The sequence below is a fragment of the Candidatus Polarisedimenticolia bacterium genome (assembly GCA_036001465.1).
Lineage (GTDB): Bacteria > Acidobacteriota > Polarisedimenticolia > Gp22-AA2 > Gp22-AA2 > Gp22-AA3.
Genome location: DASYUH010000060.1, coordinates 1 through 57,671 on the forward strand (window position 1 = coordinate 1; position 57,671 = coordinate 57,671).

Annotated in this window: 45 protein-coding genes (1 of these 45 running past the window's edge); 18 read left to right on the forward strand and 27 right to left on the reverse strand. The window is 70.7% G+C overall.

Annotated features, from left to right (window positions below):
• The 8 genes from VGV60_12175 to VGV60_12210 all read right to left on the reverse strand — a co-directional run.
• A partial coding sequence (locus VGV60_12175) for an alcohol dehydrogenase catalytic domain-containing protein (GenBank protein HEV8702020.1) occupies positions 1-378 on the reverse strand: 378 nt, incomplete at its 3' end.
• 43 nt (positions 379-421) lie between these two features.
• Entirely contained in the window at positions 422-2,050 is a 1,629-nt protein-coding gene (locus VGV60_12180) for a CoA-transferase (GenBank protein ID HEV8702021.1), read from the reverse strand.
• Positions 2,047-2,883 (reverse strand): CoA-transferase, encoded by an 837-nt coding sequence (locus VGV60_12185; protein HEV8702022.1) that lies wholly within the window; start codon positions 2,881-2,883, stop codon positions 2,047-2,049. Before VGV60_12185 ends, VGV60_12180 begins: the two co-directional genes overlap by 4 nt.
• Positions 2,880-3,785, reverse strand: a complete 906-nt coding sequence (locus tag VGV60_12190; protein ID HEV8702023.1) for a CoA-transferase — start codon at positions 3,783-3,785, stop codon at positions 2,880-2,882. The genes VGV60_12185 and VGV60_12190 overlap by 4 nt, the downstream gene beginning before the upstream one ends.
• The gene (locus VGV60_12195; protein HEV8702024.1) at positions 3,782-4,198 is read right to left on the reverse strand and encodes a Zn-ribbon domain-containing OB-fold protein; all 417 of its coding nucleotides are present in this window, start codon (positions 4,196-4,198) and stop codon (positions 3,782-3,784) included. Before VGV60_12195 ends, VGV60_12190 begins: the two co-directional genes overlap by 4 nt.
• A complete protein-coding gene (locus VGV60_12200; protein ID HEV8702025.1) occupies positions 4,198-5,349 on the reverse strand; it encodes a thiolase domain-containing protein in 1,152 nt (383 codons plus the stop codon). The genes VGV60_12195 and VGV60_12200 overlap by 1 nt, the downstream gene beginning before the upstream one ends.
• A 7-nt stretch (positions 5,350-5,356) precedes the next feature.
• Complete coding sequence (locus VGV60_12205; protein HEV8702026.1) at positions 5,357-6,409, reverse strand: hydroxymethylglutaryl-CoA synthase; 1,053 nt, start codon at positions 6,407-6,409, stop codon at positions 5,357-5,359.
• Positions 6,406-7,017: a TetR/AcrR family transcriptional regulator gene (locus VGV60_12210; GenBank protein HEV8702027.1), complete on the reverse strand. Its 612-nt coding sequence runs from the start codon at positions 7,015-7,017 to the stop codon at positions 6,406-6,408. Before VGV60_12210 ends, VGV60_12205 begins: the two co-directional genes overlap by 4 nt.
• 208 nt (positions 7,018-7,225) lie before the next feature.
• Here VGV60_12210 and VGV60_12215 point away from each other — a divergent pair, with 208 nt between their 5' ends.
• The gene (locus VGV60_12215) at positions 7,226-8,641 is read left to right on the forward strand and encodes an APC family permease (GenBank protein HEV8702028.1); all 1,416 of its coding nucleotides are present in this window, start codon (positions 7,226-7,228) and stop codon (positions 8,639-8,641) included.
• A gap of 23 nt (positions 8,642-8,664) precedes the next feature.
• Here the strand turns inward: VGV60_12215 and VGV60_12220 are convergent, their stop codons facing one another.
• From VGV60_12220 to VGV60_12260, 9 genes are all read right to left on the reverse strand, one after another.
• Positions 8,665-10,215, reverse strand: coding sequence for a trimethylamine methyltransferase family protein (locus VGV60_12220; protein HEV8702029.1), 1,551 nt, complete (start codon positions 10,213-10,215; stop codon positions 8,665-8,667).
• Between the two features lie 21 nt (positions 10,216-10,236).
• Positions 10,237-11,766: an SLC13 family permease gene (locus tag VGV60_12225; GenBank protein HEV8702030.1), complete on the reverse strand. Its 1,530-nt coding sequence runs from the start codon at positions 11,764-11,766 to the stop codon at positions 10,237-10,239.
• Positions 11,763-13,499, reverse strand: coding sequence for a glucose-6-phosphate isomerase (locus tag VGV60_12230; protein HEV8702031.1), 1,737 nt, complete (start codon positions 13,497-13,499; stop codon positions 11,763-11,765). Before VGV60_12230 ends, VGV60_12225 begins: the two co-directional genes overlap by 4 nt.
• Before the next feature lie 14 nt (positions 13,500-13,513).
• Positions 13,514-15,571 carry a transketolase gene (gene tkt, locus VGV60_12235; GenBank protein HEV8702032.1) on the reverse strand — a complete coding sequence of 686 codons (2,058 nt, stop codon included), beginning with the start codon at positions 15,569-15,571 and terminating at the stop codon, positions 13,514-13,516.
• 25 nt (positions 15,572-15,596) lie between these two features.
• Positions 15,597-16,562, reverse strand: a complete 966-nt coding sequence (locus VGV60_12240; GenBank protein HEV8702033.1) for an acyl-ACP desaturase — start codon at positions 16,560-16,562, stop codon at positions 15,597-15,599.
• A 31-nt stretch (positions 16,563-16,593) separates the two neighbouring features.
• Positions 16,594-18,024 carry an amidophosphoribosyltransferase gene (gene purF / locus VGV60_12245; protein ID HEV8702034.1) on the reverse strand — a complete coding sequence of 477 codons (1,431 nt, stop codon included), beginning with the start codon at positions 18,022-18,024 and terminating at the stop codon, positions 16,594-16,596.
• Between the two features lie 94 nt (positions 18,025-18,118).
• Entirely contained in the window at positions 18,119-19,018 is a 900-nt protein-coding gene (locus VGV60_12250) for a hypothetical protein (GenBank protein ID HEV8702035.1), read from the reverse strand.
• Between the two features lie 115 nt (positions 19,019-19,133).
• On the reverse strand, positions 19,134-20,492 hold the full coding sequence (locus VGV60_12255; protein HEV8702036.1) for an HD domain-containing protein: 1,359 nt from the start codon (positions 20,490-20,492) through the stop codon (positions 19,134-19,136).
• Positions 20,493-20,592: 100 nt separating this feature from the next.
• Positions 20,593-21,966, reverse strand: coding sequence for a hypothetical protein (locus VGV60_12260; GenBank protein ID HEV8702037.1), 1,374 nt, complete (start codon positions 21,964-21,966; stop codon positions 20,593-20,595).
• A 163-nt stretch (positions 21,967-22,129) separates the two neighbouring features.
• Between VGV60_12260 and VGV60_12265 the strand changes: the two genes are divergently transcribed.
• Genes VGV60_12265 through VGV60_12275 form a run of 3 tightly spaced genes read left to right on the forward strand, consistent with a single transcriptional unit; the run spans position 22,130 to position 23,345 of the window.
• Complete coding sequence (locus tag VGV60_12265) at positions 22,130-22,252, forward strand: hypothetical protein (GenBank protein ID HEV8702038.1); 123 nt, start codon at positions 22,130-22,132, stop codon at positions 22,250-22,252.
• A gap of 27 nt (positions 22,253-22,279) precedes the next feature.
• Positions 22,280-22,822, forward strand: a complete 543-nt coding sequence (locus VGV60_12270) for a sigma-70 family RNA polymerase sigma factor (protein ID HEV8702039.1) — start codon at positions 22,280-22,282, stop codon at positions 22,820-22,822.
• Positions 22,809-23,345: a hypothetical protein gene (locus VGV60_12275; GenBank protein ID HEV8702040.1), complete on the forward strand. Its 537-nt coding sequence runs from the start codon at positions 22,809-22,811 to the stop codon at positions 23,343-23,345. The genes VGV60_12270 and VGV60_12275 overlap by 14 nt, the downstream gene beginning before the upstream one ends.
• A gap of 38 nt (positions 23,346-23,383) precedes the next feature.
• On the opposite strand, the gene VGV60_12280 is transcribed toward VGV60_12275, so the two are convergent.
• Positions 23,384-25,333, reverse strand: a complete 1,950-nt coding sequence (locus tag VGV60_12280) for a CocE/NonD family hydrolase (protein HEV8702041.1) — start codon at positions 25,331-25,333, stop codon at positions 23,384-23,386.
• 381 nt (positions 25,334-25,714) lie between these two features.
• Between VGV60_12280 and VGV60_12285 the strand changes: the two genes are divergently transcribed.
• Positions 25,715-26,485, forward strand: a complete 771-nt coding sequence (locus VGV60_12285) for a LysM peptidoglycan-binding domain-containing M23 family metallopeptidase (GenBank protein ID HEV8702042.1) — start codon at positions 25,715-25,717, stop codon at positions 26,483-26,485.
• A gap of 30 nt (positions 26,486-26,515) precedes the next feature.
• On the opposite strand, the gene VGV60_12290 is transcribed toward VGV60_12285, so the two are convergent.
• The 4 genes from VGV60_12290 to VGV60_12305 are packed head-to-tail and all read right to left on the reverse strand — an operon-like array spanning position 26,516 to position 29,902.
• Positions 26,516-27,490 carry a serine hydrolase gene (locus VGV60_12290; protein ID HEV8702043.1) on the reverse strand — a complete coding sequence of 325 codons (975 nt, stop codon included), beginning with the start codon at positions 27,488-27,490 and terminating at the stop codon, positions 26,516-26,518.
• The gene (locus tag VGV60_12295) at positions 27,484-28,509 is read right to left on the reverse strand and encodes a dipeptide epimerase (GenBank protein HEV8702044.1); all 1,026 of its coding nucleotides are present in this window, start codon (positions 28,507-28,509) and stop codon (positions 27,484-27,486) included. The genes VGV60_12290 and VGV60_12295 overlap by 7 nt, the downstream gene beginning before the upstream one ends.
• Complete coding sequence (locus VGV60_12300; protein ID HEV8702045.1) at positions 28,506-29,222, reverse strand: HAD family hydrolase; 717 nt, start codon at positions 29,220-29,222, stop codon at positions 28,506-28,508. The genes VGV60_12295 and VGV60_12300 overlap by 4 nt, the downstream gene beginning before the upstream one ends.
• Positions 29,223-29,233: 11 nt before the next feature.
• On the reverse strand, positions 29,234-29,902 hold the full coding sequence (locus tag VGV60_12305) for a hypothetical protein (protein HEV8702046.1): 669 nt from the start codon (positions 29,900-29,902) through the stop codon (positions 29,234-29,236).
• A 37-nt stretch (positions 29,903-29,939) separates the two neighbouring features.
• Here VGV60_12305 and rocF point away from each other — a divergent pair, with 37 nt between their 5' ends.
• The 3 genes from rocF (at position 29,940) to VGV60_12320 (ending at position 33,986) form a co-directional block, all read left to right on the forward strand.
• Positions 29,940-30,863, forward strand: a complete 924-nt coding sequence (gene rocF / locus VGV60_12310; protein HEV8702047.1) for an arginase — start codon at positions 29,940-29,942, stop codon at positions 30,861-30,863.
• A gap of 102 nt (positions 30,864-30,965) precedes the next feature.
• Positions 30,966-33,674: a DUF349 domain-containing protein gene (locus tag VGV60_12315; protein ID HEV8702048.1), complete on the forward strand. Its 2,709-nt coding sequence runs from the start codon at positions 30,966-30,968 to the stop codon at positions 33,672-33,674.
• A 33-nt stretch (positions 33,675-33,707) separates the two neighbouring features.
• On the forward strand, positions 33,708-33,986 hold the full coding sequence (locus tag VGV60_12320) for a hypothetical protein (protein HEV8702049.1): 279 nt from the start codon (positions 33,708-33,710) through the stop codon (positions 33,984-33,986).
• 19 nt (positions 33,987-34,005) lie between these two features.
• Here VGV60_12320 and VGV60_12325 read toward each other — a convergent pair whose 3' ends face one another.
• The 4 genes from VGV60_12325 to VGV60_12340 form a co-directional block, all read right to left on the reverse strand.
• Positions 34,006-36,210: a MopE-related protein gene (locus VGV60_12325; GenBank protein ID HEV8702050.1), complete on the reverse strand. Its 2,205-nt coding sequence runs from the start codon at positions 36,208-36,210 to the stop codon at positions 34,006-34,008.
• Positions 36,211-36,356: 146 nt separating this feature from the next.
• Positions 36,357-38,234, reverse strand: coding sequence for a TRAP transporter large permease subunit (locus VGV60_12330; protein ID HEV8702051.1), 1,878 nt, complete (start codon positions 38,232-38,234; stop codon positions 36,357-36,359).
• Complete coding sequence (gene dctP / locus VGV60_12335; GenBank protein ID HEV8702052.1) at positions 38,231-39,274, reverse strand: TRAP transporter substrate-binding protein DctP; 1,044 nt, start codon at positions 39,272-39,274, stop codon at positions 38,231-38,233. The genes VGV60_12330 and dctP overlap by 4 nt, the downstream gene beginning before the upstream one ends.
• 8 nt (positions 39,275-39,282) lie before the next feature.
• Positions 39,283-40,215 carry a TRAP transporter TatT component family protein gene (locus VGV60_12340; GenBank protein ID HEV8702053.1) on the reverse strand — a complete coding sequence of 311 codons (933 nt, stop codon included), beginning with the start codon at positions 40,213-40,215 and terminating at the stop codon, positions 39,283-39,285.
• Between the two features lie 144 nt (positions 40,216-40,359).
• On the opposite strand from VGV60_12340, the gene VGV60_12345 reads away from it, so the two are divergent.
• Together VGV60_12345 and VGV60_12350 are read left to right on the forward strand one after the other, a co-directional pair.
• A complete protein-coding gene (locus tag VGV60_12345; GenBank protein HEV8702054.1) occupies positions 40,360-41,472 on the forward strand; it encodes a DUF1028 domain-containing protein in 1,113 nt (370 codons plus the stop codon).
• Between the two features lie 403 nt (positions 41,473-41,875).
• Entirely contained in the window at positions 41,876-43,057 is a 1,182-nt protein-coding gene (locus VGV60_12350; GenBank protein ID HEV8702055.1) for a transposase, read from the forward strand.
• Between the two features lie 65 nt (positions 43,058-43,122).
• Here the strand turns inward: VGV60_12350 and VGV60_12355 are convergent, their stop codons facing one another.
• Positions 43,123-43,686 (reverse strand): hypothetical protein, encoded by a 564-nt coding sequence (locus tag VGV60_12355; GenBank protein HEV8702056.1) that lies wholly within the window; start codon positions 43,684-43,686, stop codon positions 43,123-43,125.
• A gap of 464 nt (positions 43,687-44,150) precedes the next feature.
• Between VGV60_12355 and VGV60_12360 the strand changes: the two genes are divergently transcribed.
• The 8 genes in view from VGV60_12360 to VGV60_12395 are tightly spaced (at most 31 nt apart) and all read left to right on the forward strand, a layout consistent with a single transcriptional unit that may run on beyond the window.
• Positions 44,151-45,404 carry an HlyD family efflux transporter periplasmic adaptor subunit gene (locus VGV60_12360; protein HEV8702057.1) on the forward strand — a complete coding sequence of 418 codons (1,254 nt, stop codon included), beginning with the start codon at positions 44,151-44,153 and terminating at the stop codon, positions 45,402-45,404.
• Positions 45,405-45,424: 20 nt separating this feature from the next.
• Positions 45,425-46,132 carry an ABC transporter ATP-binding protein gene (locus tag VGV60_12365; GenBank protein ID HEV8702058.1) on the forward strand — a complete coding sequence of 236 codons (708 nt, stop codon included), beginning with the start codon at positions 45,425-45,427 and terminating at the stop codon, positions 46,130-46,132.
• Positions 46,133-46,163: 31 nt separating this feature from the next.
• Positions 46,164-48,617 (forward strand): ABC transporter permease, encoded by a 2,454-nt coding sequence (locus VGV60_12370; protein HEV8702059.1) that lies wholly within the window; start codon positions 46,164-46,166, stop codon positions 48,615-48,617.
• Positions 48,617-51,028 (forward strand): ABC transporter permease, encoded by a 2,412-nt coding sequence (locus tag VGV60_12375; GenBank protein HEV8702060.1) that lies wholly within the window; start codon positions 48,617-48,619, stop codon positions 51,026-51,028. The genes VGV60_12370 and VGV60_12375 overlap by 1 nt, the downstream gene beginning before the upstream one ends.
• Before the next feature lie 7 nt (positions 51,029-51,035).
• On the forward strand, positions 51,036-53,432 hold the full coding sequence (locus VGV60_12380; GenBank protein HEV8702061.1) for an ABC transporter permease: 2,397 nt from the start codon (positions 51,036-51,038) through the stop codon (positions 53,430-53,432).
• A gap of 8 nt (positions 53,433-53,440) precedes the next feature.
• Positions 53,441-55,858: an ABC transporter permease gene (locus tag VGV60_12385; GenBank protein ID HEV8702062.1), complete on the forward strand. Its 2,418-nt coding sequence runs from the start codon at positions 53,441-53,443 to the stop codon at positions 55,856-55,858.
• On the forward strand, positions 55,858-56,529 hold the full coding sequence (locus VGV60_12390; GenBank protein ID HEV8702063.1) for an ABC transporter ATP-binding protein: 672 nt from the start codon (positions 55,858-55,860) through the stop codon (positions 56,527-56,529). Before VGV60_12385 ends, VGV60_12390 begins: the two co-directional genes overlap by 1 nt.
• Positions 56,530-56,538: 9 nt before the next feature.
• Positions 56,539-57,671: the 5' portion of an ABC transporter permease gene (locus VGV60_12395; GenBank protein ID HEV8702064.1), read on the forward strand. Its footprint extends 1,378 nt past the window's final position; only the first 1,133 of its 2,511 coding nucleotides appear in the window; the start codon lies at positions 56,539-56,541; its stop codon lies off the right edge, out of view.

Below are 57,671 nucleotides of genomic sequence, written 5' to 3' on the forward strand. Positions count from 1 at the left end.
GCCGGGAATCTCCTCTCCGAAGAAGACCCCTTCCTTGCACAGGGTCGAGCGGCCGCGCTTGCACAGGTCGCAGCGTCCGCAGTGGACCCGCTGGATGGTGGCGACCCGGTGGCCCGGGCGGAGCGCCGGCACGCCGGTCCCAACCGCGACGATCTCCCCGGCGATTTCGTGCCCCAGGATCGACGGGAGCTTGGTGCGCGGCAGGTTGCCGAGACGGTTGATGATGTCGTGGTAGCACACCCCGACCGCCTTCACCCGGATCAGGACCTCGCGCTCGCGAAGCGAGCCCGGTTCCGGGGCGGGGACTTCTTCGAGGCGCAGCGCATCCGGCCCGCCGAACTCCCGCATCACGACCGCCCGCATCATCCGCTCTCCCATCGCACTCCTCCCCTGTCCGTCGAGCCGCGCCTTTCGGCGCCCGTCACACCATGGCGTGCCGGATCCCGGCGGGATCCAGCAGGGCCAGGGCGTTCAACTCGTTCTCGGTCGGCCCCGGCGCCGCGTCCCCGTCACCCGCGAACGCGAATCCGGTCTGCGCGCGCACCTCGTCCGGCCGCACGCCATCGCGCCTTGAGACCAGGGCGAGCCGGCCCGATTGCAGCCTGAAAAGCCCGAGGTCGGTGACGACGCTCGTGTCGCGGTTCGCCGGGGCCGCCGCGGTCGTGGCGAAATCGACGGACTCGACGAGCGCGCGCTGCGAGTGCCGCGGCACCGTGATCACGATCTTCGGGACGTGCGAGCGCATCGACGACGATCCCGCCGGCCCGGGCAGCTTCACCCGGGGCCGGTCGTATTCGCCGATGCAGGTCAGGTTCGTGCGGCCCAGGGCATCCACCTGGGCCACCCCGAAGAACATCAGGTCGATGCCCCCCCGGTGGGCCAGGTCGAAGAGTCCCGGCAGGGACACCCGACCTTCGCAGCGCTCGAGGAGCCGCGGGTCGACGGACGTCGGCGAGGCGGACCGGATGTCGGGATCAACCGCCCCCACGCAATTGAAGTAGGTCAGGCCGCGGGCGTGGGTGGCGCGCGCCAGGGCGACGGCCAGCATCGGCAGAGCGGACGCCACGCCGGTGGCCACGACGTCCCCGTCCTTGATGAGGCGCGCCATCTCGACGACCAGACGATCGGCCGGCCGTGCGGCGTCCCACGCGGTCCCGGTCGGCGGGCGAGCGGATGGTGATGTGGACACCCCGCCCGGCGCCTGGAGCGCGGGCCCGTCCCATCCTCCCGGACTCTCGACGGCCGACAGGAAGGCGGCGTGATCGCGCGTTCCGGCGACGTAGGTGCGCAGGTAGTCCCCCGGCCGGCCTGCCGACGCTGCGGCCACGTACTCGCGCAGATGCGCGAGGCCGTAGCGATAGGCGCGGTGACAGCTGGTCGGAAACGCCCCCCCGGGTGCTTCCACCACGAGATCGACGAACGCGCCGGGGATCGTCGGCTCGTCGATCCGCTCGACGATCTTCTCCGCGGAAGCGATCACCCGGAGGCTCGCGCGCGCCAGGAGCTCGTCGGCGTACGGATCGTCGATCCGCAGGTTCCCCTTCCGATCCGCCAGCTGGACGTGAAGAAGCGCCACGTCCGGGCGGATCGCCATGGAAACCGGGATCCGGCCGCCGGTTGCGGGATCGGTGATCTCCGGCGTGCGGTTGACCCGGGCGTAGTCGGAGCCCTCGCCCCCCGGCGCCGCCAGGAACGGCAGCCCCAGGGCGGCCGCCCGCAGCCCCTGGACGATCTCGTACACGTCCCGCTCCCTGTAGAGGAGGGCCCCCTTCTCGATGGCGGTCTTGACCGTCGGCGCGACCACGAAGCCGTCTTCGCACTGGAAGCCGATGAAGCCGAACTCCGCCTCGGCGACCGCCCCCGCCGCCACCAGAAGATCCAGCGGCAGCGGATTCGGCACGGACACGACGCGCAGGTCGCGCCGGCCCTGCCGGATGAGCTCGAACACCAGGGCCATCGGGGCGCGGTTGAGCTGGAACCCCCCGAAGGTCAGGAGCGCGCCGTCCCCCACCGTCCCGACCGCCTCGCTGAGGGTGGCGACCAGCGTCACGGCTCCCCTCCGTCGGGCCGGAGATCGACCGCCGCCAGGCGGTCGAACGGATCGACGATGTCCAGCGCCGCTTGTTCCGCCGCGCTGGGAGCCGGTGTCTTCGGCGCCGCGCCCGCCGGGAGGGGGAAGCCGGTACGCCGGCGCACGTCCTGTTCGGAGGCGTGCGGATGAACGGATCGCAGACGCATCGAGCCGTCCTCGAACGCGAACACCGCGAGCGGCGTCACGCACAGAGAGGGTCCCCCCTCGAGACCGGCGGCCGCCCGGCGGCGCCAGCCCGGCACCGAAACGTAGTCCACCCGCTCGACGAAGCGGCGCGCCGTGTGCTCTCCGGAGAACAGGATCACGTGCCGCGCCAGAGTCCCGATCGACGTCGTGCCGATCGAGCCGGGCCCGCGCACCTTCATCCGGCCGTCCTCCCCCTTGATCCCGATCAGGTTCGTGCTCCCCTCCCGGTCGATCTGCATGCCGCCGACCAGGAAGACGTCGCAGAAGCGCAGGGGGGACGCCGGGTTCGCGACGTCGAGGATGGCGTCGTGGGACTCGAGATACTCGATGACCTCGTGGGATCGGGAGGTGCTGTCGGCGGTCCAGGCGGCCGGCTGCAGGTCGGCGCCGCGCTCGACCCGCAGTCCATGCCTGATCACGAGGTTCGGGGCGTGCAGCCTCTGCGCCAGGAGGGCCGCCGCCAGGAGCAGCTCGGCATGGAGACCGAAGGCGACGATCTCCCCGTCGCGAAGCTCGCGCGCCAGCACGCAGGCCAGGAGGCGCGCCACTCCCAGCCGGTCCGCCGCAGTCCGGAGGCCACCCCCCGCTTCGCGCTCCGCGTTCACGAAGGCCCCGACGCGAGCCGCTCGAGACGTTCGGGCCCGATGGCGCGCAGGTAATCCTCGGGCCCCTCGGCGCCGTACACGTAGCGCTCGAGGTAGCGCTGGAAGGGGACCGGATCCCCCTTTCGGCGGGCCTCTCCCGCCTCCGCGTACTCGCGGCAGTGCTCGAGGTCCGGCACGTACCGTCCGCTCACACCACCAGGGTGCGCGCCGCCCGGCGCCTCGACCACCAGCGCGCCGCGCACGAGCGTGCGCTCCGGCGAGCCGGTCACCTCGTCGGGGTCGACGAGCCGCTCGACGGTGGCCACCACCGGGCCGTGACAGGCGAGCGCCAGGGCCCTCTCCGCGAAGGTCCGTCCCAGGTAGGCCTCCCGCGCAGTGCGCACGTTGCCGAAGGCATCCGCCTCGGCGGCGTGCAGAAAGACGATGTCCGGCCGCACGGGGGGCACCTTGAGGTAGCGGCGGCCCCCCTCCTGGATTTCCCGAAGCTCCGGGTTCAGCTCAGGCAGCGAGCTGCCGACGCCCCCCCGCCAGAGGATGTACGGCATCCCCCAGGCGGCCGCCTTCAGCGCCAGGTGCCAGATGCACTCGTCGCATTCCCAGACCTCGATGTCCCCCCGCTCGGCGGCGCGCCGGAAGGCAGGGGCGATCGGCAGGACGCGCTCGAAGGCCACGCCGGCGGTCACGACACGCCGCACGCAACCGGCGCCGATCAGGAGATCGGTCTCGAGTCCGGAGGTCGGCCCGGAGACCAGGGTCAGATCCTTCAGGCGACGGCGGATGAGGGCGCGCACCATCGCCATCGGCGGGTTCTGGTAGGAGAAACCGGACAGTCCGACGATCATGCCGTCCTGCGCCAGGGCGGCGGCTTCCTGCAGGGGGACGACGCGCTCGGCGCGGCTCACGGACCGCCGGCCCCGCCGGGCCGGAGGAGGGGCCGGAACTTGTAGCCATAGACGATGTAGCCGTGCTCCTCGGCGTCCCGGATCTTGCGCGTCACCATCTCGACCGGCATGCCGATCGCGAGCTCCACGCCTTCCGTATCGGCGAGCTGCGCCGTGACGAGAGGACCCTCCTCGAGCCGCACCATGCCGACGTCGTAGGGGGCGAGCGAGGCGAAGCCGCGGGGCGGCTGCACGACCCGGCTCCAGGAGTACAACGTGCCGCGCCCCGAGAAGGCGACCGTACCGAGTCCCGCCGTCTTGCAGGACGGGCAGACGGCGCGCGGCGGGAAGAAGCGGCGCTCGCACCCGGGGCAGGCGCTCCCTTCGAGCCGGTAGTACGCTCCGCGCAGGCGGTGGTAGCGGGGCAGCTCCATCATGTCGCCAGGATGTGCGTGACGGCGACCGAGCCGGAGCCGCCGACGCTCTGGGCCATGCCGATCGAGGCCCCCTTGACCTGCGCGGGGCCGGCCTCGCCACGCAGCTGCAGGACGCACTCGACGAGCTGGTAGACGCCGCTGGCCCCCACCGGGTGGCCGCGTCCCTTGAGGCCGCCCATCGTGCCGATCGGGATGTCCCCCTCGAGGGCGATCCGCCCCTCGGCCGCCAGCTTCAGGGCGCTCCCGCGGTCGGCGAAGCCGCACGCCTCGAGGGTCAGGGCCGAGACGATCGTGAAGGCGTCGTGGATCTCGAAGAGGTCGATGTCCTTCGGCTTCACCTTCGCCTGGTCGTACGCCAGGCGGGCGGAGTCGGCGACCGCCTGCCAGACCAGCGGGTCCCGGCGCTCGGCCAGTCCCAGGGTGTCGGTCGCGCAGACCGAGGCCGCGACGCGCACCGGCGGGCGGCGCGCCCGGCGCGCCTCGGACGAGGGGGCGACGAGGAGCGCCGCGGCGCCGTCGCAGATCCCGGCCGAGTCGAGGATGTTGATCGGATCGGCCACCACGGGCGATTGGATGAACTCGTCCACGGTGATCGGCGTCCGGTACATGGCGTGGGGGTTGAGCGCCGCGTTCCGGTGGGCGTTGACCGAGAACGGGGCGAACTCCTCGTGGCGCGCCCGGTGCTCGTGCATGTACCGCCGCATCAGGAGCGCGTTCAACGCGGCGAACGAGATGCCGTGCGCCGCCTCGTAGTCGGCGTCGGCCGCCAGGGCCAGGGCCGACGTCACCCCGTCCGTCAGGTGGTCGGTCATCTTCTCCACCCCCAGGACCAGGACGTAGTCGTGCGCCCCGGAGCCCACCGCCAGGCAGGCGGCGCGCAGCGCCGCCCCTCCCGAGGCGCAGGCCGCCTCGATCTTCAGCGCCTCGATCGGCAGGAGGCCGCAGGCGTCGGCGACCAGGGTCGCGAGGTTCTCCTGCCCCGCCAGCTCCCCCGACAGCATGTTGCCGACGAAGAGCGCGTCCACCCGCTCGACGCCGGCGTCACGGCGCGCCGCCGCGATCGCCTCGACCGACAGATCGCGGATCGAGCGATCCCAGTGCTCCGCCACCGCCGTCTGCCCCACTCCGACGATGCTGACGTCCCTCATCCCCTCCTCACAGCAGGCGAATCGTGCGCGTCGTTCTCAGGTAGGTCCCGTAGTCCTCGATGGGATGGCGGCGCCCGACATAGTCGGCCACCGACGGCGCCGCCGCGCGGACCTCCTCGAGCCTCGGCGTGGCGCACAGCGAGAAGGCGTCGCTTCCGGCCCCGCTGCCGTAGGAGCAGAAGAAGATCCGGTCCCCCGGGCGGGCGACGTCCAGAATCGCCGCCAGCCCGAGGAGCGACGCGCCGGAGTACGTGTTGCCGATCCGATCGACCACGGCGCCCGCGGCGATCTGCGCCTCCTCGAATCCGAGCTCGGCCGCGACCCGGCGCACGAACTTCGGGTTCGGCTGGTGAAAGACGGCCCAGCGGTAGTCGGCCGGCCTCCGCCCCAGCTCCGAGAGCAGGCCCCGCGACGCCTCGAGGGAATGCCGGAAGTACGCCGGCTCGCCGGTGAACCGGTGCCCGTGCTCCGGGTAGTGCATGTGCTGGCGGCGGAAGAAGTCGGGGGTGTCGGTCACGTACGACCGCGACGCCTCGACGACGGCGAGAGCGGAGGCCGCCGGACCGAACAGGAAGGCCGCGCCCCCCGCGGCGGCGGTGAACTCCAGGTGATCTCCCGGCTTGCTCTGCGCCGCGTCCATGCCGATCGCCAGGGCGTGATCGGCCATGCCGGAGCCGACGTAGGCGCAGGCGGCCTGCATCGCCTCGGAGCCGGCCTTGCAGGCGAACTCCAGGTCGGCGGCGCTGACCCACGGGGTCGCTCCGATCGCCTCCGCCACGATGGTGCTCGACGGCTTGACCGCATACGGCTTCGATTCCGTGCCGACCCACACGGCCCGGATCGAGTCGGGCGGGACGCGCGCGCGCCGGAGCGCCCCGCGGGCCGCCTCGATCGCCATGGTGACCGTGTCCTCGTCGGCCGACGGGACCGACTTCTCGCGCACCGGCAGGCGCGCGTCCGGCGGCCGGCCCCAGGCGGCGGCGATGATCCGGGCGGCGATGCGCGGGCGCGGGATGCAGGCGCCGTACCCGGCTATGCCGACGTCGCGCGTGGTCTTCACGCCACATGCCCCGGCCGGGCCAGGATGCCGCCCAGGAAGACGTCGCTCAGGGCGTCGGCGACGGCCTCCTCGTTCAGCCGGCCCCCCGGCCGGTACCACTGGTAGATCCAGTTGATCATCCCGAGCATGGCGAAGGCGGCGGCGGACGGGTCCACCCGGCGCGCCGTACCGCTCTTGATCATCTCGCGGAACGTCTTCTCGAGGAACTTGATGTAGCGCTTCTTGCGGGCGTTGATCCGGTCCCGGTAGCGCCCCCTGAGGGCATTGGTCTCGTGCAGGATGACGGTGACTTCTTTGGGCCTGTCGCGGATGACCAGGAGCACGTGCCCGCGCAGCGCCACCTTGAGCCTCTCGAGCGGATCGGGAATGGCCATGACGCGGTTCAGGACTTTCTCCTCGAACAGGTCCATGCCGTACGACATGATCGCGAACAACAGCTCGTCCTTGCTGCCGATGTGATGATAGAGCCCCGCCTTGGTGAGCCCCACGGCGTCCGCGACATCCTCCATGGACGCCTTGTCGAACCCCTTCTCGCAGAAGATGCGCGCGGCCGTCTCGAGGATCTGGGCCTGGCGCGTCGGCCGGTCCTGCCGCGCTCGCTTCTTCACCGGTTCCTCTGAACCCGCCGGTCCCGGGGGGGCATCCATCGACCTACCGACCAGTAGGTAGGTTAGCGCCGGCCCGGCCGGCTGTCAAGAGGCGGAGTGTACACCCGTTGCCAGGCGCCGCGAGGTTGCATAGACTCCCGCGGCCTCCTCGGCTGCGAGCCTGTCCGAGTTCCCGGATCGGCTCCCCAAGGGGGCCCGAGGCGCCCGCATGCCGCCGACCGACGCGAAGGACGCGACTCCCGAGCTTCGCCGCGCCATGGGGTTCGGCGATGTCGTCCTCTACCTGATCACCACGGGGATCAACCTGCAATGGGTGGCCACGGCCGCGGCCGCCGGTCCGAGCTCGATCGCGATCTGGGTCCTGGCGTTCCTCGTGATGGCCGTTCCGCTGTCCCTCTCGGTGGTGGAGCTGTCGTCCCGCTACCCGCAGGAAGGAGGCATGTACGTCTGGAGCAAGCACGCCTTCGGCGACTTCGCTGCGTTCATGACCGGCTGGACCTACTGGATGAGCAACCTCCCCTACTTTCCGGGGGTCCTCTATTTCGCCGCCGGGAACGCCCTGTACATCGCGGGGGATCGCCTCCGCGCCCTGTCGGGAAGCTCCGCCTACTTCATCATCGCCGCCCTCCTGGGGCTCGGCCTGGGACTCGTGCCGAATTTCTACGGGCTGCAGTTCGGGAAGTGGCTGAGCAACATCGGGGCGGTCGCGCGATGGCTCGCGATGGCGGCGCTCCTGATCATCGGCGGTCTCGCCTGGTTCCGCTTCGGCCCGGCGACAGGATTCACTCTCTCCACGATGACGCCGGGACTCGACATCCGGAGCCTCATCTTCTGGTCGACCATCGCCTTCGCCCTCACGGGGGCCGAGTCGGCCTCGTTGATGGGAGGCGAGATCAAAGACGCCCGGCGCAGCATCCCTCGGGCGATCTTCACCGCCGTCCCGATCGTCACGCTCACCTACATCCTGGGGACGGCCTCGGTCCTCGTCGCCCTGCCGACCGACCAGGTGCGCGGGCTCCAGGGCCCGATCGAGGCGGTCGACGCGGCGGCCCGCCGCCTCGGGCTGCCCGGGTTCACCTCGATCGCGGCGCTTCTGTTCACCGTCAGCGCCCTCGGCAGCGTCGGCGCCTGGCTGGCCGGCGTGACCCGCCTGCCGTTCGTCGCCGGCATCGACCGTTACCTGCCCAGGTCCTTCGGCCGCCTCCACCCGCGGTGGCGCACGCCCCATGTCTCCCTGATCACCCTGGGAGTCGCCCTGGTCGTGTGCATCGTCCTCGGCCAGGCCGGCACGAGCGTCAAGGGGGCCTACGACGTCCTGGTCAGCATGACGGTCATCACGACCCTGATTCCCTTTCTTCTCGTGTTCGCCTCGCTGGTGAAGCTGCAGCGCGAGCCGGCAGGCCCCGGAGTCATCCGGGTGCCAGGGGGGCGCCCCGTCGCCGTGCTCGTCGGTGCGATTGGCTTCGCCACGACGGCGGCCTCGATCGTCCTGTCGTTCTTCCCGGCGCCGGACGAGCCGCACAAGGCGCTCGCGGTCGCCAAGATCGCCGGGCTGACGCTCCTGAGCACCGGGAGCGGGATGGCGGTGTACGCCTGGGGGCGCTGGAGACAACGGCGGGGGTGAAGTCCCGCGGACCCGCCAGGCTCCTAGTCCAGCGACGCTTCGATCTCGCGCCGGCGGCGCGCCATGAAGTCGAGGAGCTCGTCGTCGATCGCCTGATCGAGCTTCGGCTCCTGGTAGGTGGCGAGGAGCTTCTTCCAGCGATCGGTGGCGCGCACGTACGCGTCCCTGGAGCCCTTCTTCACCCAGGTGTCGAACGCCTCGGTGTCGGCCAGCTGCGGAAAGTAGAACTCGCTCTTGAAATGCCGGCGGGTGTGCTCCTCTCCCAGGAAGTGGCCGCCCGCCCCCACGTGCGCGATCACGTCCAGCGCCAGCGATTCCTCGTCCACCGGCACGCCGGCGAAGAAGCGCTCGGTCATCTCCAGCATCTCGGCGTCCAGGACCATCTGCTCGAAGGAGGCGGTCAGGCCGCCGTCCAGCCAGCCGGCCGCCTGCAGCACGTAGTTGCAGCCGCCCAGGATGATCGGCCAGAGCATCATCATCTTTTCCTGGCCCGCCTGCGTGTCCGGGATCTTCGAGTTCGTCAGGACCCCGCCCGCGCGGCACGGCAGGTTGTAGCGCCGCGCCATCTGCGCCGAGCCCAGGATGCCGAGCGCCGACTCCGGCCGGCCGAAGGCCGGCGCGCCGGTGCGCATCTCGAGGCCCGTCAGGAACGATCCGTAGATGACCGGCGCGCCCGGGCGGACCATCTGCGCCAGGACGACCGCCGACAGGCACTCGGCGTTCTGCTGCGCCACGGCGGCCGCCAGGGTGACCGGACTCGTCGCCCCGGCCATGATGAACGGGGTGATGATGTTCACCTGTCCGGCGGCGGCGTACTCGATCAGCCCCTCCGCCATGTTGGAGTCGTAGCGCAGCGGGCTGTTCGAATTGATGATCCCGGTCAGGACCGGCCTGTCGAGGATCGCCTCCCGGCCGCCGAAGAGAATCGCCATCATGTCGATGTGGTCGCGCGCCCGGAGCGTGCTCCAGGCGTCGCCGATCATCCCTTTGGCGCTCAGGCGGATCTGCCAGTAGAGCATGTCGAGGTGGCGCGTCTCGATCGGGAGGTCCCGGCAGGCGACCTCGGGGCAGCCGTGGTGCATGACGTTCAGCACTTCCGACAACCGCACCAGATTGTTCTGGTCCTCGAGCGTCCCCTCGCGCCGCCCGCCCTCGCGATCGGCGATGAACGGCGGCCCGCTCACCGGGGCGAACACCAGGTTGCCGCCGCCGATGACCACGTCGTTCTCGGGGTTCCGGGCGTGGATGGTGAACTGGGACGGGGCCTTCCGGATCTGCTCGTCGACGAACTCCGGCGGGAAGAAGACGCGCTGGTCGGAGTCGACCACCTTGAGCCCGGCCCTGCGGAACAGATCGAGGGCGCGAGGGTCCTCGAAGATCACGCCGTGCTCGCGCAGCATCTTGAGGGTCGCGCGGTGCACCCGCTCCTCCGCCTCGGGCGGCAGGATGTTCAGCGGCTTGAGGGTGTTCCTGAACCCGCGCATCGCGATTCCTGTTCGTGTGGTTGATTCGCGGCGGAAGCGTAACAGAGGCCGCCGTCGAGAACAAGGCGGGCGCGCGACACGGCACCGCATGGTGGGACGGCCGTCCGCGCCTCAGCGGGGCAGGATCGGCGTCAGGAGGAGGAGCCCCGCCCAGATCACGACGAGCGCCGTCAGGTCGAGGAGGATGCCGGTGCGGATCATGCGTCGGAGCGGCACGAGCCCGGTGCCGAAGACGATGGCGTTGGGAGGCGTCGACACCGGGAAGATGAAACCGCAGGTGGCCGCGAGCCCGACGCCGAGGGCGGGGCGTACGGGGTCGAAGCCGGCCGCCGCGGCCGCGGCGATCACCATCGGCACCAGCAGCGCGGCCGCGGCGGTGTTGGAGGCGAACTCGCTGACCACGATCGTCAGGGCCACGGCGCAGAAGAGAAGTCCCGCCGGGGTCCGCGCCAGGCCGACCTCCTGGAGCCCCGCTCCGACCCAGGCCGCGACCCCGGTCGAGTCGGCCAGCGTGCCGAGCGACAGGCCGCCGCCGAAGAGCAGGATGATCCCCCAGTTGACCCTGCGGCCGTCCTCCCAGGTCAGGGTGAAACGGCGCGCCCTCCACTCCACCGGGGCTACGAACAGAAGCGTGGCGCACAGGATCGCGACCCCTGCCTCCGGCAGGTGCGCGGCAAGCGCGGCGGCGACTTGTGAAGCCGGCCCGAGGAGCATCGACGCCAGCGAGGGGAGCGTCCAGAGCGAGGCGGCAAGGAGGAACGCCAGGATCGTCCAGCGCGCCCCGGCACGCCGGGCGCCGTCCGGCGCGCCCGCGGCCGGCGCCGCGGAGGCGGGCTCCGCGGGCGCGCCGATTCCGATCGCGGCGGCCTCCGCGGGCGAGCCGGCGCCCCGCCCCAGGACCAGGTGCGTGAAGAGCACCGAAGCGGCAAGAAGCACCACGGAGATGGGCACCCCGAACAGGAGCCAGCCGACGAACCCGACGTGCACCCCCGCGAGGCGCTCGATGAAGCCGGCGACCAGGAGGTTCGGTGGCGTGCCGATCAGGGTCGCCATCCCGCCGACGGATGCCCCGTAGGCGACCATCAGGAGCACACCGCTCACCCACTCAGGGACCCGACGTCCGTGCGCCGTCGCCGGACCGCGCACCGCGCCGATGGCGATCGGCGTCATCAGGGCGGCGGTGGCGGTGTTCGACAGGCAGGTCGAGACGAGGGCCGAGGCGCCCCCCACGCCGAGCATCCTCCCGAGCGGCCGCCGGGCGAGCGGCCCGCGACCCAGGAACCGCGCGGCCACGCGCACGTCCAGTCCATAGCGGGTGAACGCCTCGGCGAGCAGGAAGCTTCCCACGAACACGAAGATGACCGGATCGGAGTAGGGCGCCAGGACGGCCCGGACCGGCGCGACCCCCAGCACGATGCACAGGGCCGACGCGAGGAGGGCCGTGGCCGGAAGAGGGATCGCCTCGGTCACCCAGAAGGCGATGGTCAGCGTCAGGACGGCCAAAAGGCGCCTCCCTTCCGGAGGGTGGCCTCCCGGATTGGCCGCGAACACGGCGAGCGCCACGAGCGGTCCGGCGACGAGGCCGGTCGTTTTCATGCGGCGTTCGAAACGGTCGTCGCCGTCCGGCCCGCCCGCGCTCATCCGGCCCTCAGTGCCTCGAGAACGGCGGCGACCGCCGCCCGGGCGCCCCCCAGGTAGCGCACCCTCACGAGGCGGCGCCTGCGTCCCCGCAGCGCTCGCGCATCGCCCAGCGCCTGCGCCTGCTTGAACTCCTCGAATCCGAACGGCCTGCCGGGAATCGGCAGGACCGCCCGATCGTCCGGCACGATCTGGAGGAACAGCCCCTTGTCGGGGCCCCCCTTGTGGAGCTGGCCGGTCGAGTGCAGGTAGCGCGGGCCGTAGCCGACGGTGGTCGCGACTCCGGTGCCGCCGAGGATCGCGCGCAGCGTCTCGAGAGACGACGCCAGCGCGCGGTCGGCCGGATCGACGAACGCCAGGATGGCGAGGTAGTCCCCCTGCCGCGCAGCGGCCCGAAGGGCCCGCAGGGCCGCGGCGAGCCGCGGCGCCCGGGGGCGTCCGAGCCCCCCCAGGTGCACGCGCGCCCGTCCCTCGACGAAATCCGGGGTCTCCTCCCGGAAGCGCCCGGTCGCCGCACATTCCGCCAGAAGGGCCTCGGTGTTCTTCTTGCTCTCCGTGACGTTCGGCTCGTCGAACGGATTCACGTGAAGGACCGCGCCGGCGACCGCGGTGGCGATCTCCCAGTGCATCATCGAGGCCCCGAGGTCGTGCCGGTCGCGGAGGGCGAGGAGGATCCCCGGCGTGGCCCCGCCACGCCCGCGCGGCGAGCCGGCGCGCCCGGCCGCGCCGACGAGCGCCTGGATCGATCGGGCGCCGCGCGTCCCTTCGAGCGTGATTCCGACGGCGACCCGATCCGGACGCTCCAGCTCGACGCGCAGCGCCGCCGAAGCATCGCGCGCCACGACCGGCACCAGACCGCGGCCCCCCTTGCCGGTGCTCTCGGCGATCAGCTGCTCGATCCAGAGGCCGTACGACTCGAGGGCCGGATCGATCAGCAGGACGATCTTGTCGCGCCCCTGGCGCGCCAGGACTCCGAGGGCGGCGCCCAGCGCGAGGCCGGGGTTCTCGGCCGCGGAGACGCCCGGCGAGCACCGGTCCAGCATGGCGGCCGCGCGCCGCAGCTGCGTGCCGATGTCGACGCCGGCGAGAGCCGCGGGGACCAGGCCGAAGTAGGACAGCGCCGAATAGCGCCCGCCGACGTCGGGAGGATTCAGGAAGACGGCACGGTAGCCGCGCGCCGACGCCTCGGCTGCCAGGGGCGTCCCGGGATCGGTGATGGCGACGAAGTGCCGCGCCGCGGCGCGGCCGAGGCGGCGCCGCGCCCGGGCCCAGAGGTAGGCCTGGAGCGCGGCGGTCTCCCCCGTCGTCCCCGACTTGCTGCTGACGACGACGAGCGCCCTGCCGGCATCGAGCCCCGCCTCGACCCGCCGCACCGCCGACGGGACGGTGCTGTCGAGGACCGTGAGCGCCGGGAACCCGCGCGGCGCCGGGAAGACGCGCGCGAACACGTCGACGCTCAGGCTCGATCCCCCCATCCCCACGAGGAGGACCTGCCTGATCCCCTCCTGGCGGACCTCGCGGGCGAACGTGTCGAGCCGCGGCACCAGGCGGATCATCCGTTCCGGCGCGCGCAGCCATCCCAGCCGGTTCCGGACGATCCGGCGGGCCGCAGGGTCGCGTCCCCACAGGGACGCGTCCCCCCGGAACAATCTCGCGATGAAGCGTGAGGCCCCGAGGGCCGCGATCCGCCGCCTCACGGCGGGCGCGGCCTGGTGCAGGTTGTAGGTATCGGGCACGGCGCGGCTGGCTTTCAGGAACCGAGCCAGAGCCGGACGCGCTCGGCGATCCCCTGGCCCGTGAAGCCGAGCTTCTCCGCGATCACTTTCCAGGGGGCGGAGTAGCCGTACCTCTCGAGGCCGATCAGGAGCGCCTCCGGGCCCGCCACGCGCTCCCACCCGGTCAGACGGGCCGCTTCGATCACGACCGCCCGGGCCCCGGTCGGGACGACCGCGCGCCGGTAGTCCTCCGGCTGTTCGAGAAAGTGGCCCGGGGACGGCATCGACACGAGGCGCGATCCGATCCCCCCCGCCGCCAGGATCTCCTGCGCCTGCTGGGCCGGCGCCACCTCGCTGCCGGTCGCGATCAGGACGACCCGGCCGGCCTGAGGCCCCGCCTCGGACAGGATGTAGCCGCCGCGAAACGGAAGGTCCTTGTCGAAACCGGCCGCGCGCTTCAGGGGCGGGACGTCCTGACGCGTCAGCACGAGCGCGGTCGGGCCGCTCCGGCGCCTGAGCGCCACCGTCCAGGCCATGGCGACTTCGAGCCCGTCCGCGGGCCTCAGGACCGCCAGGTTCGGGACCAGCCGCAGTCCGGGGACCTGCTCGATCGGCTGGTGCGTCGGGCCGTCTTCCCCCAGGAAGACGCTGTCGTGGGTGAAGACGTAGACGACCTGGAGGCCGGCCATCGCCGCCAGGCGGATGGGAGGGCGCATGTAGTCGGAGAAGATGAGAAAAGTCGCGCCGTAGGGAATCGGCCCGCCATGGAGGGCCAGGCCGTTCAGCACGGCCCCCATGCCGTGCTCGCGGACGCCGAAATGAAAGTTGCGCCCCGCGAACGACGCGCGGCTGATCGGCGGGCTCCCCTTGATAGAGGTCTTGGTGGACGGCTCCAGGTCGGCGCTGCCGCCGCAGAGGGACGGCACGAGCTCCGCCGCCGCTTGCAGGACTCTTCCGGAGGTGACCCGTGTCGCCTCGGGCTTGCCGGCCCCGGGCAACGCACCGGACGCCGGGGCGGCGCCGGCCGCCGGTGCCACGGCCGCCAGAAGCCGCTCGAACAGGTCCTCGGGCACGGAACGCTCGTGGTAGCGGTCCCAAAGGGCCCGCTTCTCGGGATGGGCGCGGCTCCAGGCCTCGAAGCGCCTCTGCCAGTCCTGGCGCGCCCGCCCGCCCTCCTCGGCGCGCGCGGCGAACAGGGCGCGCACCTCGTCCGGCACCAGGAAGGGGGGCGCCGCCGGCCAGCCGAGCGCCTTCTTCGTCGCCGCCGCCTCGTCGGGCCCGAGAGGCGACCCGTGGGCGTCCGCGGTGTCGTGCTTCCCGGGGCTCCCCTGCGCGATGTGCGTGCGGGCGACGATCAGCCCCGGCTTCGAGGTCTCGCCCGCGGCCCGCGCGAGCGCCGCGGTGATCGCGTCGTGGTCGTGGCCGTCGATGCGCTGCACCGACCAGCCGTACGCCTCGAATCGGCGGCCGACGTCCTCGGAGAACGCCAGCTCCGTGTCCCCCTCGATGGTGATGTGGTTGTCGTCATAGAGGACCGTCAGGTTGGACAGGGCGAGGTGACCCGCGATCGACGCGGCCTCGGAGGCCACCCCCTCCATCAGGTCCCCGTCGCTGGCGATGACCCAGATGCGGTGCGAGACGATGGGGTGATCGGGCACGTTGAACCGCGCCGCGGCCATGTTCGCGGCGATCGCCATCCCGACGGCGTTGCCGAAGCCCTGTCCGAGAGGCCCGGTGGTGGTCTCGACCCCGGGAGCGCAGCCGCGCTCCGGGTGTCCCGGCGTGCGGCTCTCCCACTGTCGGAACCTCTTGATCTCCTCGAGAGGTAAGTCGAACCCGCTGAGGTGCAGCAAGGCGTACAGGAGCATCGAGCCGTGCCCGGCCGACAGGACGAAGCGATCGCGATCGGGCCAGCCCGGGTCCCTGGGATCGAAGCGCAGATGGCGGGTCCAGAGGAAGAAGGCGTAGTCCGCGGCCCCCATCGGCATGCCCGGGTGGCCGGACTTCGCCTGCTCGACGGCGTCGATGGCCAGGGTCTTGATCGTGTTGATCGCCAGGCGCGCGATGTCCTCGCGTGCGTGCGCGGACGGCATGGTGACGGGCTCCGGGATCTTCCGGCTAGGCCGGACTCGCTCCAAGGGCCTTCTCGAGGTCGGCGGTGAACGAGCGGACGATCTCCTCGTGCTGCGGCTTGGCCGGTTTCTTGCGCATCACGACGTCCTTCATGTCGCGCGCGTAGGACGAGCGGGCGATCATCCGGCCGCCCTCGATGAGGCCGAACGTCGAGGTGATCGTCCTGCCGATCTGGAAGATCTCCGAGGTCGAGAAGCGCATCCGCTTGATGATCTCGTCGGTCAGGATCTCGTACTCGGCCCCGAGGATCTGGTTGCCCGGCATGGCGAAGTTCTCGAACACCGGGATGCACTCCTCGATCGTCTTCTTGCGATCGGTCTCGAGGTGCATCTTCAGGACGTTTTCATACCAGTGGAAGTGCCGCCACTCGTCCGCGATGATCTTGACCAGGATCTCGTTCAGGAGCGGCTCCTGGACGGTGCGCCGGAACATCTGGTAGAAGAAGGCGGTCAGGAGCTCCTGGCAGTAGGTGAAGCAGTTGGCCTGCAGCGGCGACTGGATGTACGGAACGGTGAACTTCCGCGAGCGCGGCCGCTGCAGGGCGACGCGCAGGTCCTCCCGGTCCAGCCCGACCGTCTCCAGGTACTTGACGAGCTTCTCGGCGTGGTTCGACTCCTCCCTCTCCCAGAGCTGGAAGAAGGTCGCCATCGTGTCGTTGGTGCAGAAGTTCTCGAGGAGGAGCGACGTGTACACGTCGGCGTACGACTCGACGAAGGTCACCAGCTTGACGACCAGGAGATTGTCGAGCGTCAGCTTGCTGCGGTCGAACTGGGACCAGTCGATCTGCACGGGGCCCTGGTCGTCCCAGCGGATCTTCCGGGCGCCCAGCTCGAACTTGTTGAAGCGGTCAGCCAGGAGGACGTCGTCGAGCGGGATGGTCGGCCGCGCCGGGACGTAGGGCCGCGCCGCGGCGTGACCGCCGGACGCGTTCGAAGTCGCTTGCGTGGTCATGGTTTCACCTTTCGTGGAAATGAAAGAGGCACTACCTCCGACCCGAGACCATCCCGTGTGCCTCTTCCTCTTTGGGAAACGGGACAGGATAACTGTTCGTGTAGCAGGCCGTGCAGAACGACCGGCTCTCGCCGACCGCCCGGTACATCCCTTCCAGGGACAGGTAGCCGAGGGAGTCGGCCCGGATGTACCTCCGGATCTCGTCCACCGTGTGGGACGAGGCGATGAGCTCGGAGCGCCGCGGCGTGTCGACGCCGTAGTAGCACGGCCCGACCGTGGGCGCCGACGAGATCCGCATGTGCACCTCGCGCGCCCCCGCCGATCGGACCATCGAAACGATCTTGCGGCTGGTGGTGCCGCGCACGATCGAGTCGTCGATCAGCACGACCCGCTTGCCTTCCAGCAGCGCCCGCACCGGGTTGAGCTTCAGCCGCACGCCGAAGTGGCGGATCGACTGGCGCGGCTCGATGAACGTGCGCCCGACGTAATGGTTGCGCACCAGCCCGAACTCCAGGGGGATGCGGGATTCCTCCGAGAAGCCGAGGGCGGCGTACATCCCCGAGTCCGGCACCGGCACCACGACGTCGGCCTCGAGCGGCTGCTCGCGGGCCAGCTCGCGCCCCAGGCGCTTGCGGATCTCGTGCACGCCGCGGCCGAAGACCCGCGAGTCGGGACGCGAGAAGTAGACGTACTCGAAGATGCACTGCGACACGGGCTCCGGCGGGAACGGGCGGTACGACTTCACCCCGGCGGAGCTGATCACGACCATCTCCCCCGGCTCGACGTCGCGCACGAAGGTCGCGTCGATGAAATCGAAGGCGCACGACTCCGAGCTGATGATCTGCGCGTCGCCCAGCCTCCCGAGGGACAGGGGCCGGAAGCCGCGCGGGTCGCGCACCCCGATGATCCGGTCCCGCGCGATGAAGACGAGCGAGTAGGCTCCCTTCACCTGCTTCAGGGCGTCCACGATGGCGGCCTCGAGATCGTCCTGCCGCGAGCGCGCGATCAGGTGCAGGACGACCTCGGTGTCGCTGTTGGTGCGGAAGATCGAGCCGTCCTTCTCCAGGGCGTCGCGCAGGGAATAGGCGTTGACCAGGTTGCCGTTGTGGGCGATCCCCAGCTCCCCCTTGCAGGAGTCGATGAGCAGCGGCTGGGCGTTCACCAGGCTGCTCTTCCCGGCGGTCGCGTAGCGCACGTGCCCGATCGCCAGGTCCCCCTTCAGCCGCCGCAGCTGTTTCTTCTTGAAGATGCGCGCGACGTGCCCCATCCCCTTCTCCTCGTACAGTCGGTCGCCGCTCGAGGAGACGATCCCCGCCGACTCCTGCCCGCGGTGCTGCAGGCCGTGGAGTCCGAGATACGTCAGGTTGGCGGCTTCGGGGTGGTGGAAGACGCCGAACACGCCGCATTCATCGTGGAAACGGTCGTCGTCTTCCGTGCGGGACGTCGGGGGGGTCTGGGCCAACCGGTCCTCCTGAGCGAGCATTATACTTCGGATGAGGGATACCGCGGCCGCCCCGGGGCGGCCACGGGCGCGACTCGACCGCCACGGAAGGAGCCTACTCCCAGCCGTCCACGAGCCAGCGCGATCCCTTGCGGATCATGCGCAGGGTGCGCAGCCTGCCGTCGATCGGCCCCGGCTCCCCGATCACCGTTTCGTAAAAACGCACCCGGACCAGAGCGCCCGTCATCCCCTGGGGGGTCATCCCGAGAATCTGGTACGCCGCATGGACCCTGCCGCCCGACGGCGCGAACAGCGCCGCCAGCGCCTCGTCGCGGCCGGCGTACTTCTTGAGGAAGGCGTCGCTCAGGTTGCCCCGGGCCCCCGCCACCTCGCCACGGTGCCAGGCGCGCAGCACCATGCGCAGCACCGTGACGCCGTCCACGGACTCGCCGAACCGCAGCTTCTCCGACGAGGACAGCGCGAGATTGGCGACGCGCCACAGGCCGTCCTCGCGCTGCGTCAGCGTGATCGACTCGGTGCGCTTCTCGGTCGCCTCCCCCTGCTCGGCCCACAGGCTGCGCACGGAAGCGACGTAGCCCGGCGCCGCCGTGCCCGACGGCTTGCCGCCGGCCGGCCGGGGCTTCAGGTCCTTCTCCGTGAAATCGAAGGCCACCAGCCGGTTGGTCCTCTTGCCGTTGAACGGCGCCGAGTCATGGTTGAAGCGCGCCTGGAGACTGTCGGTCATGACCCCCTTCAGCTGCCGGAGCGTCCGGTAGTCGCGCGACGCCATGAACAGCTTCAGCGCCCCCCCGGCCGTGACCGACGGGTCATCCGCCGCCGGCGCGCCCGCCTCGTCCGGCGCGAGCTCCGGCGTCTCCGTCGCCTCCTCGCCCGGAACGGCCGGCGTGGCCGAAGGAAGCTGGGCCGCCAAAGGCGGCGCGACCGCCAGCAGCACGGCGAAGGCCGCCATCCATCCCGCGCAGGACCCGGTCGTTCCGCGATTCAGTGTGCTCACGTCCCGCACCTCGTACCCGCCGTCCCGCGGACGGCGGGTTGCAGACGGTACCTTGCCACAACCGGCGCGTCAAGCATCTCGTCGTCCGCGCCAGGCGCCGGTTTCCGGGCGGCGCTCACTGCCTCTCGCTCGCGATGAACGCCTTGAGGCGCCGCTCGACCGCGGAGCGCATCGCCGCCGGAAAGCACAGGCGCTGGAGCTTGCGCGGCTCGTTCCGGATCGAGTCGATCAGCGGCGAGACGGTGCGCTCCGACATGTAGCCGACGATCCGGCCGCGCACGGCCAGGCCGATGTCCTCCGGCGCGGTGCCCATCCGGTCGGAGTAGGCCAGATCGTGGTACGGCAGATCGCTGGCGTCGTCCTCCAGCAGATAGTATCGAGGGTCCAGGCCCCGCCGGCGGAACCGGCCGTTGAGCTCCTCGATCGCCTGGCCGAACGCCTTGTGCCGCGTGTCGGCGGTCAGTCGCACCGTCTTGAAGAGGTGCCGGCGGGTGATCCGGTCGCACAGGTCGCGCAGGATCGGATCGACCTTCCCCTGCGGCGCCAGGGCCCATTCCTGAAAGGCCGACAGGAACAGCCAGTCGTCCAGCCGGAGATAGTCGTCGACCGCGAGATTGCCGCGCGTCTCGACCAGGCGACGGATCGACCCGGGGCAGGGATCCGGGAAGCGGCCGGTCTCGCCGTGCGCGTCCACCAGCCGCTGCAGCGCGGTGCGGATCATCTGCTCGGCCGAGCGACTGGTCTTGTGGTAATACACTTGTTGATACATGAGGTAGCGCCCGATCACGAACTGCTCGGCCGCGTGGTATCCCTTCAGGCCGTTGATCGCCAGCGCCAATTCGCCATCCCGCCCGCCGCGCCGCGCCAGCCGCAGATTGGTCAGGATCCACTCGAGGTCGTACTTGCCGTAGGCGACGCCGGTCATGAACGAATCGCGCAGAAGATAGTCGAGTCGATCGGCGTCCAGCTGCGACGAGACGATGTCCGACACGAAGGCCGGCCGGTAGGTGCGCCCGTACACCCCGAGGACCTCGTCCACCATGCCGGCCCGCCGCAGCAGGCGACCCACCTCGCCGCGCGCCTGCCTGATGATCAGGCGCGTCCACTCTTCGTGCCGGCGGTCGTTGAACACCTTCTCGTACAGGTGGGAGAACGGCCCGTGGCCCAGATCGTGAAGCAGGGCCGCCACGATCACCACCAGCCGGGTGCGCTCCAGCGCGCGCCCCTTCTGCTGCACCTGTCCGCCGGCCAGGAGCGAATCGAAGATGCGCCGGGCCATGTAGGCGACGCCGAGCGAATGGGTGAAGCGCGTGTGCTCGGCGCCGTGGAAGGTCAGAAAGAGCGCGCCCAACTGGCGGATGCGCCGCAGTCTCTGGAACTCGCGCGTGTTGATCAGATCGATGACGAGTTTTTCTCTCTCCTTGTCGAAGCCGATCGATCCGTGGACCGGGTCGCGCAGGTACTTGCTCGCCAAGCAGTTCCTCGCTTTGGATCCGCCCCGGGAGGGGCGGGCATGGCGTCGCCGCCGGAGCGACAGGATACGCCAGGCGGGAAAGGCTCAAGGAAAGATTTTTTCAGGGGCAGGCCTCGCGTGTATCGAGGCGCCGGAAGCCGGCCGTCGTCCGTCCGTAGGATCCGGGGCTTCCGTTGGCGTCGATGAAGCGCGCCAGGTAGAAGAAGACGTGGCCGGCGGGCGGATGGTCCGGCTCCGCCACGACGCCGCCCGCGCTGCGGCTCGCCAGGCAGACCGCCGGGGCGTCGAACGACAGGTCGAGGTATCCGGCCAGCTGCGCGATGTTCCGGATGTCGCCGCGGATCACGTCCACCGCCAGATCGGGCGGGGGCACGTAGGCCCGCAGTGTCCCATCGACGGCCCACCAGATCCCGAAGGTCCGCATGAACAGGATCTGGTTCGAGTTCGAGTCCCACGCGTACATGGCGGCGCCGTCGTAGGCCAGCCCGCCCAGGTTGGGAAAGTCCGTCATGCCGGTGTCGATCGGATCGGACAGGAGAACGTCGTCGCCAGTGGGCGAGGGCTCGATGAAGTAGAAGGACCCCGTCGCCTCCGCCCCCAGGATCCCTTCGGGGGCGGCGTCGAGGGCCAGGATCCGGCCGGGCAAGGCCCTCTGCCACAGCTTCTGATGCGTGGACGGATCGATGGCGAAAAGCGTCGGGGGGCTCTCGTAGCTTCCGTACAGGACGCCGTCCAGGCAGGCCAGCCCCTCCAGGGGGGCGCTGCCGGGCGAGACGATCGGGCTCGGGAAGACGTCCAGGACGCGTCCCAGGAGATCGAGCTTGTAGATCCGCGGCACGATGTCACGCACCGCGGCATACAGGCTCGTCCCGTCGAATGCCAGACCCCGGACGTCGCCGCTCCCCGGGGCGATGAATTCCGACAGCGGGTCGCCGGTCTTCGGATCGATGAACACGATCCTGCGTCTCAGAAGATCGCTCATCGCCAGGCGGCCCGGCAGCGCCGTCAGCGCCGCGCTCTGCGTCAGGCGCTCGTACCCGCCGTGCAGCGTCGGCCCGTCCCACCCCGCGACTGGCCCCGGGGCGACGCTCAGCGTGAAGAAGGCGGTGTCGTTCACCAGGCCGTTGTTGCGCGCCCGCACCACCCCGTCGCCCGACGCCACGACGAGCGTGCCGAAATGGGTCTCGACGGGGCAGGTCGTGACGACCGGCAGGGCTCCGTCCCGGAACTGGATGTCGATCCCCCATCCCGGCTGCCCTCCCAGCTCGGGCTGCGGCCCCCACGCCATCGTGGCGCCCTGGAATTCACAGGAGGACGTCGACAGGATGGATGCCGTCAGGACGACCGGATCGCCGGTGTCCGGGTCGGCCGGCTGGAGGGAAAACGCCTGGATCGAAACCGTGGCCAGGGCCGGCGCCGGGACTCCCAGGACAAGGCCGAGCGCCACGGTCCCAACCCCACGCCAGGCTCTCATGGGACTCCCTCCGAGCCGCGCCGTTCCAGGTGACCCGTATATACCCCCGGGGCGGGCACCGGTCAACCAGCGGCTGGGGATCCGGCCTCCTCCCTGTCACGCCGGGGCGAGGTTGTGCCTATCCCTCTCGAAGCCTGTTTCCATGGAGAAGGAGGTGATAGAAATGAGCCGCGTGCTCCACCGCCTGCTGCCGGTCCTCGCCCTGATGGCGATCCCGGCGGCCGCCTGGGCCGCCGACAGGGCGCTTGCGGCGGCGAGTTGCTGCTGCCCACTTTGCTGCCCCTGAATCGGGGCCGGACCGACTGAAGACCGGATGGACCGACCGACAGTCTCCGATCTGCAACGCCACATGGAACGGCTCGCCGACGGCGACCGCGCCTCGTTCCATCCGGTCTTCGCCGTTCTCTGGCCGTTCCTCCGCCGCTTCGCGGCCCGGCACCTCGGGCCCGAGGAGGCCGAGGATGCCGCGCAGGAGGCGCTCGTGAAGGTCTTCTTTCGTGCCTCCGAGTTCGACGCATCCCGCAGCGCCCTGGCGTGGGCCCTCGGCATCACCGCGTTCGAGATCAGGACGGCCCGACGCCGGCGGCAGCGCCGACGGGAGGAGTCCTCGCCGGCAGGAATCCTGGAAGCCGCGCGCGATGCGGCGCCGACCCCCGAGGCGGAGGCGATGATCAGGGACCTGGAGGCGACGCTCGGGGACGCTCTGGGTGCGCTGCGTCCTGAAGACGCCGAAACCCTACGCCTGTACGCGCGCGGCGATCGGCCGGCGCTCGCCGCCGCGACCTTCCGCAAGAGAGTGGAGCGCGCCCTGGCCCGGCTGCGCGCCGTCTGGAGGACGACCGATGGACGACCCTGAGACCGGGCTGATGGAGCGCGCCCGCCGCTCCTACGAATGGGGACGCCTCGCCGGCGCCACGCGCCTCAGCGTCCTGCTGCTGCCGGTGGTCTGGGCGGCCACGCTCTGCTGTCCCAATCCCGGCGGCACGCTCGCAGGCGGGGCCGGTCTCTTCGTGGTCGTCACGACCTGCCTGTGGCGCGGCCAGGACCTCCGCCGCGGAGTCCGGCCCGGCCTCGTCGCCGGCTTCGTCCCGCTCCTCCTGCCGATCCTCGTGCAGGCGATCGGGCACGTGTGCGTCCCCGGCCGCTGCCTGCTGTTCCCCGCGGTCTGCGGACTGGGGGGCCTCGCCGGGGGCGTCGCCCTCGGGATCCTGGCTCCGCACCCGCGGGATGGCCGAGGCATCCCCTTCGTCACCGCCTGCCTGATCGCCGCCCTCGCCGGATCGGTCGGGTGCCTGCTGTACGGACTCTTCGGGCTGGGAGTGATGGCCCTCGGCCTCGTGGTGGGGGCGGGTCCGGTCCTCGCGGCCCGCCGCGTCTGACTTTCCCCCGGAACCCGGCCGAATCCTCGGACAGGCTCCTATCGATCCCCCGCGCGCGGGATGATCGGGAGGATGACGCGGGACGGGTGTGCGGCGTCGTGCAGGACGGTCTGGCGGGCGGCGGTCATGCGGGCGGAGGTCCCGAACGGCTCGCCGGTGTTCGGATTGCGGTCGAAGGAGGGGAACCGGCTGCTCGTCACGTCGAGGCGGATGCGATGGCCCCTCTTGAAGACGTTGCTCGTGACCATCTGGTCGATGACGAACTCCACCGGCTCGTTCGGGGTCAGAAGGGTGGGGGCGGATTCGGACGCCCGGTAGCGGGCGCGGACGACCCCCGCCTCGTTCGGCATGAGGTTGAAGGCGCGGCCGTCGGGATGCACGTCGTAGAGCATGACGCAGAAATCGGTGTCGACCGCGCTCGAGGCCGCCCACAGGTGCACGGTGATCGGCCCGGTGACCTCGATGTCCTCGAGGAGCGGCTCGGAGGTGTAGACCAGGACGTCCTGGCGCGACTGGAGCTTCGAGCGGTCGTACGGCCCCATCACCTCGAAGTTGTCGATGACCACGGGACGGCCCGGATCGTACAGGTAACGGTCCGGCGGCTCGGTCGCCGGGGCGGCGCCGCCGGCTCCCGCTCCGCCGGCCGGTGGGACCATGGACAGTCGCCCGTCCCCCGAGGCGGTGTTGGCGCGGCCCCCGCTGCGCAGGTAGTACGGCGTGTACACGGTGCGCGCCAGGGGCCACTCGTTCTCGTCGCGCCAGCGGTTCTCCCCCATCACGAACAGGCGCACCGGCGGCCCCTCGTCGATGCCGTTCCTGATCCCCTTCAGCCAGCGGTCGTGCCAGCGGATCACGAGCCCGTAGTAGTCGAGCGTCATGCTGGGCCCGAAATCGAGCTCCCCCACCTTGGTCTCGCTCTCGGAGGGGTCGCCGTGATCCCAGGGGCCCAGGATGAGGCGCTGGCCGCGGCGCGCCACCTCGGTCGCCCCGTTCCGGCGCATCCCGCTCCAGTTGGCCGTCGCCCCGAGCGGCCCGTAGTTGCTGTCGTACCAGGCGGAGAAATTGAGCGCCGGAACGGCGATCTTCGAGTGCGCCCTGACGACGTCGGCGAAGGCCCAATAGTCCGAATCGTCGGGATGCGCCAGCCAGTCGTAGTACCAGGGGGCGACCTCCTTGAGCACCGGGAAGTCGCGGATCGGCAGAAAGTATTCCCACTGCCACTTCAGGCGGTTCCAGCCGGCCGCGGCCTCCTTCTCGGTCGTCGCGCCAGGCAGGCCCTTCCTGAGCCTCAGGTCGGGGGCGATGTACATCTCGATCCAGCGCATCCAGTCGTGATTGAACGCACCGCCGAAATAGAAGAAATGCCGGCCGGTCGCGAAGGTCATCGCGGGGAAGATCGAGAGCAGGTGCGGCGGGGCCTCCATCGCCGCCAGCCACTGGACCGCACCCGGATAGGACAGGCCGAAGGTGCCCACGCGCCCGTTGCTCCATGGCTGCGCCGCGGCCCATTCGATGGTGTCGAACCCGTCCTTCCCTTCCTGGTGGTACGGCCGGAACTCGCCGTCCGAGTGGTATCGGCCGCGCACGTCCTGGACCACGACGGCGAAGCCCGAGTGCGCCGCCCGGCCGATCGTCGGCTCCGAGCCCGAGTCGAGCAGGTCGTCTTTCCCGTAAGGCGTGCGGTAGACTAACGTCGGGTACTTTCCCGGCGTCTCCGGCCGGTAGACGTCGGCGCGCAGCAGGATGCCATCGCGCATCGGTACCGGCACGTTCTTCTCGACCGTCAGGTTGGGGAAAAAAGTGTCCGGCGCGGAGCCCCCGTAGGGGACGGCCGGAGACGCCCCGCCGGCAGCCGGCGCCGCGCCTCCCGTGCCGGCCGGAGGTCGCTCCGCCCGGCACGCCGAGACGAGGATCCCGGCGAGGACCGTCCCCGCGAGGGCGGCGTTGCGCCGCATGCGGCTGTCGCGAACGACGCGAAGCTCCGGCATGGTGGCGGACTCTAACACCGGCGGATGCGCCGATCAAGAACGGGAGGTGCCGGGAGCCCGTCCGAGAATCCGGCCGGCTCCCAGGGTTTCAAATTCGTGATTGCGGAAAAGGCAGGGTGGGCGCGGCCTGCCGTGACACCGGTCGCGTAACGCCTGTGATTTCCGGCATTTTCCGGGGTGGACGCGCGGATGCCTCTTCATCATATTAAGAGGAAGGACGAGGGAGAGTCACCGGTGCAGAGGACGGGACATTTCGTTAGTGTTCTTCTGGGCGTGTCGCTCGCCGCGGTCGCATGTGGCGGGAAGGCCAGGTCGCGCCCGGCCACCACGCCGCAGCCGCCGGTCTCCGAATGGAAGCGGCCCTCCCGGATGAGCGCGGGCGTGCCCGCCGTGCGCCTCGACCGGAAGCCCGTGCGGGAGGAGGAGGTCGCCCGGGAGGAACCGGAGAATGAGGCTCGGGATGGCTCCGAGGAGATCCAGGTGAGCCTCGAGCCCGGCATGACCCTCTATTCCCTGGCGCTTGGCTACAAGGTGACGCTGTCGAGCCTGATGCAGGCGAACGGAATCAGCGACCCGACCAGCATCCCCGCGGGGACGATGATCACCATTCCCGATGCGTCGGGTGCAGAGCCGCGGCCGCGGTCCAGGAAGGCCGCGCGCGCGCCGGCCGCCCCCGCGCCGCCCCGCGACGAAATCGATTCGTCCCCCGCCACCCTCGGCATCGCCTGGCCGCTGATCGGGCAGATCACCGCCGGCTTCGGCCTGCGCGGCCGTCATAGTCACCATGCGGGGGTCGACATCGACGGCGTCACCGGCGAGGAGGTCCGGGCGGTCGCCGCCGGGATCGTCGTGGCCTCAGGCAGCGAGGGGAAATACGGGCGGACGGTCGTCATCGATCATGGCAGCGGGCTCACGACTCTGTACGCCCACGCGAGCCGGCTTCTGGTCCATGAAGGCGACCGCGTCGGACAGGGCGACGCGATCGCGGAGGTCGGCGCGTCCGGCAACGCGCACGGCTCTCACCTGCATTTCGAAGTCCGACGAAACGGCCATCCCGTCGACCCCACGCCGTACCTGCGCTCCGGGAACGTGCCTCTGCCCGGCGGGCAGCTCCCGGCCGGTGCCGGAATGACGTCTTCCGGATCCCACTAGGAGCCTGCGCGAGTATCGGACGGCTCCCGCTCACGGCCCGATGCGGCGGCCGTGCTCCGACGAGGCCGCGAGCCGGCTGACGTGGTCGTAGGCCGCCCGCGTCACGTCGCTGATGAACGCTTCTCCCGCCTGGTCGTTCCCGAGGTAGGCGGTCATCACGGAAATCAGCAGGGGCCTGACCGGAGCGGCCCCGTTCCCTCCTTCCCGCGGCGGCCCCGCCGGGATGAAGACGAGCCCCGCGCAGGCGCGCACCCCGTCGAGCTCGCCGCTCTTGTCGGCCGCAGGGACGTCCGGCGGCAGTCCCCGCTTGATCGGCGTGCCTTCGTTGCGCTTCATGATGTCGATCGCCTGCCGGGTGTTCGCGGCGCCCAGGAGGCGGCCCGCATGGAGCCGCTCGAGAAGCGCCGCCAGATCGCGCGGCGTCGTGACGTTCTCGCGACCGGCGCGCGCCGCCGCCACGTCCATCATCCTGCGCCTCAAGCGCGTGTCCTTGAGGCCCCAGCCCAGGAGACGCCGCCCGACCGCGTCCATGCCGACCAGGTCGATGAGCAGATTGGCCGCGTAGTTGTCCGAAAAGTCCATCATCAGGACGGAAAGCTGGAGCGCCGTCAGCGCGGGGTACGGCGCGGCCCACTTCTCCAGCACGCCGCCCCCCTCGACGCGCGCCTTCGGATCGATGGGGACCGGTCTCGACAGATCGATCGTCCCCTCCTCCGCCCGCTTGTACAGCTCGAGGAAGACCGCCAGCTTGATCGTCGAGGCCGCGGGGAACACCGAGTCGGCGTCCTTCTCGAACGTCTCGCCGCTCTCCAGATCGCGCAGGACGTAGCCCGAGGCGCCGTCGAGACCGGTTGCGAGGCGCGCCAGCGTCGCCTCCAGCTTGCCGTGCAGCTCGCTCCGCTTCGGGTCGCCCGATCCCGGCGCCGCCGCACGCGCGACGACGCCCGACGTCAGGATCGCGACCAGGGTCGCGCCGCAGAGCGCCGCGCGCGCCGGGGTCACCATGCGCCCAGGACCCCGAGCCCCGGTCGGTCGGGAAGAAACAGCCGCCCTTGCCGCACCTGCACGCCGTCGAACGGGTCGTCCGCGATCAGCAGGTGACCGTCCAGGTCGGCGAGATCGGCCAGGGGGGACAGGTGCGCCGCCGCGGTGATGCCGATCGAGGTCTCGATCATGCAGCCGAGCATGACCTTCAGGCCGGACTCCCGGGCCGCGTCGATCATGCGCCGGGCGGCGCGCAGGCCGCCCGCCTTCTGCAGCTTGATGTTGATCCCGTCGAACGCCTCCGCCAGCCGCGGGATGTCGCCCGGGGCCAGGGCCGCCTCGTCGGCATACACCGGCAGGTCCACCCGCTCGCGCACGAATCGGGCCCCTTCCAGGTCGGCGGCCGGCAGCGGCTGCTCGACCAGCACGACACCCATCCCCTGCATCCACCGGATCATCTCGACCGCCAGGGCGGGGTCGGTCCAGCCTTCATTGGCGTCGACCCAGAGCGGCTTGCCGGTGACGCTCCGGATGCCCTCCAGGATCTCACGGTCGTTCGTCAGGCCCACCTTGATTTTGAGGACCGGGGCGTCGCCGGCCTCGCGCACCTTCTCCTGCATCACCGGGATCGCGTCGATGCCGATCGACATCGACGTCGACGGCGTCCTGCGCGGATCGGTCCCGAGCAGGCGGTAGAGCGGCTGGCCAGCCAAGCGGCCGGCCCAGTCGTGAAGCGCGATGTCGATCGCCGCCCGGGCGGCGGGGCTCGAAGGCAGGGCCGCCTCGACCCGATCGAGGATCGCATCCAGGCGCCCGGGATCGTCCGGAAGCCGCGGCGCCAGGGTGTCGAGGGCCCGCGCGACCGACTCCGCGTCCTCGCCGTAGCGCGGGTTGGGGGCGGCCTCGCCATACCCATCGGTCCCGCCGTGCCGCAGGCGCGTCAGGACGTTGCGCTTCACGCGGCTCGAGTTGCGGGCGATCGTCCAGGTGTGCCTGAGCCTCAGCTCGACCGGCTTGTGGTCGAGGAGGAGGGGGGTCATGCGTGGGGCGCCGGCAGGAGGGCCGCGAGGGCGCGCCCGGTGTCGGACAGGTCGGCCAGAAGGGCGTGCGGCCGGAGGGCCCGCAGGACGGTCACGGAAGTCCAGCCGGTGCAGACCGCGACGGCGCGGGCCCTGATCGATCGCCCGCACAGAACATCGTGCTCGCTGTCCCCCACCACGACCAGCTGGCTCCCTTCCATCACGGGATCCAGCGCGCGGCGGGCGCGCTCGAGCGCCAGGGCCGGGAGCCGGTATCGGTCGGAGTCGTCGCTGCCGAAGCAGCTGATCGAGAAGTCGAAGTAGCGCGTGATGTCGAAGAGGCCGAGCTTCAGCCGGGCCCCCGCCTCGACATTGCCGGTCAGAAGCGCGGTCCGGACGTCCGGACGTCCCGCCAGGGCATCCAGGAGCTCCCGCACTCCCGGGAGGAGCCGCGCCTTCCCGGCGCCCCCCTGCTCCGCGAAGTAGTGCAGGTAGAGGCGGATCGATTCCGGAATCGCGGCTTCCAGGAGCGCCCCCGACACCCCGTTCCCCGCGAGGATGTCGCGCGCGATCTGCGGATCGGTCCGGCCGGAGAAGGAATAGCCGTCCGGATGAATCGGCCGCCCCGCGGCCTCCGACAGCGCCCGGGTGAACGCCTCGCGCGCCGCCCCTGCCGTGGTCAGGAGCGTGCCGTCGATGTCGAACAGGATGACGCGAGAGGCGGAGTGGCTCATGAGCCTTCAGTCTAGCGGGCGGGGTGGCGGAGTGTAAAGCGCGCGGCGCGCCACAGCGCGAGGGACATCAGAAGAAGCCCGGCCGAATAGACGGGCCACGGGAACGGCGAGGGCCTCAGGCGACTCAGGGCCTCGGGGCTCGCGGGCAGGGCCTTCAGGGCGTCGGCCATGAAGGCGTACAGGGCGGCCAGCACTCCCCCCGCCACACAGGCCCAGCCGGCCCGTCCCGGGTCGAGGCCGATCCCCCGGTCGTCGCGCGCGACCGCCAGCCATCCGGCCGCGATCGAGAGGACGGAGATCAGGACCGGAGCGAGGACGGGGCCCCACCACGGAAGCGGGATCAGGAACAGGAGGTCCGGATCCAGCAGGGTCCTCGGCCATCCGATGAGGATTCGGAGCCAGGAGTAATACAGGATGTCCCAGAGTCCGAAGGCGAAGAGCGTGAATCCCGCCCGCGCCTGCGCCGATCGCCCGGCCGCGAGACCGACGGCGAGGAGCATCACCAGGGTCGCGGCCTCCCGTCCCACCTCGATCGCCGCCAGGGCGGGATCGTAGGCGGCCACGTCCCGGACGAGGTCGGTGATTCCGTAGACGAGCCTGAGGTACACGACGACCGCGGCCTCCACGTAGGCCATCGCCAGGGCGAACAGCGCGACGTAGACGAGACGGCGAGCCTGCACCGGCGCGATTATGTATCATGGGCGGATGCCGGCTGACGTGCAGCGCGCGGGTCACGGTCGCGGGGTGGATCTCATCGGCGTGCCGCTCGATCTCGGCGCCGGTCGACGCGGCGTGGACATGGGGCCCTCTGCCTTCCGCCTGACCGGGCTCGCCGGGCGCATCCGGGCGCTCGGATTCGACGTGCGCGACCGCGGCAACGTGCCGGTGCCCAACCCCGAGGGGCTGGACCCGGGTGATCCCAGGAAGCGCTACATCGGTCCGATCGCGGCCGCGTGCCGCCAGGTCGCCGACCTGACCTCCGAGGCGGCCGCGGCCGGGCGGATTCCGATCTGCCTGGGGGGCGATCACTCGCTCGCGGCCGGCTCCATCGCCGGCGTGGCGCGCGCGCTCAAGAGCCGCGGGGAGCAGCTCGCGGTCGTCTGGGTCGATGCCCACGCCGACATGAACACCCCCGGAACGAGCCCCTCCGGCAACGTCCACGGCATGCCGCTCGCCGCCTGCCTGGGCCAGGAGCCGGAGGAGCTCGTGGCGCTCGGAGGGGGCGCGAGCGTGACGCCGGGCCACGTCGCCCTCGTCGGCATCCGCAACCTGGACGAAAGGGAGAAGGACCTGGTCGGCCGGAGCGGCGTCCGCGCCTATACCATGTCGCACATCGACCGCCGCGGCATCGGCGCCATCGTCGAAGAGGTGCTGTCGGCCTTCGCCGGGATCACCGGCGGGATCCACCTCAGCCTCGATCTCGACGGCCTCGACCCGGAGGTGGCCCCCGGGGTCGGCACCCCGGTGCGGGGCGGGCTGTCCTACCGGGAAGCCCACCTCCTCTGCGAGACGATCGCCGAGAGCCGCCGCCTCGTCGGCATGGACGTCGCCGAGCTGAACCCGACTCTCGACGTCCGCAACCACTCGGCCGAGGTCGGCGCCGAGCTGGTCCTCTCCGCCCTGGGTCAGCGCATTCTCTGAACGGAGCGCTGGAGCCTGTCCGAGTATAGGGACCGGCTCCCGGGATCCCTCCTCTCCGGGGCCGGGATGGCGTACAATTCACTTTCCTCGGAGCATGACTCGATGGGCCTCTTAGAGCGCCTTCGGCCGCAGCCCGGCTGGAAGGATCCGGACCCGAAAGTGCGGCGGGCCGCCGTCGGCCAGATCGCGGATGTCGCCCTGATCGTCGATCTGGCGCGCACGGACCCCGATCCCGGCGTGCGGGAGGAGGCCCAGGCGGCGCTCCTGTCCCACGCCCTCGAGGGCACGGACGAGGCGGCCGGCCGGAAGGCGGTCGAGGCGATCGAGGATGCGCGGATCCTCCTTCAGATCGCGAGGCAGGCGGCCCACGAGCAGGCCAGCCGCGCCGCGCTGTCCCGCCTCTCGGAACCGAAGGCGCTCGCCAGCGTGGCGCGACACGGCCGGCATGCCGCCGTCCGGCTCGAGGCCCTGGCGCGGGTTGTCGAGCTTCCCGCGGCGGACGGCGTCGTGCGCGACGAGCTCGCCGCGATCGCCCTGAAGAGCCCGCACGATGACGCCGCCCTGTCGGCCCTGGAGCATCTGACCGGATCGGATCGCTTCGGATCGTCGGGCGAATCCCCCGCGGGCGACTTCCTGGACGCCGTCGCGCAGCACGGCAAGAGCCGCGCCGCCGTCAGGCGCGCCCGCACGATCCTGCACGAACGGCAGGCGGCCGGCGCCGCCGTCCGCCCCCCGACCGACCGGCGGGCGCAGATCCGCCTGTGCGAGAAGGCCGAGGCCCTCGCACGCTCGGGTGAGTGCGAGACGCTGTCCGCCGAAATCGCGGCGATCCAGGATGCCTGGACCGATCTGGTGCCCCGGGTGGACGACGATCTCGACGAGCGCTTCCAGGCGGCGATGCCGAAGGCGCGCGAGAGGCTGCGCCATAACCTGACGGAGCGGGAGGACCGGCGCCGCCACGCGGAGCTCCTGCGCGCCCGCCGCGAGCGGCACATCGTGCCGCGCATCCTGATCCTCGAGACGCTCGAATCAGCCGAAGGGGACAGCCTGCCGCGGGCGATCGAGGATGCCACCTGGGAGTGGGAGCACCTCGGCCCGCTCGCCGGCCTGCGGCCGGACGATCCGGTCGACTCCGAGGTCCTGGCCGAGGCGCGCGGCCTGGAAGCCAGGTTCGAGTCCGCGCGCGCTTCCGGACGGACCCGCTTCGAGACCTGGCAGCAGGATCGGGAGCGGCATCGTCTTGAGGAGATCGACCTCGCCGCCCGCCAGGACAAGCAGCGCCTCCGGGAGGAGGCGGCGCAGGAGAAGCGGGATCACCTGGCGCGGCTCCAGAAGCTGTGCGAGCGCGCCGAACGCCTGCTGAAGTCGGCCGCCCTGTCGCTCGGCAAGGCCGAGCCCGCGCTGCGTGAGGTGCGCGCCGTCCTCGACACTATGCCTCCGCTTCCTACGCGGCGCGACCACGACACGCTGCTCGAGCGCCTCAAGGCGATCCGCGCGGCGCTCGCCCCCCGGCTCCAGGAGGCGCGGGAGTCCGACAAGTGGAAGCGTTGGGCCAACACCAACGTGCAGGAGGAGCTGTGCGCCCGGGCCGAGGCGCTCCTCCCCATCGCCGACCCCGAGGAGGCCGCCCGCCGTCTTCCGGATCTCCTGGAGCGCTGGAAGACCGCGAGCGTCGCCGAGCCCGACAGGGCGCAGGCCCTGTGGCAGCGCTTCAAGACCGCGACCGATGCCGTGCGCGCCCGCCACGAGTCGCTCCTGCAGGAGCGCACCGACTTCAAGCACGCGCTGTGCGAGAAGGCCGAGGCGCTCGCCGCCTCCACCGACTGGATCAAGACGGCGGAGGCGATCAAGGGGCTTCAGGCCGAATGGAAAACCGCGGGAACGGCCGCCCGCGGCCAGGAGAAGGCGCTGTGGGAGCGCTTTCGGAGGGCCTGCGACGAGTTCTTCACCCGCCGCGACCAGGACCGCTCGAAGCGGAAGGAGGAGTGGGCGAAGAACGTGGAGAGCCGGGAGGCGCTCATCGCCCGCGCCGAGTCCCTGGCCGAGTCCACCGACTGGAAGCCCACGGCCGCCGAATTCAAGAGGCTCCAGGCGGAGTGGAAGACGATCGGCCCCGCCCGCCCGAGCCGCTCCGAGGCGCTCTGGCGGCGCTTCCGTGCCGCCGGCGATCGCTTCTTCGATCGGTACAAGCGCCGGGAGCAGATCGACAGGGACATGGCCCTGGCGGGGCGCGAAGCGATTTGCGCGGAGGTGGAGGCGTTCCAGATGGACGTCCCCGCCGAGGGGCTGCTGCCCCGTCTGGAGGCCGCCTGGGACCGCTGGAAGAAGAGCCCATCCCTGCCGGACGCTCTCGCCGGACCGGTCGGCGAGCGCTTCCAGGCGGCTCTCGACGGCCTGGTCGTCAGGAATCCGGAGGCCCTGAAGGGAACGGCGTTGGACGCAGAGACCAACCGGAGCAGGATGGAAGATCTGTGCGTCCGATTGGAGCGGCTCCTGCCGGGCGGCGGCCCCGCCTCGGCGGACAACCTCTCACCCGTGACCCGGCTGGCGACGATGTGGCGCGAGGCCCTCGCCTCCAACACCATCGGCGGCAAGGTCGCCGAAGAGGCCCGGCAGCGCGCCGACGCCGAAGAGGTCAGGAAGGCGCGCGATGCCTGGCAGAGGATCGGCTATGCGCACGAGAACGACCGCCGGACGCTCGGGGCGCGCTTCGAGCAGGCGTGCCGGCGCCTGGCGCCTCCGCCGGCGGCCGAGCGCGGCCCCGCCCCGTCCCGGCCGCCACGACGGACCGTCGCCTCGGGCAAGCGCTAGGAGTGTGTCGGGGTATTCGGAGGAAGAGCCACCGTGAAGACGATCAGGAACAAGACGTACAAACCCCTCAAGCTCACCTTTTCCGGCGGGAAGGTCCTCTACCTCGGTCCGGGCAAGACCGGCCAGGTCCCCGATGACGCGATCCTGCAGAGGTCGATCCAGGCGTTGATCAGCGCCGCCACCATCGAGGTCCTCGACGGCGGCAATGCGCACTCCCAGGACAGCGGCGGGAACAAGGCGGCGCCCCACGAGGCCACGCGGGGCCACAAGCCGGGAATGTCCACGCCGACGAAGAGCCAGCGCGGCGGATGAGATCGGCGGCGCGGTCCGCCTACTTGATGATCGAGATGATCACGTCGTGGACCGATCCGTCGTCGATCCGGGTGCGGACCACGTAGCTGGTGTTGATCGACAGGGACAGCGTGCCGAGGTTGTAGATGTACTGGCGGCCCGCGGCGTCGTAGCGGTAGATGTTGTCGGTGTTCGCCTGGCCCGGTGACGTCACGTCCTTCACCTTGTTGCCCACCACGCCGTCCCGATAGAAAAACACCTCGATCGTGGCGAACGCGCCCGCCACGTTCGCGCCCGCGCAATTGCGGATGGAGAACTTGAAGGGGATCACCTGCCTGCGGTGGAACACGCCGCTGCCGTCGTCCTCCACCGGCTGCCCGAAACCGGAGAAGACGTAGGCCTCGTCGATCAGGCCGTCGCAATCGTCGTCCACGCCGTTGCAGATTTCAGGTCCGGGCTCCACCGGGACGCAGACCTGGGGGATTCCGCCGATGCAGGCGCTGATGGTGCGGACGCAGGCGCCGCTGCCGCACGTGATCGTCCCCAGTCCCTCGTCCACGGCGCCGTCGCAGTCGTTGTCGACTCCGTCGCACACCTCCCCGGTCGGCTCGCTCGACGGGTTGCAGACCAGGTGCCCCTCGAAGCAGGCGGTCGTCCCGGTGGCGCAGGCTCCCAGCCCCCCGGCGACCTGGCATGCCTGGCCCCCGCCGGGGTTGCCGTCGTCGACGAGCCCGTCGCAATCGTCGTCCATGCCGTTGCAGATCTCCGCGGCGCCGGGATGGATGGTCGGGATCTGATCGTTGCAGTCCGCCAGAATCCCCGAGCCCGCGGCGGGACAAAGCGGGTAGCCGTCCTGGTCGAAATCGAACGTCGGATCGATGGACGAGCAGTCGACGACTCCCTGGATCGCGCAGGCCACCTTGACAGGGGACCACGCCACCGACCCGCCGACGCGGGTGGGATCCGGAACGATGGTGAGGATCGGCTCGACGGAGGTGGTGACGTCGGTGAACGGCGGGAAGGTCAGCCCGCCGTCGGTCGATCGGGAGAACAGGAGCCGCAGGCGCGGCTCGAAGGCCGCGTCCTTCTTGTAGACCATCTCCGTGAGGCCGGAGATCGGCGATTCGATCGTGAGCACCCGGCACGGGAAGGGGTCCTCGGGGGGAGACGGCTCGTAACCCGGCGGGAACGGGGGCTCCGAGGGACCGGGCAGGGTGGCGCTGCACGCCGCGGTCCCCGCCGGGAGGTTGTTCTCGTTCGTGACCTGTAAGAGGAACCCGTCGCCGCAGCAGACGACCTGGTCCACGACCGGCCCGCCAGGCAGCGCATGGAAGCAGACCGGCAGCGCGCAGGTGTTGCCCGCGCCGTCGGTGGCGATCACCGTCGCCTGCCCGTCCAGGGAGAAGTCGGTCTGGGCCGCCGTGAAGCCCGCGACGGGATCCCCGGTCTGGAAGGCCGGATCGAGGCTCACGGAGACGTTCGTCCCGCCCGGCCGCAGCGCCACGCTGGCGATTCCGGAGTCGCACGCCTGGTCGTCGGTCGCCGTGCCGGCGATGACCACGGTGCTCCCCTGCTCGACCGGGTGGCCGGTGCACACGGGCGGCGTGACGTCCAGCGGACAGGAGCGGCCGAAGAACAGGTTGTCGATCGTGAACTCCTCGTAGCCGCCCTGGCCGCCGTTCTTGAACCCGGCCGTCAGGGTGACCCTCACGATCGGCGTGTCCGAGGTGGCGCCGAAGAAGATGGGGGCCGCTTGGCTCGGGTGCGGGTTGACGACGGAACGGGTGACGAAGGTCTGGCCGGCGAGCTCGAACCGGACCGTGACGTTGGTGGCGGCCGGATCCTGGTCGGTCAGATAGAAGGAGAAGGCCGCGGTGGTCGGCGCGAACTCCAGGACGATCGCCTGCGGAGGCTTGGTCGTGCTCCGCGCGAAGCCGCCCCCCAGGACGTTGGGGACCGACTTGGCCCCTCCGGTCGTCATCACCTGGATAGGGATGAAGTTCCGGAGGCCCGAATTCGGGGAGGAAATCGTCACGCCCGGGATCTGATCGGTGATCCGCCGGCCCGCCGGGAAGGAGTCCCAGTTCTCCAGGGTGTGCGGGGTGACGACAGCCGCGCGAAATGCGGCCTCGTCCTGGTAGTCGAGCAGGGTCGCCGCGTCCGCTCGTGCGGCGCCGGCGGCCACCCACAGGACCATGGACAGGGACAGCTGCGCTCTAGACCAGACAGACCCCGATTGGGGCAACTGGGTGACTCCTCGCTCGTTTCCTGTTCCGGGGCTTCCGAGCATCCCGGGGAAAAGATGCAAGAATATGCGTTAAGAGCATGCCCGTGTCAATCATTATTCTGGGGTGAATGACCGCCAGGCCGGCCCGGGAATCCTTGCCGCGCCTATCTTCCCAGCCACTCCGGCAGCGCCGTGGTCAGGGCGGGGACGTAGGTGATGACCAGGACCCCCGCCAGGAGGACCAGGAGCATCGGCACGACGGCGCGGTAGACCTCGAGAAGCGGCTTGTCGAAACGGTAGGAGGACAGGAACAGGTTCATCCCGACGGGCGGCGTCAGGTAGCCGAGCTCCATGTTGGCCAGGAAGATGATCCCGAGGTGGACCGGGTCGATGCCGAACGCCTCCCCCATCGGGACGATCAGGGGGGCCACGACGACGATCGCCGAGAAGATGTCCATGAGGCACCCCACGACGAGCAGGAACAGGTTGAGTACCAGGAGGAACACGAGGGGCGAGTCGATCGCCCCCTTTACCCAGGTCACGGCGCGCGCCGGGACCTCGGCGTCCACCAGGTAGGACGTGAACCCGAGCGCCACGCCGAGAATGAGCAGCACCCCGCCGACCAGGACACCGCATTCGGTCATGGTGTGCAACAGGTCGCTCCTGAGCTTCAGGTCGCGGTACACGAAGGCCTCCACGACGAAGGCGTACAGGGCGGTCAGGGCCGCCGCCTCGACCAGGGTGGCGAACCCTCCGTAAAGCCCGACGAGGACGACGATCGGCAGGAGCAGCTCCCATTTGGCCTCGAGGACGGCAGCCCACGCCTCGCGCCGGTCGAATCGCCGTCCCCCGGCTGCCCCGCCGGCCCGGCGGCTTCCCCACCAGCCGGCAAGCAGGAGCATCAGCACTCCCGGCAGAAATCCTCCCAGGAACATCCGGTCGATCGGGGTGTGCGCCACGATGCCGTAAAGGATCACGGGCAGGCTCGGCGGGAACAGAAGCCCCAGCGATCCCCCCGCCGTCAACAGGCCGAGCGAGTCCTTCTCGGAGCAGCGCGCCGCCAGGAGCACCGGCATCAGGAGACCTCCCAGGGCAAGGATGGTGACACCGGAGGCCCCGGTGAACGAGGTGAAGAAGGCGCACACCAGGACCGTGGCGATCGCCGGCCCGCCCCGGATCCAGCCGGCCAGGGCCTGGAAGACGCGCACCAGGCGCTTCGAGGCCCCCCCTTCCGCGAAGAAATACCCGGCCAGGGTGAACAGGGGGATCGTCGGCAGGGTGGGCGACACGACGAGCCTGTAGGTCTCGACCGGGATCGACGCGATCGGCACCCCTTCCCCCCAGAACAGGATCAGGGCCGCGCCTCCCAGCGCCGTGAACACCGGTGCGCCCACGGCCGTCGCCAGGACGAGCGCCACGAAGGCCGGCACGACGAGCTGCGCGGGCGGCAGGGGCGGTCGCACCATGAGGTAGAGAGCGATGGCGACGAGCAGCAGCGTCATGCCCCGTCCGGTCCTTGAGTAGGATGAGTGCCGCAGGAGGCGCCAGGCGACCAGGGCGAACCCCAGCGGGAGCATCGCCTCGACGACCCAGAGCGGCAGGCTGCCGACCAGGAGCTTCCCGCCCTGACGCTCGGACAGGACGAGCTGCACGCTCGCGACGCACAGGAGCGCGGAGACCGTGGTCGCGAACGCGCCGCCGAAGACGCGCACCGCGGAGCGCGCCCACCCGGTCAGGAGCGTCGCGCCGGTCGACAGCGAGAGGAGACGCGCCTCGCGCGCCGCCACGGCGCCTCCCAGCATGCCGATGGCGAGAGTCAGGTGCTGCACGATCGCGCTCGATCCGGGGATGCCGAACCCCGCCGAAGTGCGCAGCACGATTTCGGCGATCGGGATGATCGCCATCGCGGCGAGGAACAGGGACAGGAGGCCGTTCTCGGTGGTGAGCGCCGCCCGTCGCCAGCCGGCCCGGCGGCGCTCGCGCGTGCGCCTCACCCCCGTGCCGGCGAGGATCTCGGGTGAGTCGCTCCAGAGAGAGCTCATCCGCCCGGTCCGCCTCCCGCCGGTTTCAGCGCGGACGAGCGGTAGGCGTTGCGCAGGCGCAGCGCCTCGTCGAACACCTTGTCCGGCACGATGGGGCCGCGGATCCGGGGATAGGCGGTCTCGGCCGCGCGTCGCCAGGCTGCCTCGATCTCGGGCGAGCTCGGGATGACCTTGAGACCGCGCTTCTTCATCGCTTCGATCGCCTGCTCGTTCCCGGCCCGGATCTCTCCCCGCAGCCTCTCACCCGCATCCGCCGCCGCCTTCAGCAGCACGGGCCGCGCCGGCGCCGGGACCCTGTCCCACGCCTTCCGCGTCACGACCGTGGCGCCGACGAGGGGCGCCCATTTCAGGTCGAGCATGTAGGGCGCCGGACCGAACCACTGCGACGCCAGAGCCAGCAGAGGCGTCGTGTCGAAGGCGTTGATCAGGCCGGATTGAAGGCCGGGCAGGATATCGGTTGCCGCCAGAGGGACCGGGTGGAACCCGGAGGCCTTCCACACGTCGACCGCCTCGTTGTCGCCGGCCCACACGAAGAGCTTCATCTTCCGGACGTCGTCCGGGGTCCGAAAGGGCTCCTTGGCGAAGAACATCACCCACCCGGCGTCGCCCCAGTTCAGCACCACGAAGTCCTTCTCTTCGAGGCGCCGCTCGAGGGCGGGGCGCAGCCCTTCGCGCACGTGGTCGAGCTCCTCGTACGAGCGGTACAGCATCGGGATCGTGAGGGCCGCCGCCGATTCGTCGATGTCCGAGAGGCCCACCGACGTCAGGGCGGCCGCCTGGATCTGCCCCACGCGCATCTTGCGCACCAGGTCGGGCTCGTCCCCGAGGACCCCGCCGGGGTAGATGCGCAGCGTGACCCCTCCGCCGGGCGCCTGCTTCCACTTGTCCCCCATCTCCTTGAAGATCTGGTGCCAGGAGGAGCCCTCCGGCGCGCTCGTCCCCATCTTCAGGACGACCGGAGGATCGGCCGCGACGGGGCCGAAGCCGGCGCTGCCGAGAAGCCCCGCAATCGCCAGGCGTGCGGCGGCCGGTCCTGCCATTCGGGACCTCATCCGAGAGGCTCCTGGATGACGAACAGCTGGTCGGCGCGCGCCAGAAGCCAGCGGGCTCGCCTCTGCATCGACAGGTTGGCGAGCCGCCACTCGGGGCGCGCATCGGCGTCGATCGCCAGCGCCCGCTTCAGCAGATCCTCGAATTCGGCGCGGTCCTGCAGGCGCACCGCCACGGTCTCCGCCAGATCCACCAGGGGGGCGGCCCGCATTCCGCCCGAAAGCCGGAGCGCTTCCCGGAAATGCGCCCGCGCCCGCTCGACCGATCCCCCCATCGCCTCCGACCGGCCGCCCTCGAAGGCGATCAGGAATTCGTGGATGGCGCCATGATCGAACGCCGGGTCGAGCGCCAGGCCCCGCTTCATGAGGGCCTCGACGACGGGGAGGTCGGCCAGCAGCTCGGGGTCGTCCTTCTTCATGGCGATCGCCCCGCCCCAGGCCGCCGCCGTCCAGTAGAGCAGGGGCACATCGTCGCGCTCCGCCTGCGCCGCGGCCGCCACGCTCCCGGAGCGCAGCGCCGGGGCGATGCCGTCGTGGCGGACCTCGAGCCCCCGCAGGCCGTAGTCCCGGGCCCGGAGGTAGAGCTTGCGCGCCCGCTCCCGCAGTGTCGCGGCCGCCGCCATGTCTTCGTCTTCCGCCTCGTCCGCCTCCTCCTGGACGAAGGCGTACGTGTACTGCGTGAATCCTCCCGCCGCCGCCAGGAGCAGTCCCCGATGCCTCGGGCTCTGGTCGAGGAGGCTTTCGATGAGCTTGAGCGCGAACGGAAGCGCCTCGCGGACGAGCGTCGGGTCGTTGTCGGACGCGTAGGTGGCGCCGCTTTCGGCCAGGGCGTCCCCCAGCCGGTTGATGGCGAAGGTCCTCATGGAGCAGGCGTTCCCCACGGCCAGGGCGCAGGCGCCGGTCAGGAGGAGCGCTCCGGCTGGGAGCCTCATTCAGCGGGCCTCGTCTTAGAGCGGGAGGAACGGCTGCAGCCGAACGGCACCGTATCACGAGCCGCAGCGGCCTGCAAATCCCCGTGGGACCCGGGAGCCTGTCCGAGGATTCGGCCGGGCCGCGCGTGAGGTAAGATCCGCCGCGTGATCCGACGCCTCCGCTCCGCCACGCCGGTTCTCCTCTTCGCCCTCGCGCTTGCGGGCGTCGCTCCCGCCGGCGAGCCGGACCCCGCCGGACTCCTGCACTCGACCTTTTCGATCTGTGCCATCGATCCGAAGACCGGCGAGAGCGGCGTGGCGGTGACGACGCGCGTGCCGTTCGTCGGGCGCGCGGTCCCCTGGGTGCGGTCCGGCGTCGGCGCGGCGGCGACCCAGGCCTGGACGGTGGTCGAATACGGCCCGCAGGCGCTCGATCTCCTCGAGAAGAAGGTGGAGCCCAAGGAGGTCATCGAGCGCCTGCTTGCGGACGACAAGGGGCGGGAGCGCCGGCAGATTGGCGTGATCGACATGCAAGGGCGCGCGGCGGCGTTCACCGGCAAGGAGACGAGCGCCTGGGCCGGCAGCCGCCAGGGCCCGAACTACACCGTGCAGGGGAACATCCTGGTCGGCCGGCAGGTCGTCGACGCCGTGGCGCAGCACTTCGAATCCACCGAGGGATCCGGGATGCCGCTGGCCGAGCGGCTGATCCTGGCCCTGGCGGCCGGTCAGAAAACGGGCGGCGACAAGCGCTGGGGCTACTTCCAGTCCGCCGCCATCCGCATCGCCGATCCGAAGGACCCCGGCCGTGGGGGCGATCACATCAGCCTGTCGATCGACGTCGGCGAGCATCCCGAGCCGGTCGCCGAGATGAAGCGCATCTACGACACGACGTCCCGCCGCCTCGGATACCGCTCCTTCTCGGCCGTCGAGGGGGACGACGTGGTCGAGCTCAAGAGGATGCTGCAGAAGACCGGCTATTTCCGGCCCGGCTCACCGCCGATTCCCGTGCTGCCGCCGCTCGACTTCGATCGGACCCTCATCCGTCGCGATCCGGCCCGCCTGAGGACACTCTTCGAAGCGTACGACAAGAAGGAAGAAGAGTTCACGAAGGCCTGGGGGGTCTACGACGCCGAGGCGATGGATGCCGTCGATGCCTTCCGCAAGGATCACGACCTGGTCCACGAGGGGGACGCGCGCGGCCTGGTCGACCCCGTCCTCGTGGAGGCCTTGGGAAAGGCGTTCTACGCCGGCGAACGGAAACAGGCCCCGCCGGGCTGATCGAGGAGGCGTCGGGATCCTTACTGGATGCGGACGAGGGTTGCCTGGTTCGCTCCGTTCATACTCGTGCCACACCCTCTGGACACCGGGCCCGCTGACCACTTCAGCTGGGCCCCGAGTGCACGTCGGATCCCCCCCAGGTCCGTCTGCGCGGTGTCCGCCTGCCCGCGGTGGCCGTTCACGGCGTCACGGTTCGTGACACCGAGGGGACGGCGGTGGATCACCTCGCCATGGAACGAGCCGCAGTGGGTCCTGACACTTCCCTTCGCCCTGCGCTACCGCCTGGCGTACGACGCCGCCCTCACCTCGGTCGTTCTGCGGGAGTTCGTCCGCGGAGTGTTCGCCTCCTACCGCCGCCGTGCCCGGCAACACGGCCCGATCCGGCGGCCCCGGGGGGGGCGCCGTGACCTTCATCCAGCGCTTCGGCGACGCGCTGAACCTCAACGTGCACTTCCACACCCTCTTGCTCGACGGCGTCTACGAGCGCTACGGCGAGCCGGGCATGCACTTCCGGGCGCTGCCCCCTCCGCACGACGACGAGGTGCGCCGCGTCGTCGAGCGCGTCGCCGGCCGGGTGGCGCGTCTCATGGAGCGCCGCGGCTTCGGCACGGACGCCGACCCCTCCGACGCCGACCTTCTCGCCGTCGCCCAGCCCCACCTCGCCGGCCTCGCCGCAGCCTCGGTCCGCGGATTGGCCCCCGGCGGCTGGCGCCCCGCCCGGCGCGGCGACTGCATCGACCCCGAGGATCTGTCGGCACCCGCAACACCCCGCTGCGCCGCCGCCATGGGCTTCACGCTGCACGCCGACGTCGCCGTCCCGGCCCGCGATCGCCGCCGTCTTGAGCGCCTCTGCCGCTATGTCGCGCGACCGCCCGTGGCGACCGATCGCCTCGAACGCCTGCCCGATGGCCGGTTGCTCTACCATCTGCGCCATCGCTGGCGCGACGGCACGACGCAGATCGTGTTCGAGCCGCACCAGCTCCTCGCGCACCTCGTCCCCCTCATTCCGGCCCCACGCGCGCACCAGGTCCGCTATCACGGCGTGCTTGCCCCCTGCACCGGCTGGCGCGATCGGGTGGTCCCCCTGGGCCGCGCGCCGGCGAGGCCGCACGGTCCGCGCGCTGCACTGCACCGTAATGAGGAGACTGGCCCAGGCGGCTCGGCCGGGAACAGCCGCTCGATGCGCCGCTACCCCTGGGCGAATCTCCTGCGCCGCGTGTTCGCTCTGGACATCCTGGAGTGTCCAGACTGCGGCGGACGAATGCGGGTCCTCGCCGCGATCCATCCGCCTGACGCCACCCGCGCCATTCTGGAGTGTCTCGGCCTGCCGTCGCGCGCCCCGCCCGATCGCCCCTACCCGGCCCGGGCCCGAGCCCATGGAGCACGTGCCGTCAGACTGGTAGGACGCAAGCGCGGGACCGGTCTTCAATCCCCGCCCAATCTCGTCGCCGGCCTGTCCGGCGAAGGTGGGCGTGTGTCGACCCGTCGCCTGGCGACCCCGCGCCAACCCTGCCACCCGCCCGCCGCGCAGCTTGAATCCCCCCGCAGCCCGGTCCCCCGCCCCGTTTCCCGGTTGACGGAATAGACCTAACCGGGCGTAACATGCAGCTTGTTTCGCCTATGCGCCCTGCAACCGGGAAGTCGGGCCCTTCACGGCCCCGGATCGATGTGGATCTTGTAGATGAGCGTGGCGCCTTGGACCCACTTGTTGAAGTTGAGGCCGCTGTCCGCGATTACGACGCGCGCCTCAAAGGCCGATTCGGGAGAAGGGCTTCCGGGCCGGGAGACCACCTGCATGTTGGCGGGAATCCCGGCCGAGAGGCCTTCGGGGGTCAGAACGATGCGCAGCGCGAGCTTGCCGCCGAAGGAGCTTCCCGCCTCGTAGGTCATGAAGCTCACGAAATCTACCGCCCTCCAGGAGCCTCGTTCGAGCTCGTTCCCTGAGACGTCCGTGTGCACGTAGGTTCCCGCACCCCCGGCCTCACGAGACGGGAGGGAGAACCAGCCGTCCCCCTGGATCTCGATCCGGTCGCCGTTGTCGGCGGACATGACGACCGTCCCGATGTTCGGGTCGGACTGGGGAAAGCCGATAAGATACTGATAGTCTCCTACGAACGGGCTGCCGCCGCCTTCAGGGTGCACTCGTTGTGCCGCCTCCGGGGCCGGCACGAGAGGGAGCAGGACCAAAGCGAGGAGCAGAACGGGGTTTCGCATAGCGCACCTCCGACGGAGGGATCCGCAAAGATAACGATTGGAGACATTGTACGTCGAGGTGGCCGGGGCGCAACCACGATCAACCGAAAAAGCGCTGGCCGATAAGCAATTTCCGCAGTACAAGACTCCCATACGTCGAACCGAGGGACCACGGGGACGACCCACGCCGCCGCCCGGTCCCCTACCCCGTTCCGCCACCAACCAGCAGAGCCGAGGTCGACGGAATAGGCCTTACCGGACCAAAAATCTCAGCTTGAACTCCCTATGCGCTGCAAGGCGGATCGCCGTCTCGGTTCCGGAAGGGCTCGTCCCAGAAACGAACAGCCGGGAACCGCCGTTCCGCACCCCCCGCCAGGTATCACACTCTGCGCCAGCCATTTACGCCCGGGACGTCGGTTGGTACGGATTTCGCTTAAGTCACCGCCAGCAGGCGACTGTAAAGCTGAACCCAGGGGATTCGATCCATGGACGTAGCGCGCCCGATCAACAAGCGCAAGCGCACCATCACCCGCACACTGTACGGCATCGGCGGGGTGACCGTGCTGGCCGCCATCACCGTCGGGCTGTCGCACCTGAAGCCGGCCGCCCCTTCTGTGTCGCGCGCCACCGTGTGGGTCGACACGGTGAAGCGCGGGCCGATGCTCAGGCAGGTGCGCGGGCTCGGGACGCTCGTGCCGGAGGAGATCCGCTGGATACCGGCCGCCACCGAGGGCCGGGTCGAGCGGATTCTGATCAAACCGGGGTCCCCCGTGACGCCGGACTCGGTCATCGTCGAGCTGAGCAATCCCGAGCTGGAGAACACCGCCAACGAGGCGGAATGGCAGATGAAGGCGGCCGAGGCGGACTACACGACGCTGAAGGTGAGGCTCCAGAGCCAGTTCCTCGATCAGAAGGCGGAGTTCGCGACGGTCGAGGCGAACGCCAGGCAGGCCAAGCTGCAGGCCGCGGCCGACGAAGAGCTGGCGACGCACGGTCTCATCTCGGACCTGGCGCTGAAGCTGTCGAAGTCGCGCGCCGAAGAGCTGGACACGCGGCAGAACCTCGACCGGGAGCGCCTGGAGATCGCCGCCGAATCGACCCAGGCGGAGCTGGCGTCGCAGACGGCGCGGCTCGAGCAGCTGCGCGCCCAGACGGCGCTGCGGCGCAACCAGGTCCGCCAGCTCCGGGTGCGCGCCGGGATCGAGGGGGTGCTGCAGCAGCTCCCGGTCGAGGTCGGCCAGCGCCTGGCGCCCGGCGCGACCCTCGCCAAGGTGACGGTGCCGGGGCGTCTCAAGGCCGAGCTCAAGATTGCCGAGACCCAGGCCAAGGACATCCAGATCGGCCAGCCCGCCTCGATCGACACGCGCAACGGCGTCGTCAAGGGGAGCGTGTCGCGCATCGACCCGGCGGTTCAGGGCGGGACCGTCACGGTGGACGTGGCCCTCGCGGGGACCCTCCCGAAGGGGGCGCGCCCCGACCTGAGCGTCGAGGGGACGATCGAGCTCGAGCGGCTGAACGAAGTCCTGTACGTCGGCCGCCCCGCCTTCGGGCAGGAGCAGGGCGTCGTCGGGCTGTTCCGCCTGGCGGACGAGGGCAACAGCGCCGTCCGCGTCCAGGTGAAGCTCGGTCGCTCGTCCGTGAACACCGTGGAGATCCTCGAAGGTCTCGACGCCGGCGACCAGGTGATTCTGTCGGACACCTCGGCGTGGGACGCTTTCGACAGGCTTCGACTGAACTGAACCCCGTTCCAGGAGACTGCATGAGCGCAAACGGCCGCCCGTTGATCCAGCTGGAGGGAGTGACCAAGGTCTTCTATACGGACGAAGTGGAGACGCACGCCCTCGCGACCATCCACTTGGAGATCAAGAAGGGAGAGTACGTCTCGATCGCCGGGCCGTCCGGCTGCGGCAAGTCGACCCTCCTGTCGCTCCTGGGGCTCCTCGACTCCCCGACCGACGGGAAATACTGGCTGGACGGGAAGCAGGTCGCCGACCTGACTCTCGCGGACCGGGCCCGCATCCGCAACCTCCAGATCGGGTTCATCTTCCAGTCGTTCAACCTGATCGGCGACCTGACGGTGTTCGAGAACGTCGAGCTCCCCCTGACGTACCGCGGCATGAAAGCGGCGGAGAGGCGCCAGAAGGTGAACGAGGCGCTGGAGCGGGTCGGCATGGCGCATCGCGCCCGGCACCTCCCGAGCCAGCTCTCGGGCGGCCAGCAGCAGCGCGTCGCCGTGGCCCGCGCCGTCGCCGGCAGTCCGCTCATCCTCCTGGCCGACGAGCCGACCGGCAACCTCGACTCCAAGAGCGGCGAGGCGGTCATGGACCTTCTGCGCGAGCTGCACCGGGCCGGCGCCACGTTGTGCATGGTGACGCACGATCCGCGCTATGCGCGGCACGCCGAGCGCAGCATCCACCTGTTCGACGGCCGCATCGTCGAGGAAAGCGCCGCCATCGCCGCGTCCTGATCCTCAACCCGCGAGCTCGAGGGGCCCGCCCATGGATACCCTTCTCCAGGATCTGCGCTACGGCTTGCGCATGCTCGTCAGGAGCCCGGGAGCCACGGCGGTGACCGTCCTGGCTCTCGGCCTCGGAATCGGCGCCAACGCGGCCATGTTCAGCGTCATCAACGTGCTGCTCCTCCGTCCCCTGCCGGTCGCCGACTCCAACCGCCTGGTCGCCCTCTACACGACCGATCGGGCCGACGCCTACCACGACCTGTCCTACCCCGAGTACCGGGACTATCGCGACGGGATGGACGTCTTCGCCGGCATCATGGGTCACACGATGGTCCACGTGGCGCTCGGTCGCGACGGCCGCAACGAGCTGGCGTGGGGCGAGATGGTCACCGGGAACTATTTCCCGGTGCTGGGGGTCCGGCCGGCCCTCGGCCGGGGGTTCCTCCCGGAGGAGGACCGGACGGAAGGCTCGCACGCCGTGACGGTGATCGGCCACGGACTGTGGCGGCGGCTGTTCGCCTCGGACGCCGGCGTGGTGGGCCAGTCGATTACCATCAACGGTGAGCCGTTCCGCATCATCGGCGTCGCCCCGGAGGAGTTTCCCGGCACCAAGTTCGCCCTGGCAATGGACCTGTGGGTCCCGGTGGCGATGCACGCCGTGGTCATGCCCCAGAGCGATGGGCTCCTGGAAGAGCGACCCTGGCGCTGGATGGAAACCATGGCCCGCCTGAAGCCGGGCGTCACCCTGGAGGGGGCGAACGCCGCCGCGCAGGTCGTCGCCCGGCGCCTGGCGCGGGACTATCCCGCGGCGAGCGGCGGATTGAGCCCCCTCGTCCTGCCGGAGCGCGAGGCGCGCTTTCCCGTGGAGGCCGGCGGAGCGATCGATCTGGGGGCCACGCTGGCCATGGTCGTCGTCGGACTGGTCCTGCTGGTTGCCTGCGCCAACGTGGCCAATCTTCTCCTGGCGCGCGCCACGTCGCGGCGCCGCGAGTTCGGCGTGCGGCTGGCGCTGGGGGCCGGGCGCTGGCGGCTGGTGCGTCAGCTCCTGACCGAGAGCCTGTGCCTGTCGGTCCTCGGCGGCGCGGCGGGGCTCCTCTTCGCCGCCTGGGCGTCCGATCTCCTGCTGACCTTCCACCCTCCCATCCCGTACAACCTGGCGGTCGACTACGCCCCCGACGGACGCGTCTTCCTGTTCACCGCGATCGTCTCGCTCCTGACCGCGGCGATCTTCGGACTCGCCCCGGCGCTGCACGCCTCGAGCCCGGACCTCGTTCCCCTGCTCAAGGGCGGAAGCGACGCAGCGGGAGCGCGCCGCCGCCCCGTGCTGCGACATGTCCTGGTCGCGGGCCAGGTGGCCCTGTCGCTTCTGGTCCTGGCCAGCGGCGGGCTGTTCCTGAAGAGCCTGCGCAACGCCTCGGCGATCGACCCCGGATTCGATGCACGCGATCTGGTCGTGGGGACGTTCGACGTCGGCCTCCTCGGCTATCCGGAGGATCGGGGGAAGAGATTCTTCGGCGACCTCGTCCGTCGCGTCGAGGCGCTGCCGGGCGTCGTTTCGGCGGGCCTGACGAGCAATCTGCCGCTGGACGACAACTGGAACTCCACCAGTCCGATCATCGCCGACGGCCGCCCGGCCCCGGCGCCGGGCGAAGAGATCTCCGCCGAGTTCGGCGCCGTCAGCGTCGGGTTCTTCCGCGCCCTCGGCGTGCGGCTCGTGCGCGGACGCGCCTTCACCGATCTCGACGGCGCCCAGGCGCCACCGGTCGCGATCATCAACGAGACCCTGGCGAACCGCCTGTGGCCCGGCGAGGATCCGATCGGCAGGCACCTCCGAATCGGTGGCATCGACCAGGCGCCGCGCGAGGTGGTCGGCGTGGCGCGCGACGGCAAGTACCGCACGCTGGGAGAGCGCCCGCGGGCGCACATCTACCGGCCGGTGCTGCAGTCGTACAACTCCGAGGTCTCCCTCCTGGTGCGGACGCAGGGGGATCCGGCCCCTCTGCTGGAGGGCGTGCGCCGCGAGATCCAGGCGCTCGATTCGCGGCTGCCGGTCTACGGTCTCAAGACCCTCGACGAGCACATGGGGCACGCGCTCTGGTGGACGCGCATGGGAGCGGCCCTCGCGTCGTCGTTCGGGATCCTGGCTCTCCTCCTGGCGGCGGTCGGCCTGTACGGCGTGATGGCCTACGCCGTCACGCAGCGGACGCGCGAGATCGGCATCCGCATGGCGCTGGGGGCCCGGCCGCGCGACGTCCTGGGGATGGTTTTGCGCGGGGCCCTGAAGCTGGCGCTCGCGGGCGTCGGCGCGGGCCTTCTGGCCGGCCTGGCCCTGGGACGGCTGATGAGCAGCCTGCTCTTCGGCGTCGGGAGCTTCGAGCCGGCTGTCTTCACGCTGGCCCCCCTTCTCCTCCTTGCGGTGGCGTGTCTCGCCAGCCTTCTCCCGGCCCGCCGCGCGGCGCTCGTCGACCCGATGGTCGCGTTGAGGTACGAGTGATGGACTCCCTGCTCCAGGATCTGCGCTACGGCCTCAGGACGCTCTACAAGAGCCCCGGTTTCGCCGCGGTCGCGGTGGTGGCGCTGGCGCTCGGCATCGGCGCCAGCACGGCGATCTTCAGCGTCGTCAACGCGGTCCTCCTGAGACCCCTGCCCTTCCCCGAGCCGGAGCGCCTGATGCTCCTCCTCTCGAGCAATCCGGGGAAGGGGTTCCAGAGATTCGCGGTCTCCCCTGCCGATTTCAACGACTGGCGCGCGCAGAACCACGAGTTCGAGGCGCTGGCGGCCATGGACGGCAATCCCTACAACCTGACGGAGGGGACGGAACCGGAGCGCCTGAACGGGACGCGCGTGTCCGCGCCGTTCCTCGGCATCGTGGGGATCAAGCCGATCCTCGGCCGTGATTTTCTCCCGGAGGAGGATCGCGACGGGGCCGAGCCGGTGGTCCTCATCGGCCACGGGCTGTGGACGCGGCGCTTCGGATCGGATCCGGGGATCGTCGGCCGGGCGATCGGGCTGAACGGCAGGAAGCGGACCGTGGTCGGAATTCTCCCGCCCGGGTACACCTTCCCGAACCGCTCCGAGGTCTGGGCCCCCATGTCCTTCGACAAGGACGAGCTCGCCAGCCGGGGCGGCCACTTTCTCACCGTGGTCGGGCGGCTCCGGCCGGGCGCCACCCTGGAGTCCGCGCGCGCCGAGATGGAGACCATCGCCGCGCGCCTGCGGACGCAATACCCCGATTCGAACAAAGGGTGGACCGCGATCGTCTCCCCGCTGACCGAGGCGATCGTCGGCGACGTCCGGCCGAGCCTCCTGGTCCTCCTCGGCGCGGTCGCTTTCGTCCTCCTGATCGCCTGCGCCAACGTGGCGAACCTGCTCCTGGCGCGCGCGACGGAGCGCCAGAAAGAGGTCGCCATCCGCCTCGCGCTCGGCGCCGGCCGCCGGCGCCTGGTGCGGCAGCTGCTGACCGAGAGCGCCATCCTGGGCATCCTCGGCGGCCTCTGCGGGCTGCTGATCGCCCTGTGGGGGACCGATCTCCTGGTGGCCGCCGGCCGCGAGCAGCTGCCGCGCTTCCGCGACATCAATCTGGACGGCCGCGTGCTGCTGTTCACTCTGGGGCTCTCGCTCCTCACCAGCCTGATCTTCGGCGTGATCCCGGCCCTGCAGGCGTCGCGGCCGGACCTCAACGAGACCCTCAAGGAGGGGGGACGCGGCGGGACGGCCGGACGGGCGCGCCACCGCCTGCGCAGCGGGCTGGCGATCGGCGAGATCGCCCTGGCCCTGGTCCTGCTCACCGGCGCCGGCCTCATGCTTCGGAGCTTCATGCGCCTGCAGTCCGTCGATCCGGGGTTCCGGACGGACCACGTGCTGACCCTCGAGGTGGCGCTGCCGGACGCCAAGTACCCGGACGAAGCGCGGCAGACGGCGTTTCTGCACGAGTCCCTGGAGCGCCTCGGGGCGCTTCCCGGAGTCGAATCGGCCGCGGCGGCCACCACGATGCCGTTGTCAGGAAGCATGACCTCCTACTCGTTCAATATTCAGGGACACCCCGACAAGCCGCCGTCCGACCGGGACTCCACGCGCTACGACGGGGTCAGCCCGCGATACTTCCACGCCATGGGGATCCGGATCCTGCGAGGGCGAGGTTTCACGGAAGCGGACGCCGCCGGCGGCGCGCGCGTGGCGGTGGTCAGCGAGGCCATGGCGCGCAAGTTCTTCCCCGGCGAGGATCCGATAGGCCGGCGGATCGACATCAACAACAGCCCCGACGCCTGGCGGGAGATCGTCGGGGTGGTCGCCGACGTGAAGCACGCGTCGCTCGACGGGGAGTTCAAGCCGCACACGTACGAGCCGCTCCTCCAGGTCCCGTCCTCGTGGCTCACGTTCGTCCTGAAGACCACGGTCGAGCCGCTGTCGCTCGCCACCGCCGCGCGCCAGGCGATCCTCTCGGTCGACCGGGAGCAGCCGGTGTCCGACATCCGTACCGCGGAGGCGCTGGTCGCCGATTCGATCACCCAGCCGCGCCTCGCCATGATCCTGCTGGCGGTCTTCGCCGCGGTCGCCCTCCTCCTGGCCGGCGTCGGCACCTACGGGGTCATCGCCTACTCGGTCAGCCAGAGGACGCATGAATTCGGCGTGCGCATGGCGCTCGGCGCCGGACGCCGCGAGGTGCTCGGGCTGGTCGTGCGCCAGGGGCTCGTCCTGGCCGCCGTGGGCGTGGCGCTCGGGCTCCTGGCGGCCGCCGGAGCGACCCGGCTGATCGCAGGACTCCTGTTCGGCGTCAGCCCGGGCGATCCGCTGACCTACACGGTCGTGGCCGCCCTCCTGACTCTCGTGGCGCTCCTCGCCTGCCTCGTGCCGGCGCGCCGGGCGACGCGCGTCGACCCGATGACCGCGCTCCGGTGCGAGTGAGGTCGGCATGGATACCCTGATCCAGGATTTGAGGTACGGCTCCAGGACGCTTCTCAAGGCCCCCGGATTCACCGTCCTGGCCGTGCTGACCCTGGCCATAGGAATCGGTGCCAACACCGCCCTGTTCAGTGTGGTGAATGGAGTCCTGCTGCGCCCGCTCCCGTATCCCGATCCGGAGCGGCTCGTCATGGTCCACGGGACCGACGTGCCGCGCGGCAATGAGAGCGCCAATGTGTCCCCCCCCGATGTGGTGGATTTCCGGACGCAAAGCCGGTCGTTCGAGGGGATCGCCGCGCTCAGCCAGGGGGACATCGTCCTGACGGGACGCGGCGAGCCGGTCCGCCTTGCGGTGATGATCGCCACGGCCAACGTCTTCGGGGTGCTGGGGGCCCGCCCGCTCGTCGGCCGCTTCTTCCTGCCCGAGGAGGAGCAGCCGGGAAGGCACCGCGTGGCGGTCCTCGGCCACCGCTTCTGGACGCGGCGATTCGGCGCGGACCCGGGCATCGTCGGCCGGACGCTGACGCTCGCAGGGCACCCGTACACGGTGGTCGGCGTCCTTCCCGCAGGGTTCATCCTGCCGGACGCGGACCCCGATCTCTGGCGGCCCGTGCCGATCGATCCGGAGTCGCGCGGCGGACACTGGCTGAACGCCATCGGCCGGCTCAGGCCTGGAGTCAGCCTGGAGCAGGCGCAGGTGGAGATGGACACGATCACCCGCCGCCTCGAGCAGCAGCATCCCGACACGAACACCGGCCGCCACACGCGCCTCGAGCCGCTCAAGGATGCCGTGGTGCGGGACGCCCGCGCCGCGCTCTACGCCCTCTTCGGCGCGGTGGGGTTCGTGCTGCTGATCGCCTGCGCCAACGTGGCCAACCTGATCCTGGTCCGCGCCTCCGGTCGCCGCAGGGAGATCGCCGTCCGCGCGGCTCTCGGAGCGGGACGTCTGCGGATCGTCCGGCAGCTGCTCACGGAGAGCCTCCTGCTCTTCCTGTGCGGCGGACTGGCGGGAACGCTGCTGGCCCTCTGGGGGACCGACCTGGTCGTCGCCCTCGCCTCGGAGTCGCTCCCGCGCTCGGGGGAGATCGTGATGGACCTGAGCGTCCTGGCTTTCTCGCTGGCGCTCTCGACGGTCGCCGGAATCCTCTTCGGCCTGGCGCCGGCGCTGCAGCACTCCCGCGTGGACGTCGAACGGGCGCTCCGGGATGACGGCCGGAACGCCACCGCCGGCCGGGGTCGATCACGCGTCCTGGGCGCCCTGGCCGTGACCCAGGTCGCGCTGTCCCTCGTCCTGTTGACGGGGGCGGGGCTGCTCATCAAGAGTCTCTGGACGCTGCTCAGGGTCGACCCGGGCTTCCGGGCGGAGCGCGTCCTGACGCTCGACCTGGCCCTCCCCGAGAGTCGTTATCCCGACGAGGGCCGGATGTTCGCCTTCTACACGAGCCTCCTCGATCGGCTCGACGCCCTGCCCGGAGTGCAGTCCGCCGGCGCCGTGAACATCCTCCCTCTGAGCGGATCGAACTCGTGCGACGGGTTCAGCGTCATCGAGCATCCGCCCGCCGCCGTCGGCCGGCAGCCTTGCGCCGAGGCCCGCTACAGCACACCGGGGTATTTCCCGGCGCTGGGCATTCCCCTCGTCCGCGGACGGAGCTTCACCGAGGCGGACGATGGCAACGCTCCCCGCGTGGCTCTGATCAACCAGGCCATGGCCCGTCTCTTCTTCCCCGGCGAGGATCCCATCGGCAAGCACGTCGTCTACAACGCGGCCCCGAGGGCGATCGTCGGCATCGTGGGGGACGTGAGGCACTTCGGGCTCGACACCGAGGCGCCGCCCGAGTTCTACCTGCCCCACCAGCAGCTGCCGATGTGGGAGATGACCCTCGCCGTGCGCGCCTCGTCCGATTCCGTTCCCCTCGTGGCGGCGGTGCGCGGCGCGATCGCGGCGCTGGACCGGGATCTCGCCGTGGCCAACGTGCGCACCATCTCCGATCTCCTGCATCGATCGGTCGCGCGACCCCGCTTTCGCGCCGTCCTGCTCGGCGCCTTCGCGGCCACCGCCCTCGCCCTCGCGGCGATCGGGATCTTCGGCGTCCTGGCGCACGGAGTGGCGCAGCGCACGCGCGAGATCGGCATTCGCATGGCGCTGGGCGCCCGACGGCGGGCCATCCTGGGGATGATGCTGGGGCAGGGCATCCGCCTGACGCTCGCCGGTGTCGGCCTCGGGCTGGCCGCCTCGATCGTCCTGACCCGGTTTCTCTCCGGGCTCCTCTTCGGCGTGAGCCCCACCGATCCGATCACCCTGTCCGGCGTGACGCTCCTGCTGACTCTCGTGGCGCTCCTCGCCTGCGTGGTGCCGGCTCGCCGGGCGACCCGCGTCGATCCCATGACCGCGCTCCGGTGCGAGTAGAGGACCGCATGGACACGCTCCTGCAGGACCTGCGCTTCGCGATGCGGATGCTGGTCAAGAATCCCGGCTTCACCGCGGTGGCGGCGCTCACCCTGGCCCTCGGGATCGGGGCGAACACCGCGATCTTCAGCGTGGTCAACGCGACCCTGCTGCGGCCGCTCCCCTACGCCGAGCCGGACCGCCTGTCGTTCGTGACGATCGACAGGATGGAGCACGGCCGTCGCTTCACGGTGTCCAAGGCCGACTTCCTGATTCTCAAGGAGCAGATGCAGGGGTTCGAGACCCTGGCGGCGGTCACCGCGGACCGGCTCAACCTGACGGGCGTGGAGGAGCCGGAACGGGTGTCCGCCCTGTGGGTGACGGCGGATTTCTTCTCGGTTCTCGGCGTGCCGCCGGTGCTCGGACGCGGGTTCGCGGCGGACGAAGATCGCCCCGGCAGGCCGCCCGTGGCGGTGGTGAGCCACGGGCTGTGGCAGCGCCATCTCGCCGGCGACCCCGGGGCGATCGGCCGCGCCATCACGCTCAACGATCAGACCTTCACGGTCGTCGGCGTGATGCCGAAGGACTTCACCTTCCTCCGCCCCAACGACGTCTGGCCGATTCTCCAGCTGACCCCGCCGACGAAGCGGCCGCCGTTCCTCTACCGCCTCGTGGGCCGTCTCAAGCCGGGGGTCGGCGAGCCGCAGCTGCGCGCCGAGCTCGCCGCGATGCACGACCGGGTCGAGGCCGTCTGGCCCGACCCGCAGAAGACAGGCTGGTCCTTCGAGGCCGAGCCGCTCAAGGAGTTCATCACGGGCGGGGCGCGACCGGCGCTCCTGGTCCTCTGGGTGGCGGTCGGGTTCGTGCTCCTGATCGCGACGGCCAACGTGGCCAACCTGCTGCTGTCGCGGGCGGCGACGCGCGAACGGGAGATCGCCGTGCGCACGGCCCTCGGTGCGCCGCGGCGTCGTCTCGTCCGGCAGCTTCTGACGGAAAGCGTCATCCTGGCGGGACTGGGCGGAGGGCTGGGCCTGATGCTCGCCCTGTGGGGCATCGATCTGCTGTCGGCGCTCGAGCCGGGGACTCTCCCGAGGATGAGCGAGGTCCGGATCGACGGGGGCGTGCTGCTCTTCACCTTGCTCCTCTCCCTGGCGAGCGGCGTGCTCTTCGGCCTCGCCCCGGCGCTGCAGGTCTCGCGCGCCCGCGTGAACCAGACACTCAAGGAGGGGGGGCGGGCCGCGACCGAGACACGCGGGCGGCGGCGGCTGCGCGGCCTCCTGGTGATCGGGCAGATGGCCCTGGCCCTGATGCTCCTGGTCGCGGCGGGACTGATGGTCCGGAGCTTCATGCGCCTGCAGCGGGTCGATCCGGGCTTCGATCCGGAAGGGCTCCTGACGGTCCAGCTGTCGCTGTCGCAGGCCCGCTACCCGGAGGCGCAGCAGAAGACCGCCTTCTACCGCCGGCTGCTCGAGCGCGCCCGGAGCCTGCCGGGAGTCCGGGGGGCCAGCGTGAGCGACTCGATCCCACCGGACAGGCTGGGCATCCTGGAGATGTTCGAGGTGGAGGGGCAACCGGTGCCGACCGGACAGAGCCTGCCGATGGCGGAGGAGGTGCTGATCGGGACCGATTATTTCCGCACCCTGGGGATCCCCCTCCTCAAGGGGCGCCCGCCGGCGCCTCAGGACAACGCCGACGCGCCGCCGGTCGCGTGGATCAACGAGACCATGGCGCGGCGCTACTTCCCGGACGGCGACGCGGTCGGGAAGCGACTCCACGCCGGCGGCTTCGGGCCGGAGGATCCCTGGATCACCGTGGCCGGCGTGGCGGGAGACGTGAAGTACAACGGCCTGGCGGCCGATCGGGCCCCCACCATCTACGTCCCCTACGAGCAGCAGCCTTTCTGGGATGGAGAGATGCACCTCGCGGTGCGATCGTCGGCGGAGCCGGCGAGCCTGATCGAGACGGTGCGGCGGGAGGTGCGGGCCCTGGACCCGGGCCTGCCCCTCGCCAGCGTCAAGACGGGCGAGCAGCTCCTCGCCCAGGCTGTTGGACGGCCGCGCTTCCAGACCCTGCTGATCGGGATCTTCGCCCTGGCGGCGCTGCTCCTGGCGGCCGTGGGGATCTACGGCGTGATCTCCTATTCCGCGACGCAGCGGACCCAGGAGATCGGCCTCCGCATGGCGCTGGGAGCGCGGTCGCGCGACGTGATCCTGATGGTCGTGGGCCAGGGGATGAGGCTGGCGCTCGCCGGCACCGGCCTGGGGGTCATGGGCGCCCTCGGCCTCACCTGGCTGATGCGCGGCCTGCTCTTCGGCGTCAGCGCCACCGATCCGCTGACCTTCGCCCTCATCGCGGCGATCCTGGCGGGCGTCGCGCTTCTGGCCAGCTACCTCCCGGCGCGCCGGGCCTCCGGCGTCGACCCGATGATCGCGTTGAGGAGCGAGTGATGGAGCCTCTCATCCGGCTGATCGACATCGAGAAGTCGTTCGCCCACGGGCCGGGGCGGACGTTCGTCCTGCGCCGCATCAGCCTCGACATCCAGGACGGCGACTTCGTGTCGATCATGGGGCCGTCCGGGGCCGGCAAGTCCACGCTCCTGCACATCCTCGGGATGCACGACTCCGCCTTCGCCGGCGAGTACCACCTCATGGGGGAGCCGGTCCACGAGCGGCCGCCGAAGCGCCGCGCCGAGCTGGGCAAGGAGCACATCGGCTTCGTGTTCCAGAGCTATCACCTGCTCGACGACATGACCGTGTACGAGAACCTCGAGGTGCCCCTGACCTACAGGAACATCAAGAGGTCCGAGCGCCAGGGGATGGTGGCCGACATCCTGGACCGGTTCCACATCGTCGGGAAGAAGGACCTCTACCCGAACCAGCTCTCCGGCGGGCAGCAGCAGCTGGTGGCGGTGGCGCGGGCCGTGATCGCCCGCCCCAAGGTCATCCTGGCCGACGAGCCGACCGGCAACCTGCACTCCTCGCAGGGGAAAGAGATCATGGACCTGTTCAAGGCGCTCAACGACCGGGGGACGACGATCGTGCAGGTGACCCACTCCGACGTAAACGCGACGTACGGACGGCGGATCGTCAAGCTGTCCGACGGCTGGATCGTGGACTGAGGAGAAGATATGGACGGGATCGTGGCCGACCTGAGATACGCCCTGCGGACGCTCGCCAAGAATCGCGGCTTCGCGCTCGTTGCGATCCTGACCCTGGCCCTCGGGATCGGCGCCAACACCGCGATCTACTCGCTCACGGACCAGATCCTGCTGCGCCTCCTCCCGGTGCGGGACCCGGACCGCCTGGTCGTGCTGCGGCTGCCGGGACCTCAGGCCGGGCACCTCTGGAGCGACATCGACGACGGGGCGCAGTCGTTCTCCTACCCGTTCTACAAGGGGCTGCGCGACCAGAGCCCGCTTCTGAGCGGCCTCGCGGCGCGCTTCGCGATTCCGGTAAGCGTCGCCGACCGCGATCGGACCGAGCGCGCCAGCGGCGAGCTGGTCTCCGGGAACTACTTCGACGTTCTGGGGGTCCGCCCGGCCCTCGGCCGCCTGCTCACTCCCGAGGACGATCGCCAGCCGGGTGCCAATCCGGTCGTGGTCCTGAGCCACGGCTACTGGACCCGCCGCTTCGGCGCGAGCCCGGCGATCCTCAACCAGGGGCTGGTCGTCAACGGCCGCACCCTCACCGTGGTCGGCGTGGCGCGTCCCCCCTTCAGCGGGATCCAGCTGGGACAGCCCGCGGACCTGTTCGTCCCGATCACCCTGAAGGCGCAGATGACGCCGAACTGGGACGGTCTCGACGACATCAACGATTACTGGCTGCAGGCCATCGGCCGGCTCGCCCCCGTCGTCTCCCGGGAGCAGGCGGAGGCCAGTCTGCAGCCGATCGTCAACGGGCTCCTCGAACAGCAGGTCCAGAGCCTGACGGGACTGACGGCCGAGAAGCGGGCCCACCTCCTCGGACGCAAGCTCCTCCTCGCGCCCGGGGCCCAGGGGCGCCTGGTCCTTCAGGACGAGGCGCGCGGCGGGCTCTTCCTGCTCTCGGCGCTGGTCGGCCTGGTTCTCCTGATCGCCTGCGCCAACGTCGCCAACCTGCTCATCGCCCGGGGGGTCGCGCGCCGCCGGGAGATCGCGGTGCGCCTGGCCCTGGGGGCGCGGCGCATCCATCTGATGCGGCAGCTCCTGTCCGAGAGCCTGCTGCTCGCCCTCGCGGGGGGCGCCATCGGCCTGCTGGTCGCCGCCTGGTCGATCGATTCGAT

Bases quoted from the DNA above. Each gene is read 5' to 3' on its own strand.
- VGV60_12195 (HEV8702024.1), bottom strand. From the start codon at position 4,198: ATGGAGCTGCCCCGCTACCACCGCCTGCGCGGAGCGTACTACCGGCTC.
- VGV60_12200 (HEV8702025.1), bottom strand. From the start codon at position 5,349: ATGAGGGACGTCAGCATCGTCGGAGTGGGGCAGACGGCGGTGGCGGAG.
- VGV60_12215 (HEV8702028.1), top strand. From the start codon at position 7,226: ATGCCGCCGACCGACGCGAAGGACGCGACTCCCGAGCTTCGCCGCGCC.
- VGV60_12220 (HEV8702029.1), bottom strand. From the start codon at position 10,215: ATGCGGTGCCGTGTCGCGCGCCCGCCTTGTTCTCGACGGCGGCCTCTG.
- VGV60_12225 (HEV8702030.1), bottom strand. From the start codon at position 11,766: ATGAGCGCGGGCGGGCCGGACGGCGACGACCGTTTCGAACGCCGCATG.
- tkt (HEV8702032.1), bottom strand. From the start codon at position 15,571: ATGCCGTCCGCGCACGCACGCGAGGACATCGCGCGCCTGGCGATCAAC.
- VGV60_12240 (HEV8702033.1), bottom strand. From the start codon at position 16,562: ATGACCACGCAAGCGACTTCGAACGCGTCCGGCGGTCACGCCGCGGCG.
- VGV60_12260 (HEV8702037.1), bottom strand. From the start codon at position 21,966: ATGAGAGCCTGGCGTGGGGTTGGGACCGTGGCGCTCGGCCTTGTCCTG.
- VGV60_12265 (HEV8702038.1), top strand. From the start codon at position 22,130: ATGAGCCGCGTGCTCCACCGCCTGCTGCCGGTCCTCGCCCTGATGGCG.
- VGV60_12270 (HEV8702039.1), top strand. From the start codon at position 22,280: ATGGACCGACCGACAGTCTCCGATCTGCAACGCCACATGGAACGGCTC.
- VGV60_12275 (HEV8702040.1), top strand. From the start codon at position 22,809: ATGGACGACCCTGAGACCGGGCTGATGGAGCGCGCCCGCCGCTCCTAC.
- VGV60_12280 (HEV8702041.1), bottom strand. From the start codon at position 25,333: ATGCCGGAGCTTCGCGTCGTTCGCGACAGCCGCATGCGGCGCAACGCC.
- VGV60_12290 (HEV8702043.1), bottom strand. From the start codon at position 27,490: ATGGTGACCCCGGCGCGCGCGGCGCTCTGCGGCGCGACCCTGGTCGCG.
- VGV60_12295 (HEV8702044.1), bottom strand. From the start codon at position 28,509: ATGACCCCCCTCCTCCTCGACCACAAGCCGGTCGAGCTGAGGCTCAGG.
- VGV60_12300 (HEV8702045.1), bottom strand. From the start codon at position 29,222: ATGAGCCACTCCGCCTCTCGCGTCATCCTGTTCGACATCGACGGCACG.
- VGV60_12315 (HEV8702048.1), top strand. From the start codon at position 30,966: ATGGGCCTCTTAGAGCGCCTTCGGCCGCAGCCCGGCTGGAAGGATCCG.
- VGV60_12330 (HEV8702051.1), bottom strand. From the start codon at position 38,234: ATGAGCTCTCTCTGGAGCGACTCACCCGAGATCCTCGCCGGCACGGGG.
- dctP (HEV8702052.1), bottom strand. From the start codon at position 39,274: ATGGCAGGACCGGCCGCCGCACGCCTGGCGATTGCGGGGCTTCTCGGC.
- VGV60_12340 (HEV8702053.1), bottom strand. From the start codon at position 40,215: ATGAGGCTCCCAGCCGGAGCGCTCCTCCTGACCGGCGCCTGCGCCCTG.
- VGV60_12355 (HEV8702056.1), bottom strand. From the start codon at position 43,686: ATGCGAAACCCCGTTCTGCTCCTCGCTTTGGTCCTGCTCCCTCTCGTG.
- VGV60_12360 (HEV8702057.1), top strand. From the start codon at position 44,151: ATGGACGTAGCGCGCCCGATCAACAAGCGCAAGCGCACCATCACCCGC.
- VGV60_12365 (HEV8702058.1), top strand. From the start codon at position 45,425: ATGAGCGCAAACGGCCGCCCGTTGATCCAGCTGGAGGGAGTGACCAAG.
- VGV60_12370 (HEV8702059.1), top strand. From the start codon at position 46,164: ATGGATACCCTTCTCCAGGATCTGCGCTACGGCTTGCGCATGCTCGTC.
- VGV60_12375 (HEV8702060.1), top strand. From the start codon at position 48,617: ATGGACTCCCTGCTCCAGGATCTGCGCTACGGCCTCAGGACGCTCTAC.
- VGV60_12380 (HEV8702061.1), top strand. From the start codon at position 51,036: ATGGATACCCTGATCCAGGATTTGAGGTACGGCTCCAGGACGCTTCTC.
- VGV60_12385 (HEV8702062.1), top strand. From the start codon at position 53,441: ATGGACACGCTCCTGCAGGACCTGCGCTTCGCGATGCGGATGCTGGTC.
- VGV60_12390 (HEV8702063.1), top strand. From the start codon at position 55,858: ATGGAGCCTCTCATCCGGCTGATCGACATCGAGAAGTCGTTCGCCCAC.